Raw genomic sequence first — 55,575 nt, 5'->3', positions numbered from 1 at the left:
CATCCCGATCCGCTCGGCATAGATGTCGAGATGCTGCAGGTAATCGAGGCATTGCAGCACGTAATGGCTCGGGTCGAACAGCATCTTCGCCCGCGGATGGTTCCCCACGCGCGAGAGGAACATCTCGAAGCTCGCCCCGTCATGCAGGTCCTCGCCGGGGTGGATCTCGAAGCAGATGTCGACGCCATGCGCATCGGCATGGTCCAGCAGCGGCCGCCAGCGGGCGGCGAGCTCGTCGAACGCCGCCTCCACCAGCCCCGCGGGGCGCTGCGGCCAGGGATACAGGTACGGCCAGGCCAGCGCACCCGAGAACGCCGCCATCCGGTCGAGGCCGAGATTGCGCGACGCCTCGATGGTCCGCTTCACCTCCTCCACCGCCCAGGCCTGCCGCGCCTTGGGGTTCCCGCGCACAGCCTCGGGCGCAAAGCCGTCGAAGGCGAGGTCATAGGCCGGGTGGACCGCCACCAGCTGGCCCTGGATATGCGCCGACAGTTCCGTGATCGCGACGCCCGCCTCGGCCGCCTGCCCCGCCAGCGCGTCGCAATAGTCCTTCGAGGCGGCGGCGCGGCCGAGGTCCATGAACCGCCCCTCGCCCGACGGGACCTGCACGCCGCGATAGCCGCAGCCCGCAGCCCAGGCGCAGATCGCCTCCCAGCGTCGCCGCAGGCCGCCCCCTCCCCGGGAATCGACTCTGCAATCGTTTGCATGGACGATGGTTGATGCTGCAAACGATTGCAACCCCCTTGCCGAGGGGTCATTCTGGCCCCCGCAGCAGGGGGAGCGCATGGACACGAGGCCGGTCACGATCCAGGACGTCGCGCGGGTCGCGGGCGTCTCGACATCCACCGTCAGCCGCACGCTCTCGCGCCCCTCGGTGGTGGCCAAGGCGACGCGGCAGGCGGTGATGCGCGCGGTGCAGGCGACCGGCTACCAGGTCAACCACACCGCGCGGAACCTGCGCCGCCAGCGCACGGGCAGCGTCATCGCGCTGGCCCCCAACCTCGCCAACCCGTTCTTCAGCCAGATCCTCGCCGGCATGTCGGCGGTGCTGAGCGCGCGCAACTATGGCCTGCTGATCGCCGACACCCAGATGGGGCCGGACCCGGACGACCGCCTGCGCCGCTACCTGACCAGCGGGCTGGCCGACGGGCTGGTGCTGTTCGACGGGGGGCTGTCGGCGGCCGCGCTCGACGTGCCGGGGCGCCCGCCGGTGATCACGGCCTGCGAATGGATGCCGGGGGACCTGCCCTCGATCCGCGTCGACAACGCCCACGGGGCCGAGCTCGCCGTCGCGCATCTCGCCGATCTCGGGCACCGGAAGATCGGCCATGTCACCGGCCCGCATGGCAACGTGCTGGCCCGCGCGCGCCTCGACGGCTGGCGCGCGGCGATGGCGGCGCGCGGGCTCGCGGCGCCGGACGCCTGGATCTTCGAGGGCGATTTCTCCATGGACAGCGGCGCCATGGCCGCCGCGCGCTGGCTGGCCGCGCCCGACCGGCCGACGGCGCTGTTCTTCGCCTCGGACGAGATGGCGGTGGGCTTTCTCGGGGCCGTGCGGCGGGCCGGGGTGCAGGCGCCGCGGGACGTCTCGGTCGTCGGCTTCGACAATATCGAGGTCGGCGCCCATCTCTCCCCGCCCCTCACCACCATCCGCCAGCCGCGCACCCAGATCGGCGAGCGGGCGGCCGAGCTGCTGCTGGCGCTGATCGCGGGCGAGGACGGCGCGGGGATTGAGCGGGTGATCCCCGTCGACCTGATCCTGCGCGAAAGCACCGCCGCGCCGGCGCAAACCGCGGGATGACCCCGATCAAGGCGCGTTCAAGGCGGGTGCGGTAACGAAACCCTCCGGGCGGCCTGCGCCCGGGCGGGAGGGAGGACCGACATGACCGACGCGACCACCCGTGGCTGGGACGCCATCGTCATCGGATCGGGCATGGGCGGCATGGCCGCCGCCGCCGCCCTCTCGAAGCTCGGGCGCCGGGCGCTGCTGCTGGAAAAGCACTGGACCCTGGGCGGGCAGACCCACAGCTTCTCGCGCCACGGCTTCACCTGGGACGTGGGCCTCCATTACCTCAGCTGCGCCGCGCCGCAGGACCGCGAACGCAAGCTGCTCGACTGGATCGCCGACAGGCCGATGGAGTTCGCGTCCCTCGGCGCCGTCTACGACATCCTGCACCTGGGCGACGCCCCGCCCCTGCCCCTTTCGCGCCCCTACGAGGCGCAGGAGCGGGACCTGAAGGACCGCTTCCCGGACCAGGCCGAGGCCATCGAGGGCTGGACCCGCGCGCTGCGCGCGGGGCGCGAGACGCTGATGAAGGCGACCTCGACCCGCGCGATGCCGCGGCTGGCGGGCGAGCTGCTCGGCTGGTGGAACCGCCGCGCCATCGCCGACTGGGGGCTGCGCACCACGCGCGAGGTGATCGACGGGCTGACGGACGACCCGGCGCTCGCCGCCGTGATGGCGGCGCAATGGGGCGACCATGGCGGGCGCCCCGGCGCGGCCAGCTTCGCCATGCATGCCGGCATCGCCGGGTCCTACCTCGTCAGCGGCTCCTGGCGCCCGGTCGGCGGCGCGGGCGCCTTCGCCGATCACATCATCCCCACCATCACGAAGACCGGCGACGCCCGCGCGGGGGTCGAGGTCGCGGCCCTGCTGATCGAGGACGGCGCCGCCGTCGGGGTCCGCACCGCCGCGGGCGAGGAGATCCGCGCGGGCGCCGTCATCTCCGACATCGGCGCGCGCGAGACGGTGGACCGCCTCCTGCCCGTCCTGACGACGGAGGTCGAGGCCTGGGCCGCCGACATCCGCGCCCTCCCGTCCAGCATCGCCCATTTCACCCTGTTCCTCGGGTTCGAGGGGGATATCGAGGCCGCGGGCGCCACCCCCGCCAATCACTGGCTGTTCCCGACCGGAGAGACGGACGTGATCTGGACCGACGCCCCGGACGGTCCGCCGCCGCAGATGACCGTCTCCTTCGGCTCGCTCAAGGACAAGGCGCATGATCCCGGCCCGCGGATGCGCCACACCGGGCAGCTGCTGTGCTGGGCCGACTGGGAAAGCGTCGCGGCCTGGGCCGGGGCCGCCCCCGGTGCGCGGGGCGAGGGCTACGCGGCGTTCAAGGCGCAGGTGGAGGAGGCGATGATGGCGCTCTTCGCCCGCCGGTTCCCGGAGCTGGCGAAGATGGTCGTCTACCGCGAGCTCGCCACCCCCCTCTCGACCGCCGCCTTCACCGGACATCGGGAAGGGGCCTTCTACGGGCTCTCCACCACGCCCGCGCGGCTGATGTCGGACGCGCTGCGGATGAAGACGCCGGTCCCGGGCCTGTTCCTGGCCGGACAGGACGTGCTGACGCCGGGCGTGCCAGGGGCGCTCTGGGGCGGGCTTCTGTGCGCCGCCGCCGTCGACCCGAAGGTGTTCCGGCATTTCGGCGGCTAGGGGGACGCCGGGCGCCCCCCCGCCCCCTTCAGCCCACGGCGGAGGCGTCTTCGAACAGCCCCAGGAACCGCTCGCGCAGGTCGCGCTTCAGCACCTTGCCGCTGGCGTTCTTGGGCAGCGCCTCCACCACCTCGACATGCTGCGGGGCCTTGAAATGCGCCAGCCGCTCGCGGCACCAGGCGCGCAGCTCCTCCGGGGAGGGGCTCTCGCCATCCTTGGCCACCACCACGGCGGTGATCGCCTCGATCCAGCGGGGGTGAGGCGCCCCGAACACCGCCACCTCGGCCACCGCGGGGTGGTGGAAGATCGCCTCCTCCACCTCGCGGCTGGCGACGTTCTCTCCGCCCGTCTTGATCATGTCCTTCTTGCGGTCGACGACATAGAGATACCCGTCCTCGTCGAACCGCCCCAGGTCGCCGGAATGGAACCAGCCGTTCTTGAAGGACTCCGCCGTCTTCTCGGGCTGGTCGTGATACCCAAGGATCAGGTGCGGCGAGCGGTGGACGATCTCGCCGACCTCGCCCACCGGCACGGGGCGGTCCTCGTCATCCACCACCCGCGTCTCCACGTTGATCGCCGGACGGCCCGCCGAGCCGAGCTTGGTCAGCTGCTCCTCGGGGCGCAGGATGGTGGCGAGCGGCGCCATCTCGGTCTGGCCGTAGAAGTTCCAGAGGCGGATCCCCGGCAGGCGGCGGCTGAGTTCTTCAATCACCGCCGTGGGCATGATCGAGGCGCCGTAATAGCCCTGCTTGAGGCTCGACAGGTCCCGCTTGTCGAAATCGGGGTGGCGCAGCAGGCCGATCCACACCGTGGGCGGGCAGAACAGCTTGGTCACCCCCTCGCGCTCGATGGTCTCGAGCATCGCCGCGGGGTCGGCGCGGTCATGCAGGATGTTCACCGCGCCGAGATACAGCGAGGGCGTCAGGAAGCAGTCGAGCTGCGCGCAGTGGAACAGCGGCAGGCAGTGCAGCTCCACCGCGTCGGGGCCCATCTCTCCGTCGATGATGGTGCTGACATAATTGGCGTAGAGCGCCGAGGCGGTCAGCATCGCGCCCTTGGGGCGGGATTCCGTGCCGCTCGTGTACATCATCTGGCACGGGTCCTCGGGGCCGACTTCCACCCAGGGCTCGGTCGTGTCGGGATGCGAGAGCACCGTGTCGATCGAGGTCCAGCCCGGCCCCGGGTCCACCCCTTCATGGGGCAGGAAGAAGCGTTGCGGCGCGGCGCCGTCCATCTGCGCCACCGCCTCGTCCGCCACGGCGCAGAGCGCGTCCTCGACGCAGAGCGTCGTCGCCCCGGAATGGCCGAAGATATAGGCGAGGTCGGCGGCGTTGAGCATGAAGTTCACCGGCACCATCACCGCGCCGATGCGCGCGAGGGCGAAGCGCAGCACCACGAAGGTCCGGCTGTTGCGCGACAGCAGCGCCACCCGGTCGCCCCGGCCGATCCCGGCGGCGCGGAACCCGTTGGCGGCGCGGTTCACCGCCTCGTCCAGTTCGGCATAGGTGTCGCGCCGGTCCCGGAAGGCCAGCGCCACCCGGTCCGGGGTGCGCGCGGCGCTGCGGCGCAGAAGATCGCCGATCTGCTGGCTGCGCGGGCGGCGCAGCGTTTCGTCATCGCTCATGTGTCGTGGTCCTCCCAAGGATCATTGCGGCGCCGCCGGGCGCGCCCCTCTGGCGGGGGCGTCGAAGCGGCGGGCGACGGGGATCATACCGCGCATCGGCAGGCAGGCCAGCCTGCCGCCTGGGCGCCCCGCCGCCCGCCGCCCGCGCCCCCCCCTCCCCCGGACCCGGAACCCGTGCCCGGAACCCGGACCCGGCAACCGGAACCCGGGCCCGGCGGCAGGCTCAGCGCGCGGCGTCCAGGATCTCCATCACGTCCGCGGGGCCCGCGATGGGGCGCGGGTTGGTCCGCCCCCAGATGTCGTCCATCGTGTATTCGGCGATCTGCCCGAAGCGGTCCTCGCCCACCCCCACGGCCGAGAGCGAGCGCGGCATCCCCAGCCCGGCGATGAACCGGTCCACGCTTTCCCCCGCCGGGCGGTCCGGGGCGCCGAAGGCCGCGCGGATCGCCGCCTGGCGCCCGGCGTTGGCCGCCTCGTTCCAGGCCAGCACGAAGGGCGACATCACGCAGGAGGTATGCCCGTGCGGCACGTCGCACAGCCCCCCCAGCACGTGGCCGATGGCATGGCTCGCCCCCATCGGCACCCCGGCGATGATCGGCAGCATCGACTGCCACACCCCCATCTGGCATTTCAGCCGCGCCTCCAGGTCCCCCGGGTCCGCCTTCACCCGCGGCAGCCCCTCGATCAGCAGCGCCAGCGCGCTGCTCGCCAGCCCGTCGCAGTAATCGTTGGACTGGAAGCTCTGCAGCGTCTCGATGGCGTGGTCGAGCGCCCGCACCCCCGTCGACAGCCACAGCCATTCGGGCGTGTGCCGGGTCAGCGCCGGGTCGAGGATGATCGACACCGGGGCCATCATCCGCTCCTGGTAGCCCTGCTTGGCCTTCGTCTCCGGGTCCGTCGCGCCCGAAAGCGGGTTGAACTCGCCCCCCGACAGGGTGGTGGGCACGCAGATCGTGCGGATGTCCTGCGGGGCGAATTGCGGCAGCACCATCGCCCCGGTCTCGTCCACCGTGATGTGGTAATCGCCCATCGCCGCCGCGTCGCGCACGTCGTGCCTGAGCATCACCGGCACGATCTTGGCGACGTCGGTGACCGAGCCGCCGCCGATCGAGACGACCAGGTCCGCCCCCGCCGCCCGCGCCGCATCCGCCGCGGCGATCACGTCGGTGCGCGGCCCGTGCGGGGCGACCCCGGTGAAGGTCCCCGCGTGGCGGGCCCCCAGCGCGGCCTCGACCTGCGCGATCTCGTCCGTCCCCTCGGCCAGCGAGCGGCTGGCGACCAGGAACACCCGGGACGCGCCGAGGCGCTCGGCCTCGGCCGCGAGGGCGGGGGCGACGCGTTCGCCGAACACCACCCGTTCGGTGGAGGTGAGCGTGACGGCCCCGGTCTGAAGCGTGGACATGGCGGATCCTCCCATGGATCTTTTCGTTGCGGTTTTCATGATTTTCGTGGTCGCGGCGCCGCGCCCGCCCCTCCCGGACCGGCGCGGCGACGACAGGGGGGCGGGCCTCAGCCGGCGGCGCCGAACCGCTCGCCCTTCACCTTCAGGCCGGCGCCCTCGCGGTCCCAGGCGTCGGGGGTCGCCCCCTCGGCCCGCAGCTCGTGCTTCAGCACCTTGTTGCTCGGCGTCTTGGGCAGCTCGGGCAGCACGCGGATGTAGCGGGGGACCATGAAATAGGCCATCCGGTCGACCAGGAAGCGCAGCAGCGCCTCGGGGTCGATCTTCGCGCCCGCGACCGGGGCGACGCAGACCAGCACGTCGTCCTCGGAATGCTCGGACGGCACCGCCACGGCCGCCGCCTCGGAGACGTCGGGATGGGCCAGCACCTCGGATTCCACCTCGAACGAGGAGATGTTCTCGCCCCGCCGCCGGATCGAATCCTTCATCCGGTCGGTGAAGAAGAAATTCCCCTCCGCGTCGCGGATGAAGGCGTCGCCGGTGTGGAACCAGCCGTTGCGCCAGGCCTTCGCCGTCGCCTCGGGGTTCTTGTAATAGCCCGAGTTCATCGCCCAGGGCCGGTCGGTGCGCACGATCATCTCGCCCATCACCCCGACCGGGACCTCGCAGTCGTTCTCGTCCACCAGCCGCACCTCGACCCCGTCCCGCGGCTTGCCGCAGGCGCCGCGCACCGACGGGTTCGCCTCGGACACGATGGGGGTGGAGACCTCGGTCATGTTGAAGATCGTGCGCACGTCGACGCCGAACCGGGTCGCGAAGCTTTCCGCATCCGCCGGAAGCGGCACCATCAGCGCCAGCCGCAGCGGGCTGTCGGCGTCGTCCGCGCGCGCCGGGCGCTTCTCGAGGAAGCTCGCCATCACCCCGAGCAGGAACGCCACCGTAGCCCCGGTGCGCCGCACGCTGTCCCAGTAGGTCGCGGTGTCGAACCGGTCGACCACCGCGATCGAGGCGCCGCGGGCCAGCATGCAGAACATCGGCCCCATGCCGCCGATATGGAACATCGGCGCGTTGATCATGTAGCGGTCGTCCTCGGTCACGAAGGGCCAGCTTTCGGGCCCCGCGTTGGAGAACAGGTGCAGGTAGGAGGTCAGCACCCCCTTGGACGGCCCCGTGGTCCCCGAGGTGTAGATGATCGCCATCGGGTCCCAGGGCTGGATAGCCCGCGCCGGGGCCGCCAGCACCCCGCTCTCGGGCAGCATCACGTCGTCGTAATGCACCGCCGGCAGGCAGTCCGCCTCGGCCCGCGGGCCGGTGACGATCAGCGCCTCGATGGCGGCGAGGTCGCGCCCCTCCAGCCGCGGGACCAGCGCCCCGTCGACGATCGCGAGCCGCGCGTCCGACACCGCCAGCACGTGCTCCAGCAACCCGCCCTTGTAGGCGGTGTTGATCGGCACGTAGACCGCCCCGAGGTAATTGAGCGCGAAGAAGATGCGGATCTGCGCGCGGCTGTTGGGCATCCAGACCAGCACGTGGTCGCCCTGCCCCACGCCCCGCCGCTGCAGGCCGAGCGCGGTCTGCACCACCAGTTCCCGGAACCGGGCGTAGGTCCATTCCTCGCCGTCGTCGTCGAACACGGCGAAGACCTTCTCGGGGCGCTCGCGCGCCCAGCGGTCGACCAGGGCGCGCGTCACCACGCGGTCATGCGGCGGAATGCGCGGGTCGGCGATCTCGGGCGCCTGCGGCGCGGGTTCCACGTCGATCATGTGTTTTCCTCCCAGGATGTCTCGGTGCGCAGGCGGCCCGGGGCGTCTCCTCCCGCCCCGCGCCGCCGCGCGCTCAGCCTTGCGCGGCCCCGCCCGCGGCCCCGCCGCCGATCACGTAGTCGGCCAGGTCCGCGCTGCGGGTCATGCGCCAGAAATCGTCGTGCCGCCACGGCGTGATCGCCACCACGCGGCCCTTGCTGTTGCGGTACCAGTTGTCCATGCCCGGATGGGTCCAGACCATCGCCGCGTGGGCCGCGTCCACCTTCGCGTTGTAGGCGTCGTGGACCTCCCGGCGCACCTCCACCGTGCGGGCGCCCGCGGCGAAGGTCTTCTGCAGCAGGTCCAGGATGTAGTGCACCTGGCTCTCCACCGGGGTGATCACGCTGCCCCCGTGCCCGAGGCCGATATTCGGCCCCAGCAGGGTGAACAGGTTGGGAAATCCGGGGACCGCGGTCCCGAGATAGGCGCGCGCGTCATCCCCGTCCCAGGTCTCGGACAGCGCCGCGCCCCCTTCGCCGCGGACTTCCATCGAGGACAGCAGCTCCGTCGCGTGGAACCCGGTCCCCAGGATCAGCACGTCCACCTCGTGGCGCGACCCGTCGGCGCCGACCAGCACGTTCCCCTCGACCCGCTCCAGCCGCTGGTCGACCAGGGTCACGTCCTCGCGCGCCACGGTCCGGTACCAGCCGTTGTCGAGCAGCATCCGCTTGCCGAAGGGCGGGAAATCCGGGGTCACCTTGTCGAACAGGTCCTGCCGGTCGCCCAGCTCGGCCCGGATGTAGCGGATGAAGGCGGCGCGGTGCGAGTCGTTGGTCGCGTTGATCGCGCGGCCCGCGTCCTCCCAGTCCGGGTCGCGCTGAAGCGAGGCATGGACCCGGTCGTTGAAGGTCCAGGCCAGCCGCTGGCGGTACCATTTCTGGTAGAGCGGGACCTCGGCGATCAGCCAGCGGATCTCCTCCGGCACCGGTTCGCGGAATTTCGGGAACGGCGCCGCCCATTGCTTCGAGCGCGCGAAGACCGTCAGGTGCGCGACCTCCTCGGCGATGGCGGGCACGATCTGCATCGCGCTGGCGCCGTTGCCGACGATGCCGACGCGCTTGCCCTTCAGGTCGATCCCCTCGGGCCACTCGGCGGTGTGGAAGCACGGGCCGGGAAAGCCGTCCAGCCCCGGGATCGGCGGCACCTTGGGGATGGTCAGCACCCCGACGGCCGAGAACAGCGCGTCCGCCTCCTGCACCGCCGCGCCCTCCGGGCCGCGCGTCGTGATGCGCCAGCGCCCGGCGGCCGCGTCCCACTCCGCGCGCTCCACCCTGGTGTGGAACCGGGTGTGGGCGCCGAGGCCGAAATCGGCGGCGACCTTGCGGAAATAGGCGTGCAGGTCGCCCTGCAGCGCGAAGTAATGCGACCAGTCGTATTGCGCGAAGGAGAAGGAGTAGAGGTGGTTCGGCGTGTCCACCCCGGCGCCGGGATAGGTGTTCTCGCGCCAGGTGCCGCCGAAATCGCCCGCCGCCTCCAGGATCTCGAACGGGATCCCCGCCGCCTGCAGGTGGATCGCGGCGCAGATGCCGGACATGCCCGCGCCGACGATCGCCACCTTGAACCCCTCGGGCTGGCCAAGGGTCCGCGGGCGCAGGGTGCGGTCCGAGATCTCCTGCGCGACGATCTCGCCGTACTCGGCCCCGATCGGCTCGGCCATAGACGCGGACAGCATCCGCGCCAGCGCCTCGGGCGCGGGCGTCGCCGGGTCCGCGCCCCCCGCCCGCCAGTCCTTGATGGCGGCGGCGGCGGCGGCGCGGATCTCGGCCTGCCGGGCCTCGGGCAGGCCGCCCGAATCATTGTCGTCCAGCCCCCTGCCCCGGCGCGGGGCGTATTCGCCCTCGAGCCAGCCCATGTCCCCCGTCAGGTGCACCAGGACAAGCTGCAGCGTGGGGACATTGGCGATGGCGACGGCGTCCGCGAGCCGCGAGTCCCAGGTGGCCGCCGGATGTGCCGATTCCGCCAAACTCATGAAATTCCTCCCAGTTCCATCGCAGGGCTTGCGCCTGCCGCACATAACCTGCGCCTTGTCGTTGACATAAGTCAATAAGATAAGTCATCTGTTTTATACGCGACGCGGCGGGAGGCCGCGCGCCGCGGCCCGCCCGAAAATCCCGTGACGCGCCCCCGGCGCAGCCCGGGCGACGCCGCAGAACGCCGTGACTTCAGCCCCCGCGCCTGGCTGTTCCAAGGCGCCCCAACCGGGAGGAAAACAAATGACTTACATCCGCTCCGCCGCCCCCGCCGCCGCCATCGCCGCGGCCCTCGCCGCCGCCGCCGCCGCGCCCGCCGATGCGCGGCAGCTCAACTTCGCCATCGGCCACCCGCCGGTCTCCTTCCTCGTGCAGGGCGCGCAGATGGCCGCCGACCGCTTCGCCGGGGAGACCGGCGGCGACATGTCCATCAAGGTCTTCCCGCTCTCGCTGCTGTCGATGGCCGAGACCCCGGGCGGGCTGCGCGACGGGCTGGCGGACGTGGGCACCGTCATGACCCCCTATTTCCCCAACGCCTTCCCGCACACCAACCTGGTGGTCGAAAGCTCGATGCTGCTCGAGACCCTGGGCGACGACATCCCCAACCAGGGCGTCGCCTTCACCGCCGCGGTGACCGAGTTCCTGTTCACCGCCTGCCCCGAGTGCAACGCCGAGTTCGCGGCCGAGAACCAGGTCTTCACCGGCGGCGCCGGCACGCCGCCCTACGTGCTCAACTGCACCAGCCAGGTCACGACGATGGAGGAGCTCTCGGGCGCCCGCCTGCGCATCGGCGGCGCCAACTGGGCCCGCTGGTCCGAGGCCGTCGGCGCCGTCCCCGTCACCATGTCCGGCAACGAGATGCTCGAGGCGCTGAACCAGGGCGTGCTCGACTGCATCATCCTCTCCACCCCCGACATCTACAACTTCGGCATGGGCGGCGCCGTCGCCCACATCACCAAGGGCGCGCCCGGCGGGGCCTATTTCGCCTCCGTCTCCAACGTCAATCGCGATACCTGGACGGACATGACCGCCGACCAGCGCCGCGCCTTCCTCAAGGCCATGGCCTATGGCAACGCCTGGACCGCGCATCGCTACCAGGCCGCCGAGGCCGAGGTGGAGGCGGCCGCGCAGGCGAAGGGCGTCGAGATCCACCAGGCCGACGCCGGGGTCCGCGCGGCGACCGCCGAATTCATCGCCGCCGACATCGACGCCATGGTCGCCGATTTCGCCGAGGCCTACGGCGTGTCCCGCGGCGACGAGATGCTCGCCGCCTTCCGCGGGATGCTGGCGAAATGGGTCGAGGCGACCGCCGGGATCGACGACCCCGAGGCGCTCGGCGACCTGTTCTGGTCCGAGATCTACGCCAAGGTCGACCCCGAGACCCACGGCCTGCGCTGAGCCGCCCGCCGGGCGGGGCGGCGCGGGGCCTGCCTGCCCCCCGCCGCCCCGCGCCGCGTCCCGCTCCCCCCCGCGCGCGCGCCCCGGCCCCGGCCCCGGCGCGCGCCCCCCCTGCCCCGGAGGCGACCATGACCTTCCTGCACCGCGCGCTCGGCCGCGCCGCGGCCCTGACCTCGATCCTCGCCGGGCTCGCCGTCGCCGCGATGATGCTGCACGTCACCCTCGACGTCGCCGCGCGCCACCTGTTCGGCGCCCCCCTGCCCGGCACCCTGACCCTGGTCAGCCATTACTACATGGTCATCGCCGCCTTCGTGCCGCTGGCGCTGGCCGAACATCGCGGCGCGCATATCAGCGTCGAGGTGTTCACCGACCGGCTGCCGGCCCGCGCCCGCCGCCACCTGGCGGGGGCGATGACGATCCCCGCGACGGCGATCATGACCCTCTTCACCCTGCGCAGCTGGGAAGCCGCGATGCGCGCCTTCGACACCGGCGCGGCGCAGGTGCACGGGAGCGGCTCGATCCCCACCTGGCCCGCCTATTTCGCGCTGCCCCTCGGGGGGGCGCTCACCGCCGGGCTGCTGGCGCTGCGCTGCGCGGCCTGGCTGACCGGCGCCGACCGCGACGCCCCCGTCCCGCGGGCCGACCGCGCCGACCGCTCCGACCGCTCCGACGACACGGGAGACCGCGCATGACCGGCGTCGAGCTCGGCTTCGCCATCCTCGGGCTGCTGCTGGCGCTGATCGCGCTGCGCCTGCCCATCGGCATCTCGCTGATCGCCGCCTCGTTCCTCGGGCTGTGGCAGCTGATGGGCTGGACCGCGGCCTGGGGCGCGCTCGGCCTGATCCCCTACAAGTTCTCGGCCAACTGGGTGCTCTCCTCGGTGCCGATGTTCCTGCTGCTGGGCTATGTCAGCTACCACATGCGCCTGACCGAGGGGCTGTTCCGCGCCGCCCGCGCCTGGCTCTCGGCCCTGCCCGGGGGGCTGGCGGTGGCCGCCGTGCTCGGCTCGGCCGGGTTCGCCGCCGTCTCCGGCTCCTCCGTCGCCTGCTCGGCCACCATGGGCCGGATCGCGGTCCCCGAGATGATCCGCGCGCGCTACCACCCCGAGCTCGCCACCGGAACCGTCGCCGTCGCGGGCACCATCGGCGCGCTGATCCCGCCCTCGGTGATCATGATCCTCTACGGCATCGTCGCGCAGGTGCCGGTCACGGACCTGTTCCTGGGCGGCATCGCCGCGGGGCTGCTCACGGCCGTCGGCTACATCGCCGTGATCATGTTGCGCGTGCGCCTGAACCCCGCCCTCGCGCCCGATCCGGGCGACCGGGCCGACCGGGCCGAGCGGATGGCCGCCCTGCGCGACACCTGGCCGGTGATCCTGATCATGCTCGGCATCTTCGGCGGCCTCTTCGGCGGGGTCTTCACCCCGACCGAGGCGGGGGCCGTGGGCGCGTCCCTCGCCTGCCTCGTCGCCGTGCTGAAGGGCGAATTCAGCTGGCCGCGGTTCCGCGACGCGATCCAGGAGACGGTGCTGACCACCGGCGCGCTGATCGTGATCGGCGTGGGGGCGAGCCTGCTGACCCGCTTCCTCGCCCTCTCGGGCGCCGGGGACCACCTGTCGACCTCGATCCTCGAGATCGGCGCCTCGCCGCTCGCCATCATCATCGGCGTCGCGCTGGTCTACCTGCTGCTGGGCATGTTCCTCGAACCCGTCGGCGCGATGCTGCTGACCCTGCCGATCCTGCTCCCCGTCGTCGACGGCGCGGGGTTCGGGCTGCTGTGGTTCGGCATCATCGTCACCAAGCTGCTCGAGATCGGGATGATCACGCCGCCCGTCGGCATGAACGTCTTCGTCATCAAGGGCGTGGTCGGATCGCTCGTCTCCACCGGCGCGATCTTCCGCGGCGTGCTGTGGTTCCTGGTCATGGACCTCGTGATCCTCGCGGCCCTGATCGCCTTTCCCGGGCTGGTGACGTATCTTCCGCGGGCCTTCGGATGAGGGCGCGTAACGGACGGAGCGGCAGGCACATGGCGGAACGGGCGCGCAGCCAGGCGGATCACCCCTCGGCGCAGCGGATCAAGGACGCGGCGCTGCGGCTGTTCTCGGCCCGCGGGATCGAGGGCGTGACCGTGCGCCAGATCGTGGCCGAGGCGGGGGCGAAGAACAACGCCTCGCTGCACTATTACTTCGGCTCGAAGGAGGCGCTGGTCGAGGAGCTGATCCTCGACTGCGCCTGGCTGAGCGACAGCGAGCGGGTCCGCCGCCTCGACGCCGAGGAGGCGGCGGGCGGGCTGAACGCGGTCGAGGACGTGCTGCGGCTGATCATCGAGACCGAGCTGCGCCCCCGCGCGGCGGGGGAGCGGGGCGCGGCGGGGGCCAGCTCGGGGCACATGCGCTTCGTGATGGGCCTGCAGATCAACCACCGCCAGATGTTCATGCAGGCGCTGGCGGGGCGGCCCAGCTCGGGCTACCTGCGCTGCATCGGCCATATCGCGCGGCTGCTGCCGGACGTGCCGACGGCGGTGCTGAACCAGCGGCTGATCTTCATGGACCTGCTGGTCGGCTCCGCCCTCGCCGCGCGCGAGGCGGCGTTCGAACAGGACCCGACCGGCGGCAAGCTCTGGGGCGCGCCCGACGCGGTCGACAACCTCGTGGCCTCGGCCGCCGCGCTGCTGCGGGGCTGACCCGGCGGGCGCCCCGGGCGCTTGCCGCGCCCCACGCGCCCCACGCGCCGCCCGCGCCCCGGACCTCCCCCGCGCTGCCCGGCCCAGACCGCGGCCAGCACCACCGCCGCGCCCAGCCCCTGCACCGGGCTCAGCGCCTCGCCCAGCACCGCCCAGCCCAGGATCACCGCCACCGCCGGGCTCATCATCCCCAGCATCGCCGCCGCCCCCGGCTCCAGCCGCGCCAGCCCGCGGAACCACAGCGCGTAGCTCGCCGCCGCCCCGGCCAGCCCCAGCCACAGCAAGCCCGCCAGCGCCGCGCCGTCCGGCGCCGGGAAGGCCGGCTCGAAGACCAGCGCCGCCGGGGCCAGCATCAGCCCCCCCGCCGTCAACTGCCAGCCGGTGAAGGCCAGCGCCGGGACCGGGGGCGCCCAGCGGCGGCTCAGCACCGTGCCCGCCGCCATCGACGCCGCGCCCCCCAGCCCCGCCGCCACCCCGACCGGGTCGAGCCGCGCCGCGGGGCCGAGCGCCACCAGCGCGACGCCCAGCACCCCGGCCGCCGCCGCCGCCGCCGCCCCGGCCCGGATCGGGGTCCCGAGCCAGAGCCGCGCCAGCCCCAGCACGATCATCGCCTGCACCGCCCCCAGCACCGCCGCCACGCCCCCCGGCAGCCGGTAGGCGGCGACGAAGAGCAGCGCCCAGAACAGCGCGAAATTCAGCCCCCCGAGGACCGCCGCCCGCCCCAGCCAGGCCCGCGGCGGCAGGCTGCGGGTGACGGCCAGCAGCAGCAGCCCCGCGGGCAGCGCCCGCAGCGCCGCGACGCCGATCGGGTGGCCCGCGGGCAGCGCCTCGGTGGTCACGAGATAGGTGCTGCCCCACACCGCGGGGGCGAGGGCGGTCAGAAGGATGTCGGTGACGCGCGCCATCGGGCGGCCCTCCGTGCTGCGGGCTTCACCAGCCCGGGAAATGGGGAATGCGCGGGGCGCAGGGGCCCGGAAAGCAGGACCAGGGCGCGCAGGGCCAGGGATCGAGGCCGATGTCCCGCGCCAGGTGCGGCGCAAGGCGGCCCGGGTCCGGGCGACGGGCGAAGCGGGGGCGCCCGCCGCGGGCCCTCCCCGGCGCCGCGCCCGTCCCCCGCCCCAGCGCCAGCCGCAGCCGCAGCCGCGCCCGCAGGACCCGAAGCAGGACCCGACGCAGCCCGGCGCGCAGCGCGCCGCCTGCGTCGGCGGCGGCGCGAGGGCGGGCGCCGCCGCCGCCCGCCCCCCGCGGCGCCGGGCAGGCCGCGCCGCTCATGCCGCTTCTCCCGCCGGTTCCGCGGCGTCTTCTCCCGCCGCCTGCGCAGCCACGGCCGCCGCCGCGGGCGCGCCTTCGCCCGCCTCCAGCGCCGCGCCCGCCCGCAGCCGCGCCGCGATCCGCGCCACATGCGCGCCCTGGAACCGTGCGCCCGCCAGGTCGACCTCTCCGGGGCTGCGCGACCCGTCCGCCCCGGCGATGGTCCCCGCCCCGTAAGGCGCCCCGCCGATGATCCCGTCCCCGGACATCTGCCCGGCGAAGCCATAGGGCAGCCCCACCACCAGCATCCCGAAATGCTGCATCGGGACCTGCGCGCCCAGCAGCGTCGCCTCGTGCCCGCCATGCTGCGAGCCGGTCGAGGCGAAGACCGCCCCCACCTTCCCCTCCAGCGCCCCGCGCGCCCAGAGGCCCCCGCACTGGTCGAGGAACCCCTTCACCTGCGCCGCCATCATCCCGAACCGCGTCGGCGTCCCGAGGATGATCGCGTCATAGGCCTCGAGCTCGGCGGGCGACGCCACCGGCGCGTCGTCCTCGACATATCCCGCCGCGGCGCGGACCTCTTCGGGGACCGTCTCGGGGACGCGCCGGACATCGACCGTCACGCCGGGCACGCTGCGCGCGCCCGCCGCCTCGGCCGCGGCCAGGGCGCGGACATGGCCGTAACTGGAATAATAAAGAACGAGCACGCGGGTCATCGGATCCTCCTGGGTCATGCTTGCGATGACCGGAAGATCGGGGATCGGGGCGGGCGGAATAACCGGCCCGCGCTGAGATCACTCTTTACCCGCGCTCACGAATGGCCCCCCGCCCGCAACGCCCCCCGCAGATGCTCGAGGAACGCCGCCCCCCGCGCATCCATCCCGACGCGCGAGGCGCTGAGCGCGTAGATCCCCGGCGGCGGCAGCTCCCATCCCGGCAGCACCCGCACCAGTTCCCCCGACGCCTCGGCCGGGTCCGAGACGAAATCGGGCAGCGTCCCGATCCCCTGCCCCGCGATCAGCAGGTCCCGCAGCGCCAGGCTGCTGCCCACCTGCACCGGCGGGTCGAGCGCGACCGTGACCGGCCCCCCCTCCCCCTCCAGCGTCCAGGACGCCAGGTGATCGGCCATCAGGAAGCCGATGATCCGGTGGCCCGCAAGGTCCCCGGGGCGTTCGGGCGTCCCGGCCCGCGCCAGGTAGTCGGGGGACGCGAAGACTCGCTGCCGCACCGTGCCGATCCGCCGGACCCGCAGCGCCGAATCCGGCATCGCCGGGCGGATGCGGATCGAGAGGTCGAAGCCCCCCTCGACCATGTCCACCACCCGGTCGTCGAGCGACAGCGTCAGCTCCAGCCCCGGATGCGCCTCCAGCAGCGCCGGCAGCGCCGGGGCGATCACCACCTGCCCGAAGGAAACCGGCGCATTCACCCGCAGCCGCCCGCGCACCGCCCCCGCGCCGTCGCGGATCCGCGCCTCGGCCGCGGCCACGGCGTCGAGGATCCCCTGCGCCTCCTCGTAATAAACCCGCCCCGCCTCGGTCAGCGCCATCGACCGGGTGGTGCGGGTCAGAAGGCTGGTCCCGAGCCCCTCCTCCAGCAGCTTCACCTCGCGGCTCAGCAGCGCGGGCGAGACGCCGAGATCCTCGGCCGCGCGCGCGAAGCTGCCCCGCTCGACGATGCGGCGGAAGGCATGCATGACCGAGAGCTTGTCCATGGGCGCGGCTTTCCTGCGGGGAGGGGGCGGCGGGCGGGCCGAGCGGGGCGGGGGCGGGCGGAGCGGGGCGGGGGCGGGCGCCGAAAAGGGCTGCGGGCTGCGGGAGGCCGCAGCTTGCCACATCACGCGCCCCGCTTCGCCCCCTCCGCCGCGGCGATGGACAGGAAGCCCGCCAGGTGCGGCGCTCCCTCCTCGCCCGTGCGCATCCCGACATGGACGCTCTTCGCGATCCCCCCGTCCCCGACCCGGAGCGGGACCAGCGACCGCCCCGTCTCGTCCTCCTTCAGCAGCCAGTCCGGCACGGCGGAGATCCCCCGCCCCGCGGCCACCATCTGCAGCATCACCTCGGTCGTCTCCACCGTCCGGTGCGCCCGGGGCGCGATCCCGGCGGGCAGCAGCAGCCGGGTGAAGATGTCGAGCCGATCCACCGCCACCGGGTAGGTGATCAGCACCTCCCCGGCGAAATCCTCCGCCCCGATCCGCCCCGCGCCCGCCAGCGGGTGATCCGGGGCGACCGCGATCACCAGCTCATAGTCGAAGACCGGCGTGAACCGCGCCTCGGGGATCTGCGCCGGGTCGGGGGTGATCATCACGTCGATCTCGTGCGTCAGCAGCGCGTCGAGCGCGCCGAAGCGGAAGGCCACGCCCATGTCGAACTCCACCTCCGGCCAGGCCCGCAGGTAAGGCCCCGTGACCCGCGCCAGCCATTTCTCGCAGGGGTGGCACTCCATCCCCACCCGCAGCCGCCCGCGCCGCCCGGCGGCGAAATCCGCCAGCGCCCGCTCCGCCGCCTCGATCTGCGGCAAGACCCGGCGCGCGACTCCCAGCAGGTGCTCGCCCGCCGGGGTCAGCCGCAGCCCCCTGCCCTCCCGCTCCCACAACGCCACGCCGTGCCGCGCCTCGAGCTTGCGCATCAGGTGGCTCACCGCCGGCTGGGTGACGTTCAGCGCGGCGGCGGCGGCGGTCAGCGATCCGCGGCGGTCCAGTTCGCGCAGGATGGCGAGGTGCTGGCGGTCGAGCATGTATGAGCCTTACTTATCGGTCCATGAGATCATAGCATTTTCGCTCATGCACGCGCCCGGGTAAACCTCCCTTCGCACCGAAGATGAGGGCTTGAGAGATGATCACCGCCGCGACGACCTGGTTTGGAACCGAAGAGACCAACGACCTCCCCTCCGCGGCGATGGCCCCCGCCGAGCTGCCCCTGGCGCCCGGCCTCGCCCGCGCCCTCCCGCGCGCCCGCCCGGCGCTGATCGGCCCCGGCCCGGCGCTGGCCGAGGCGCTGGAGACGGGGGAGGCGCTGGACGCCCCCCGCCTCGCCGATCTCCTCGCTCCCTGGACCGCGCATCTCGCGGCCCTGGCCGAGACGGGCGCCGCGCAGGTGCAGATCCACGAGCCGCTGCTCGGGACCGGCCTGTCCAAACCCCTCGCCGACGCGCTGAAACCCGCCTATGCGGCGCTGGCCGCGGCCGGGCCCGCCATCCTCCTCTCGGGCGCCGAGGGCGCGCCGGGCCCCGACCTCTGGACCGCGCTGTCGCTGCCGGTCGCGGGGCTGCATCTCGACCTGGTGACCGAACCCGGCCAGCTGCGCGACGCGCTCGATTCCGGGGTCGACATGATCTTCTCGCTCGGGCTGATCGACGGCCAGGCCGAGGACCGCGCCGACCTCGCCGCCGCCGCCCGCTGGGCCCGCGTCGCCATGCGCCGCCACGGCGCGGCGCGGATCGAGGTGACCAACGCCCGCCCCCTGCGCGCCGCGACCGAGGACCCGGAGCGTCCCTGGATCGCCTGCCGCGCGAAGAAGGAGGAGGAGATCGCCCTCGCCGCCCTCATCGCCGCCGAGGGCGAGGCCGCCTGGCAGGCCGCCCTGGCCGAGAACGCCTGCGCCCGGGCCCTGCGCGACCACGCCGCCCTGCCCCGCCTTGCGGGCGCCGCGGCGGCGCGGGTCTGACCGGCCCCGCCCGGCCCGCATTGCACGACAGGAAGGGGCGGCCCCGGGCGGGCCGCCCCTTGCCTTGCGTAATGTTATAACATTACAAACCCGGCGAGCTTTCTCCAGCAAGGACGCCGCCATGCCTGCCCGCGCCCCCGCCCCGGTCTGCGCACCTGCCCCAGCACCTGCACCCGCACCTGCCCCGGGACCAGCCCCGGGACCAGCCCTGGGGCGGGCCTCGGCCCCCGGCCCCGCGCGATCCCGCCTGCGCAATCTCGGCGACGGCCCCCGGCCGCGCCGCCGCCGGGGCGACCCGATGGCCGCCTATGACGCCGCGCCCCCGGCCCTGCGCGCCTGGATGCGCGCCGCCGTGCTGCCCTGGTCCCCCGTCTCGTGCCTGCGGATCTGGCGCCGGGCGCGCGCGGCCGGCGAGTCCCCCGAAACCGCCCTCGCCCGCCTCGACCGGGCCGAGCGCGCCACGCTCCGCCGCGCCGCAACCTCTTGAAAAACCTTCAAACCCATTGAAAACAATGTTCCAAACAAAACAGTATGCATACATACCTTTTTTATTGACCATGCGACAATGCGCATGCATAGGATGCTGCCGACCTCAATCGCCCCCAGCGGCGACGCTTCTTGGGAGGAGCACATGACCAAACTGTCCCGTATGCTCGGCGCGACCGCCATCCTCGCCCTCTCCGCCGGCGCCGCCGCGGCGCAGGAGGTGACGCTGCTCATGCACCACTTCCTGCCCCCCGTCGCCAACGCCCACAAGGTGATGCTGCAGCCCTGGGCCGACCGCATCGCCGAGCAGTCCGACGGCCGCATCGCCATCGAGATCGCCCCCGCCATGGCCATGGGCGGCAAACCCGGCGAGCTTTACGGCCAGGTGCGCGACGGCGCCGCCGACATCGTCTGGACCCTGCTCGGCTACACCCCCGGCGTGTTCCCGCGCACCGAGGTGTTCGAACTGCCGCTGGTCCATGCCGGCTCCGCCACCGACACCACCGTCGCGCTCAACGCCTCGCTCGACCTGCTGGCCGAGGATTTCTCGGACGTGAAGGTGCTGTTCCTGCACACCCATGACGGCAACCTTATCCATTCCGGGACCAAGCCCGTGCGGACCTTCGAGGACGCCGCCGGCCTCAAGCTGCGCACCCCCGGCCGCACCGGCGCGTGGGTGATCGAGGCGATGGGCGCCGAGCCGGTCGGCCTGCCCGTCCCCGCCCTCCCCGAGGCGATGTCCAAGGGCGTCGTCGACGGCGCGCTGACCACCTATGAAATCGTGCCCGCGCTGAAGCTGCAGGAGCTCGACAAATACGTGACCGAGCTGCCGGGCGGCGACCGCTTCGGCGCCGCCGTGTTCATGCTCGCCATGAACAAGGACGTCTACGAGGGGCTGCCCGACGACCTCAAGGCCGTGATCGACGCCAATGCCGGCGTCAACGTCTCGGCCGAGATCGGCGCCATGTGGGAAGGCTTCGAGGACAGCGGCGTCAACGCGCTCTCGGCCGCCGGGGTCGAGACCATCATCCTGCCCGAGGAAGAGGCCGCCAAGTTCAACGCCGCGAACGAGGCCGTCGTCCAGCGCTGGATCGACGAAGTGACCGCCAAGGGCATCGACGGCGCCGGGCTGGTCGAAAAGGCCCGCGCCGCGATCGCCGCCGCCGCCGCGGCGCGTTGATCCGCCCCCCGCGCTGATCGAACCAGCGCGCCGACGATCCGCGCGGGGGCCTTCGGGCCCCCGCGCCCGTTCCCGATGCATGCAACCCCGGAGGGAAAGGTGAGGGCCATCCTGTGGCGCGCCGCCGACCTGTTCGCGCTTCTCGGCGGCGCCATCCTGTTCGTGATCGTCGCCGTGACGACGACCAATACCAGCGCCTTCATCCTCGACCGCGTCGCGGGGATGTTCGGCGCCGACGTCGCCGGCCTGCCCGGCTACGAGGACTTCGTCCAGCTCGCCATCTCCGGCGCCGCGCTGATGTTCTTCCCCTTCTGCCAGGCCAATCGCGGCCACGTGTCGGTGGAGCTGTTCATGGACCGCCTGCCGCGCATCGTGCAGACCGCGTTCGACCGGCTCTGGCTGCTCGCCACCTGCGGCATCGCCCTGTTCCTCGCCTGGTGGATGGTCGAGGGGATGCTCGAGACCCGCGCCGACGACGCCGTCACCGCGGTGCTCGGCTGGCCCGTCTGGCCCTTCTACATCCCCGGCATCGCCGCCATGGCCCTCTGGGGCGCCGTCGCGCTGGCGCAGATCTTCGGAGAGGTCCGCTCCCATGCCTGATCCCATAACCATCGGCGTGCTCGGCCTCGCCATCCTGTTCGGCCTGCTGATCCTGCGCATGCCCGTCGGCATCGCCATGATCCTGGTCGGCATCGGCGGCACCTACGCGCTGTCCGAGGCCGTGCGCTTCGTGCGCTTCGTGCCCTACATCAAGCAGTTCAAGACGCTCTTGTGGGAGAACGTGGCCAATTACGACCTCTCGGTCGTGCCGCTCTTCGTCCTGATGGGCTATATCGCGGCCGAGGCGCGGCTCTCCTCGGACCTGTTCAAGGGGCTCGAGGCGCTGCTCTCGCGCCTGCGCGGCGGCGTCGCCATGGCCGCCGTCGCGGCCTGCGGCGGCTTCGGCGCGGTCTGCGGATCGTCGCTGGCCACCGCCGCCACCATGGGCAAGGTGGCCCTGCCCGAGCTGCGGGCCCTCGGCTACGCCCCCCGCCTCGCCGCCGGCGCGCTCGCCGCGGGCGGCACGCTCGGCATCCTCATCCCGCCCTCCGTCGCGCTGGTGATCTACGCGATCATCGTCGAGGGCTCGATCCTCAAGATGTTCCAGGCCGCGGTGCTGCCGGGGCTGATGGCGGTGCTCGGCTTCATCGCCGTCATCGCCCTCCAGGTCCGCATCAACCCCTCCCTCGCGCCCGAGCCGCGCCCGATGGAGCCGGAGGCCCGCCGCGTCGCCATCCGCCGCCTGCTGCCCGTCATCGGCATCTTCGGCGCCATCATCCTCGGCCTCGGCTTCGGCCTCTTCACCCCGACCCCGGCGGCCTCCATCGGCGTGTTCGTGATCGCGGTCTACGGCTTCATCCTCAAGGCCCGCACGGGCGAGGGGCTGGGCTGGGACGGCCTGCTGCGCGCCCTCCGGGCCACCGCCACCACCGCGGGCATGATCTATCTCATCCTGTTCGGCGCCGAGGTCCTCAAGGGCTTCTTCACCCGCACCGGCCTGCCCCAGGCGCTCTCGGACTGGGCGCTCTCCAGCGGCCTCGACCCGATGCTGGTGCTGGTCATCATGCTCATCGCCTTCGTCATCCTCGGCTGCTTCATGGAGAGCCTGGCGATGATCCTCGTGGTCGTCCCCTTCTTCTGGCCCACCCTGATCGCGCTCAACGGCGGCGATTACGTCACCGCCGACACCGCCGCCTTCGGCCTCGACAACGAGGACCTGAAGATCTGGTTCGGCATCCTCGCGCTGATCGTGGTCGAGCTCGGCCTCATCACGCCGCCGGTGGGGCTGAACGTGTTCATCATCTCCTCGCTGGCGAGCGACACGAAGATGTCGACGGTCTTCCGCGGGGTGATGCCCTTCCTCGGGGCCGAGGTGGTGCGCGTCGGGGTGCTGCTCGCCCTGCCCGGGCTGACGCTGATCGTCCCGCGGCTGATCGGGGGCTAGGGCCCCTCGCAGCGGCAAGACAAAAGGGCGCGCGCCGGGACCCGGCGCGCGCCCTTCTTCATTCCGGCCTTCGCCTCAGCCCCGGCGGCGCAGCCCCGCCAGCGCGCCGATGCCGCCCAGCAGCAGCAGCCCCGCGGCCGGAACCGGCACGTCCGACACGGCCATCTCGAAGGTGATGTTGTCCACGATCTCGGTCAGCGCGATCACGTTGCGCGACGCGTCGCCATAGTAGAACACCGCGCTGTCGAACACGCCCGAGATCGAGATGCCCTGGTTCATCACGTCGTCGCGGTTCATCACCACCGAGCTCGCCGCCACCTCGGAGCCGCCCGAATAGCCGATCAGCCACGCGAGGTCCCCCGCCGACGAACAGCACGAATCGTCATTGCCGAAATCGAGCGACAGCGACGCCGCGAAGCCGGTGAAGCTCATCAGCAGCTGCGACAGGTCGCTGTCCCCGTGAACGCCCAGCGACTGCCCGTCCCCCTGCACGCCATAGTTCGAGACGCTCAGGTTGGCGCCGACCGAGTCGGTGAAGCTCAGCAGCGCGCTGTCGACCGAGGAGAAGCCGTTGGCCTTGCCCCCGCCCACGTCGGATTCGAAGTCGAGGGTGATGGCCCCCGCCGCGGCGGGAAGCGCGAGGGCGAAGGCGGCCGCGAGCAGCGCGGGCTTGAACATCGGCATGGTGAAGTCCCCAGATGGTTTCATTACGATACCGTGAACGCTACGTGAAGACGCCTCCGCGATCAACGACGCCGCTCACCCGACATGCGCCAGCAGCAGCGAGCTTTCGCTGTTCGCCACGCCCTTGATCTCCCGGATCTCGCGCAGCGCCCGGTCGAAGCTCACCAGGCTGTCGCAGCGGATCTCCACCACCAGGTCCCAGGCCCCGTTGGTGGACCACAGCGTGTAGACCTCGGGCAGCTTGCGCAAGGCCCGGACCACGGCGCGGGACATGCTGCCCTGCAGCTCGATCATGGTGATCGCGCGCACCTCGCCCTCTACATCCGTGTCGGTCTCGATGGTGAAGCGCCGGATGCGCCCGGCCTCCACCAAGGCCTCCAGCCGCGTCGCCGCGGTGGTGCGCGACACCCCCACCACGCCCGCAAGCTCGGTCACCGACATCCGCGCATCCCCGCGCAGCGCCGCGATGATCGCCCGGTCGGTCTCGTCCAGCACTGCCATTGGTCAAATCACCTGTAGCCTTGCGCAATCCGCGCAATATTCCCTGCGGACTGCGCAAATCACCCCGCGGAATCGCCAATCCCCGCCGCTATCCTGCCTGCAACACGGCCCAAGGGCCATCCCGAAACGCCAGATTTGCAGGAGGCGCGCCATGCCCCGCTCCCTCTCCATCCTCGGCGCCCCGATCGAGACGGGCGCCTCCCAGCCCGGCTGCCTGATGGGCCCCGCCGCCCTGCGCACCGCCGGGATCGTCCCGGCCCTGCGCGGGCTCGGGCACGCCGTCGCCGATCTCGGCGACCTCTCCATCCCGCCGCAGGAGCCCCTGCCCCACGCCAACGCCGCCATCCACCACCTCGCGGAAACCCGCGCCTGGATCGAGACCCTCCAGCACGCCGCCCATGACGCCGCCACGCGCTTCGAGCTGCCGATCTTCCTCGGCGGCGATCACTCCATGTCCGCCGGCACCGTGCCGGGCGTGGCCCGCCGCGCGGCGGAGCTTGGCCGCCCGCTCTTCGTCCTGTGGCTCGACGCCCACCCGGACCTGCACACCCTCGGGACCACCACCTCGGGCAATCTGCACGGCTGCCCGGTCGCCTATTTCACCGGCCGCGCGGGGCTCGAGGCCTTCCCGCCCCTCCCCGCCGCCGTCGACCCGGCCAATGTCTGCATGATGGGCATCCGCTCCGTCGATCCGGCGGAAGAGGCGCTGATCGAGGAGATCGGCCTCACCGTCCACGACATGCGCGCCATCGACGAACGCGGCGTGCATGCCCCGCTCTCCGAATTCCTCGCCCGGGTCGAGGCCGCGAACGGGCTGCTCCACGTCTCCCTCGACGTCGACTTCCTCGACCCCGCCATCGCCCCCGCCGTGGGCACCACCGTCCCCGGCGGCGCCACCTTCCGCGAGGCGCACCTGATCATGGAGACGCTGCATGACAGCGGCCTCGTCTCCTCGCTCGACCTCGTGGAGCTGAACCCGTTCCTCGACCACCGCGGGGCCACCGCCTCGCTGCTCTGCGACCTCGCGGCCTCCCTCATGGGCCGCCGCGTGCTCGACCGCCTCACCCGCCGATCCGCCTGAATCCGGGCCGCCTGAATCCGGGCCGCCTGACCCCAGACCGCCTGAAACCAAGGAGACCAGAGATGCACCGCCCCGACCCCTCCGCCCTCGCCTATGTCCCCTTCGTGTCGGTCGACGCGATGATGCGCCTCGTGGCGCAGGTGGGACCGGAACAGTTCATGGCCGAGCTCGCCGGTTTCATCGAGGATGACTTCCGCCGCTGGCCCGAATTCGACAAGACCCCGCGCATCGCCTCCCATTCGCAGGACGGCGTGATCGAGCTGATGCCCACCGCGGATGCCGAAAGCTACGGGTTCAAATACGTCAACGGCCACCCGAAGAACACGAAGGACGGCTTCCAGACCGTCACCGCCTTCGGCGTCCTCTCCTCGGTCGCCACCGGCTACCCGGCGCTGCTGACCGAGATGACCCTGCTGACCGCGCTGCGCACCGCCGCGACCTCGGCCCTTGTCGGCAAGTATCTCGCGCCCAAGGACGCCTCGGTCATGGCGCTGATCGGCAATGGCGCGCAGTGCGAATTCCAGGCCCTCGCCTTCCGCGCGCTCTGCGGAATCAACACCTTGCGCCTCTACGACATCGACCCGAAGGCGACCGAGAAGGCCATGCGCAACCTCTCCGCCCGCGGCTTCGACGTCACCGCCTGCGACAGCGCGCAGGCGGCGGTCGAGGGCGCCCATGTCATCACCACCTGCACCGCCGACAAGAAGAACGCGACGATCCTGACCGACAACATGGTCGGCGCCGGGGTCCACATCAACGCCATCGGCGGCGACTGCCCGGGCAAGACGGAACTCCACCCCGACATCGTCCGCCGCGCCGACATGTTCGTGGAATACCCCGAGCAGACCCGGGTGGAGGGAGAGCTGCAGCAGATGCCGCTCGACCACCCCTATACCGAGCTGTGGAAGGTCATGCGCGGCGAGGCGACGGGCCGCCGGGACGCGCGCCAGATCACCCTCTTCGACAGCGTCGGCTTCGCGATCGAGGATTTCAGCGCCCTGCGCTACGTGAAGGCCAAGATCGAGGCCTACCGCGTGGCCCAGCCCCTCGACATGCTCGCCGATCCCGACGATCCGCGCGACCTGTTCGGGATGCTCGAACGCTCCATGGCCCCCGCGGCGGCGTAAGGGGCGGCCTCAGCCCCCCGCCCGGGGGGCCAGGCCCAGCCAGGCCCCGCCGCCGCGCGCCGGTCCAAGGCGGGGCCCGCCGAGTTGACAGCTGTCAACTTCCCTGCCCCGCCTTCCACTTCGCGTGCAGCGCCGGAAGCTCGGCCAGCAGCCAGTCCTCGAACCCCGCCCCGGCCTCCAGCGCCAGCGACAGCCGCCCCCCCTGCCCCGCCCGCCTGGCCACCGCCAGCGGCGCGCCGTCCTCGGCCCGGATCTCCAGCGCCTCGGGGCGCGGCGCGGCGGGTTTCGCCGCGGCGGCCTTGCGCTTCAGATGCGCCAGCAGCGCGTCGAACCGGCCCGCCGGGTCGTCGCCCGCCACCGCCGGCACCAGGGCGGCGACGTCCTCGGGGTCGCGCCCCTCGATCAGCGCCGCAAGCTCCAGCCAGCGCGGACGGCCCACCCCGTGCGCCGCGCCGATGGCGCCGATCACCGGCGCGGGCACCTTCGCCGCCACCGCCAGCATCCGGCTGACCAGGGTCTTGTCGGCGGCCAGCGCGTCGCCGATGGCGGCGCGGTCATAGCCCGCCTCCTCCATCTGCCGGGCGAAATTCACCTTCTCGATGAAGCTCAGGTCCCGCCGCGCGGCGTTCTCCTGCCCCTGGGCCATGACCAGGGCCTCGTCGTCCAGCTCGCGCACCAGCGCCTTGACCTTGATCCCGAGGTCCCGCGCCGCCAGCACCCGGCGGCGGCCATAGACGATCTGCCATTCCCCGGGCGTCCCGGGATGCGGGCGCACCAGGACCGGCACCTGCTGGCCATGGGCGCGGATCGAGCGGCGCAGCTCGGCGTCGTCGGCCTGCACGTCCTCGAGCCGGTCCGACAGGCCCCCGGCGTGGATCGCGTTGGGGTCCAGTTCCACCACCGCGTTGGCCCGCATCGCGGCGACGGCCGAGGAGATCGCCCCGACCGCCCCCTTGCGCGCCGCCGGACGGCGGGCGGGCGCGGCGGGCGCGGCGCTCTCCCGCGCCTCCCGCCCGGCGGCGCGCGGCTTCGCCGTCGCCCCCGGCGCCGCGTCGATCTCCTCGGTCCGCGGCTGCGCCTTGCCCCCGGCCCCGGCCTTGGCCTTGCCCCCAGCCGTGGCCCCGGCCGTGCGCGCGGCGTCCGCGCCCTCGGTCTGCGTTCCCCCCGCCATCAGGTCGGCGAGCATGGATTTCCGGGTCTTCCTCGACATCTTCAGCGTCCCCATGCCTGCTGCACCAGCGCCTCGATCTCGCCGTTCACGGCGTCGAGGCTCTCGATCGCCCGCTCGTAGGTCGAGCGGGTGAAGTTGCTTTTCTCCACCTCGTAGAGGGTCTGCTTGGTGATGCCCGCATCCGAGATGGCCGTGGACTTGAGCACCTCGTTGGCCAGCACGTGGTCGCCGAACAGGGCGCGCATGAAGCCCACCATCTGGCTCTGCGGCCCGTCGCCGGGCTCGTAGCGGGTCACCACGTAGCGCAGCCAGTCATAGGACATGTCGCCCCCGGCCTGCGCCACCACGCCCAGCAGCTCCGAGGTCATCAGCAGGAACTGGCACATCGACATCATGTCGAGCATCTGCGGGTGGATCGTCACCAGCACCGCAGTGGCGGCGGACAGCGCCGACATGGTCAGGAAGCCCAGCTGCGGCGGGCAGTCGATGATCACCAGGTCGTAGCGGTCCTCGACCGCCGCCAGCGCCTCGCCGATCCGGGTGAAGAACGGCGCGTCCGGGGCCGTGCGCTGCGCCAGCACCCGCGGCGTGTCATGCTCGTATTCCATCAGGTCGAGATTGCCCGGCACGATGTCGAGCCCGGTGATGTAGGTCGGCCGGATGATGTCCGAGAGCGGGACCGGCTCGTCATAGCGGATCGCGTCATAGAGCGTGCCGCCATCGGCGAGGTCGAGCTCGGGCTGAACGCCATGGAGGGCCGAGAGCGAGGCCTGGGGGTCGAGGTCGATGGCCAGCACCCGGTAGCCGTCGAGGGCGCATTTCTGGGCCAGGTGCGCGGCGGTGGTGGTCTTGGCGCTGCCGCCCTTGAAGTTGATGACGGTGACGACCTGCAGGTGGTCGCCCGCGCGCCGCCCGGGGATGTACTGGCCGGGGGTCTTGGCGCGGGCCTCGAGCAGGCGGCGCAGGGCGGCGATGTCCTCGGTGGAATAGGAGCGCCGCCCGCCGGCGCCGGTCTCGGGCTCGGGGCCTTCGCCGCCGAGATGGAGCTTGCGCAGGTAGGCGTCGGTGACGCCGAGGAGCCGGGCCACCTCGCCCGAGGTGAAGCGGCGCATCTGTTTCTGCGCGTCTGGGGGGAAGAGCTGTTCGCGGTGGAGGGCCAGGCGCTCGGACAGCGCGCGGGCGTGCTCCGCGACGAGCTCGTCGATGCGGATCTGCTGCATGTGTGTCTGCCTCGGTTCGGCCGTTGCGGCCAATGGGGCGAGTTACGGTCGCCGCCGGTTTTATGGCGGCAAGCGTAACTCATGGACGGGCAGGGGGGAAGCCCAGCGTACGCCGGGGAGGGGGCGAGTTGACAGCTGTCAACTCGGCGGGTCCGGGCGAAGGGCGGCGCGCCGCGGCGGGCGGAGTTGACAGCTGTCAACTTTCCGGCGGCCCGGGGGGGGCGGCCGGAGCGGGGGAGTGAGTTGACAGCTGTCAACTTTTGCCCGCCGGGCGCCCCGGCGGCGGTTCCGTCGCAGGGCGGGGCGGGGAGGGCGCGGCGGTCAACGCGGCGGGCGGCGGCCCGGCTCAGCCGCGCGCGAAGCGGGCGGCGCCGGCGACGAAGGCGCGGGGGCCGCCATGGCTCGGGTCGAGCTGCACCAGCCAGGCGTCGCGATTGGCGGCGCGGAACGCCCCGGCCGCGGCGGCGTCGCCGGCAAGGAGCGCGGCGAGCGACAGGTCCGGGCGCAGACCGCCGTCGCAGGCCCGCGGGGCAGGGCCCCTGGCGGGGGCGTGGCAGGAGATGTCGTTGACGATCCAGCCGTCGCCGGGGCCCTCGACCCGGACCCGGCGCAGGTCGGAGAGCCGCAGCTGCGCCCGCTCGCCCCCCGGGCCCCGAAGTTCAAGCCGCGCGCCCGTCCCGTCGAGGTGCATCGCGGCGAGACGGGCGTCGTGGAGGCCGGGCAGGGCGATGGCGTCGCGCGCGTCGACCGGGACGGGGCAGGGCGCCGGGCGGTGCGCTTACGGCGCGCCGTTGCGCTCGTAATGCTCGGCGCAGAAGGAGAGGAAGGACTTGGTGGGATGCGCCGAGGAATAGCCGTTCTTGTGCATCCAGGCGCGCCATTTCTGCTCGAGCATGTAGACGTCCCAGCCGGGGGCGCGCTGGCGGGCGCCGTCATAGGCGTCCGGCTCCAGCCGCCCGGCATAGGTGTCGGCGGTCTTCGGCGTCGGGGCGAAATTGCGGTTGGTGACGTGGACGATCCCCTCGCGCATCTCGAAGCTGTACTGGGGGATGTGGTCGTGCGGCTCGTTGATGATGCGGGAGACGAGGCGCTTGAACTCCTTGTCCGAGGAGTTGGAGCCGATCTTGTATTTCAGCTTGGGCAGGCCGATCTTCCACGACTTCTGCGCGCCGCAATGCTTGCGCGCGATCTCGTAGAGGCGGCGCTCGATGGGTTTGCGCAGGCGGAAATAGTCGCGGTCGAGGGTGAGGACCTCGTAGTTGTTGATCGCCTCGAAGACCCAGTCCGAGAGCTCGACCTCGATCTCCTGCATCCGGCCGTCCTTGCGCTCGCGCACGATGCGCCAGCGGTCGATCAGGCCGAAGCCGTCGGTCACGTAGGTCTCGTTCTCGATCACGTTGGTGGTGATGCGGGTGCCGGCGAGGCGTTCGAAGGCGGCGACGAGGGCCTGGTAGCCCTTGCCCGACACGTCGCGATTGGTGGAGCGCATCAGGTCCACGGCGCGGAAGCGCACGGTGCGGGAGACCTTGGTCCCCTCGTCGAGGGCGCGCACGAGCTGGGAGATGCAGAAGATCAGGATGTCGCGGTCGAAGACGGTGGCGAGGCCTTTGACCGAGGGCGTCACCTCGACGAAATGCTCGCCCTGCTCATAGCGGCGCACATTGGTGTCCGGGCGCGTGGAGACGGAGAAGAGCGGGTGCTCCATCGAGGGCAGGTCGCCCTTGGGCGCCGCATCGAGGATGTCGCAGAGGAAGAAATCCCCCTTCGGCATCCGGTCCGGCAGGAGCGGATTGCGTTCTGGCCTGGTCATGCGCTGCTCGATTCGTGTCTTGTTTGATTAACGTGGTATCACACACCGGGCGTGTTTTCACCCACCTTACGGGATATCGCCCACCGCGGGGCGGCGGCGGGAGGGCGGCGGCCGCGGCCGGGGCGCGGGGCAGGGGACCCGACGTGGTTTCGCCCACCAAACGGGGTTTGACCCACCTTTCGGGGTTTCACCCACCACCCCCCGGCGGCGCAGCGCATTGATTTCATTGAAACCCCGCCGCGCGGGGCGGCGCGGGCGCCGGGGACGGGGCAGGGGGGCGCGCCACGTGGTTTCACCCACCGCGCGCCCCGGAACGCCGCCTGGAGGGGCGCCGAACGTGGTTTCACCCACCCTTCCGGGGCGCTCGCCCGCGCCGGGGGACTCGACCGCGGCGCCCGGGAGGGAGAAAATGGGGCGAAACCGACTCCCGGCGCCGCGATCCGCGCGCGCGAGGGGGCCGGGACCCGGCGCGGGCGGGCGGAAAGGGGGACATCGTGGTTCGACACACCCACGGGGTTCGACACACCGCGCGACGGGATACGACCCACCGGGCATTGGGGTTCGACACACCGGGGCTCCGGGCAAGCCCCTGAACGGGTTGAGGAAATCAGGCCGGGCGGCGGTCTTAACATTCTTTCTAACCATTTAAACTTTACCAGGGGAGGCGAAGCCTGTGGACAACCCGCGATCCCGGCGCGGGAAACGTGGTTTGACCCACCAAGGACAGAAAAGGGCTTTGGATGCAGGGGCTTCGCGATGCGAGGGACCTGGCGCGGTTGGACGGGGACACGCACTGAAAGGACTGGGAAAGGACGGGCGACTGTCGGGCGGTCCTCGCCGATCCCGGGCGCGTCGCGCGGTGCCGAGGGGCGGACAGGGGAAGACGCCCGCCGGGGCGCGGCCCGGCAGGCGGTTGGAACGGCGGCAAGGAGGCGGCGAAGGGGCGCGCGGAGGCGTGCGAAGCCCCCCGCGGCGTCCGCTCAGTCCGCCAGCACGGCGTCGGCGGCGCGGTCGGCGATCATCATCGTCGGCGCGTTGGTGTTGCCCGAGACCAGCGCGGGCATCACCGAGCAATCCGCCACCCGCAGCCCCTCTACCCCGTTGACCCGCAGCGACAGGTCCACCACCGCCCCCGGGTCCGGCCCCATCCGGCAGGTCCCCGCCGGGTGGAAGATGGTCCGCGCCTGCGCCCGGATCGCGTCGTCGAGCGTGTTGGACCCCGCGGCGGTGTTCACGCCGGGGCCGGGCCAGACCTCCTCGCCCACGATCTCGCGCAGGGCGGGCCGGGCGAAGATCTCCTGCGCCAGGCGCACGCCGCGGCGCAGGGCGTCGAGATCCTCGGTCCGGTCGAGCGCGTTGGCGATGAAGCGCGGCTGGTCGGCCGGATCGCGGAAGCGCAGGCCGAGCCGCCCGCGCGAGCGGGGGCGCATGGTCATCGGGTGCACCTGCATGGCGTGGAAGGGCAGGGGGGGGCGTGCCCGGGGCGCCCGGCGCGAAGGGGGCCATGTTGTACTGCACGTCGGGGCGCCCGGTCCCGGCGGTGTCGGCGCAGGCCCCGGCCTCGAGCAGGTTGGAGGTCAGCAGGCCCCGGCCGAACAGGACGTAGTCGATGCCGTGGCGCAGCGCCTTCAGCCCGCGGTCGGCGCCGTGCAGCCCCGCGCCGTTCTTCAGCCGCCGGGTGACGGGCGCGCCGACATGGTCCTGGTAGTTGTCGCCGACCGCGGGGGCGTCGTGGACGAGGTCGATCCCGTGGCGGGCCAGCTCCGCCGCCGGGCCGACGCCCGAGAGCATCAGCAGGCGGGGGGAGTGGAAGGCCCCGGCGGCGAGGATCACCTCGCGCCGCGCGTGGACCAGCAGCCGGCGGCCCTCGGCGTCCTGCGCCTCGACCGCCGCCGCGCGGCGGCCCTCGAAGCGGATGCGCCCGACGAGGAGCCCGGTGATCAGCGACAGGTTCTCCCGCCCCAGCTCGGGCGCGAGGAACGCGGCGGCGGCCGAGCTGCGCCGGCCGGCATGGGCGGTGACCTGGTACCAGCCCGCCCCCTCCTGCACCGCGCCGTTGAAATCATCGGTCGGGGGCAGGCCCGCGGCGACGGCCGCCTCGATCGCCGCGGCGGAGGCGGGGTGCTTCAGCCCCGGGCCCCCGACCGTCAGCCGCCCCCCGGTCCCGTGATAGGGCGCGCCGAGGCGCATGTTGCGTTCCTGGCGCATGAAGACGGGGAGCACGTCGTCATACCCCCAGCCGTCGCAGCCGTGGTCGTCCCGCCAGTCGTCGTAATCCCGGGCCTGGCCGCGCATGCAGATCATGCCGTTGACCGAGGATCCGCCGCCGAGGACCTTGCCCTGGGGGACGGGGAAGGGCAGGCCGCCGAGCGAGCGGTCCGGCTCGGAGATCACCGCGTCGGCGTCCCGGCCCTGCAGCGCCTTGAAGAAGGTGGCGGGGATGTGGATCCAGCGGCTGACGTCGCGCCGCCCGCGTTCGAGCAGGGCGACCGTGCCGCCGCTTTCGGCCGCGAGGCGGGCGGCGATCACGCAGCCGGCCGAGCCGCCGCCGACGATCACGTGGTCGAAGGTCTTCTCCTGGGTCATTGGGGTCTCCCTTCGGCGGGGTCAGGGGGTGACGACGTCGAACCAGAGGTCGAACGCGGGGTGGAGGGCGAGCCAGCGGGCCACGGCGTCGCGGTCGCCCGAGAGGGTGGCGCCGCCGGCGAGGGCGTCGTCCAGCGACAGGGTCCCGGCCCCGAGCGCCTCGAGCTGGGCCTGGGTGAGCGACAGGGCGGCGTCCGGGGCGGGGGCGTGGGTCCCCTCGCGCGCGAATTCGACCTGGCGGGCGATGGAGATGGCGGCGGGGCGGCCGTCGACGGTGAGGTTGAGGACCAGCTCCACCCCCCGGGCGGCCTCGGCGTCGAGGCGCAGGGCGAAGGCGTCGCACCAGTCGGTCAGCGTCAGCGTCGCGGCGAGGTCGGCGTTGCGCCCGCCGGCCATGGGCAGGGGCGTGACGCCGTGCTCGAGCTCCTGCGCGGCGGTGAGGCAGCAGTTGCGCAGGATGCCGCTTTCGGCGCGGAAGCCCTGGTGGCGGTGGACCTCGGCCAGCGCGCGGCGGGCGGCGCGGTCGGTTTCGGCGGGCGCGGTTCCGGCGAAGATGACGTGCGAGAGCAGCGTGGCGGCCCATTGCAGGTCGTCCGCCGCTGCGGCCTCGAGCGCGCGGGCGAGGGCGGCCTCGGGGCCGCCGAGGGCCGCGGCGATGCGGCGGCCTTCCTCGGCCGGGGGCAGGGGGTCGAGGCTGACCGGGCGGCCGTCATAGAAGCCGTAATACATCTGGTAGACGGCGCGGGCGTTGAATTTCAGCGTGCCGCAATAGCCGCGGGCGTGGACGCGGGAGGAGAGCCAGTCCGGCTCGGCGATCTGCGCGGCGATCTCGGTCGGGGTGTGGCCGAGATTGGCGAGGCGCAGGGCCTGGTCGTGGGTGTACTTGTAGATGTCGCGCTGTTCTTCGAGGTAGCGGCGCAGGGCCTCGCCGCCGCGCACGGGCCAGTTGTGGCAGTTGATCAGCACCTCGGCCTCGGCGCCGAAGAGCTGCAGCGCCTCGTCGATGGTGCGGGCCCACAGGAGGGTGTCGCGGACCTGGGCGCCGCGCGGGGGCAGGGCGTTGTGCATGGTCTGGGTGCAGACCTCGGCCATGCACAGCACGCGGCGGTCGGGCAGGTAGAAGGTGAACTCGGCCGGGGCCTCGGCGCCGCCGGCCATCTGGAAGATCACGCGCACGCCGTCGATGACCCGTTCCTCGCCGGTATCCGAGATGAACTCGGTGGGGGGATGAAGGTGCGGGCGCCCTTGCCGACGCCCTTGCCGATGCCGCCGTCGACAACGCCCTCGGGCGAGGCGGGCAGGGTGATGCCGAACTGGCAGACGGCGCGGCGCGAGGTGTGGTTGCCGCCGAGCACGCCTTCCGAGGCGGCGTAGGTCATGAACTCGGCCGGGGCGTAGATGGGGGGCGCGGCGGCGGGGGGGTCTGCGGGGTCTTCTGCGGAGGGGGCCGGACAGACGCCCCTGAGCCCGCCGAAATGGTCCGGGTGGGTGTGGGTCACGAGGATCGCGCTGACCGGGCGGGGGCCGAGCGCGTCATTGACCATCTGCAGCGCGGCGGCGGCGGTTTCGGCGGTCATCAGCGGGTCGACGAGGAGCCAGCCGGTGTCGCCGCGGATCACGGTCATGTCGGCGTAGTCGCAGCCGCGGGCCTGCCAGACGCCGTCGGCGACCTCGAACAGCCCGGCGATGGCGTTGAGCCGGGCCATGCGCCAGAGCGAGGGGTTCACGGTGTCGGGGCAGGGGCCGTCGAGGAAGTCCCAGTCGGCCATGTCCCAGGCCATGCGCCCGGCGGCGTTGCGGACGCCGCCCGGGGGCGGCGCGGCGATGCGGCCATGGGCGGCGGCTTCGAAATCGGCGGGGTCCGCGAGGGGCAGCGCCTCGGCCACGGCGCGGTTGGCGCGGGCGGTGGCGGCGTGCAGGGCGGCGCGCAGGGCGTCGAGGTCGGGGGCGGGATCGGTCGCGGGATCGGTCATCTGGGCGTCCTGTCTCGGGCGGCCCGCGCGCGGGGCGGGGCCGGGAAAAGGGGCGGGGCCGGGAATGGGGGCGGGGCCGGGGAAGGGCGGGGCCGGAAAAGAGGGCGGGCCGGGCGGGGGGCGCCCGGGGTAACGGGCGGCGGCGGCGTCAGCGCGGGGCGGCGAGGAAGCCGGCGAACATCTCGGCCAGGAAGGGCGCGAAGGCGGGGTCCTTCGCGTCGAAGCGCAGGCCGGGGGTCATCATCTCGTTGTTGAGGACGCTGAACACCATCTGCACCGCGAAGCCGACCCGGCGCGCGGCGTCGGGCCGGTCGGCGAGGAGGCCTGGCCGCGTGTCTTCCCGCGCATCGTCCCGGGCATCGTCCCGGGTTTCGGCCCCCGCTTCGTCCCGCGTTTCGTCCCGCGTTTCGGCCAGCGCCGCGGCGAGCCTGTCGCCGAGGGCGGCGCCGCGGGCGCGCAGGGGGCTCCAGTCCTCGGGGCGGTCCTGGAGGCGGGCGCAGGCCTCGCGCAGCACCCCGCGCCAGGGCCCGGTATAGAGGCCGATCATGCAGTCCACGAAGGCGGCGGCGGCCTCGGGCAGGGGCGCCCCGGCAAGGCGTTCGGGCGCGAGCGCGCGGGCGAAGGCGGCGTCGTGCTCGGCCTGCATCCGGGCGCGCAGGAAGGCGAAGAACGCCTCCTTGGTTTCGAAGCGCGAGTAGAAGCCGCCGACCGAGGAGCCCGCGGCGCGGGCGAGCTCGGGGACCGAGAGGTCGTCGGCGCGGCGGTGCAGGAGCTGCGCGCGCCCGGCATCGACGAAGCGGTCGCGCAGGGCGCGGCTGCGGGCCTGTTCGGCCGGCTTGACGCCGGGCAGGGCGTCGGGGTCGGGGCTGGCGCCGGGCGCGGGCGCAGGATCGGGCGCGGGGCCGGGCGCGCGGGCGTCCGGCGGGGCGATGGCGGGCATGGGCGGACTCCTCCCAGGGGCCTGCGGGGCGGGTCGGGCCGCCCCCGTCATGGGGGGGGATGGGGGCGGCGCCGGGGCGCTGTCAACAAGAATGAGAATATTGGTTCTGTTTTTGGCGCGGCGGGCGGCGGGCGGGGCGGCGCAGAACAGGCGGGCGGCGCCGCCCGGGCGGCGGAGATGAAACCATGTCCCGCCAAGCGGGCGGCGCCGTCTTTGACCTGCGCCGCCCGGCTGGTTACGGTCTTGTTATTGTGCCGTTCATGCTTCTGTTCGGGAGATGCGCGGCCGGGGCCGCGCCGAAAGGATGCCGATGACCGTTCTTCGCCAGCGCGCCGCCGCGTTTTTCCTTGCCGTCCTGGCCGCGCTTGCGCCGCCGCCGCCCGCCGCGGCGCGCAGCGACCTCGACGCGATGCGGTCGCGCGATGCGCGCGCCGCCGCGCCGCGCACGGCGCCGGGCGAGGACGACCTGCCGCTTCACCTGCGCAGCCAGCCGCAGAAGCACTATTGCCTGAACGGGTTCGGAACCCCGAGCCGGGAAGCCTGCGACACGCTGATCAAGGAGATCCTGCGCGACAAGGGCCGGGCCGATTGCACGCTCGGGCGGCTCGACTGCCTGGGGATCGCGATGCGCACGGGATATGTGGGCAAGACGAAGCGCAAGGCGCTGATCGCCGCGATCCTGGAATGGCGCGCGGAGCAGGCCGACCTGCACCGGCGCGAGGCGGAGCGCGCGCGGGCCGAGGCGGGCGGCGCGGTGGAGACCCGGAGCTTCGACATCGACGGCGAGCGGCTGACCCTGCCGCTGGCCTACCGGGTGGCGCCGGGCGCCAACATGGGCGGGCGGATCAAGGTGCAGGTCTGGACCAACATGCTGCCCGCCGCGCAATGCCCGGAGACGGCGCTGCTGAAGACGCGGATCGGCCTCGGGACCAATGGCGGCGACGAAGCCTGCCGCGGACGGGCCCCGCGCGAGGTGATCTTCCACGCCTTCGACCAGGGCAGGCTGATCGGGTCGGAGGTGCTGAGCGGCGCGGACCAGGCGGGGCGGCGCAAGGACGGGACGGAATGGCTGATGACCTCGTTCCTCGAGCAGGTGACGAGCTGGGCGCGGCCCTATTCGCGGTATATCGACTGATGCGCGCAAGCTCGTCATTCCGCCTGCGCGGCCTCGCGGCGCTGATCGGGGCGGCGCTGATCGGGGCGGCGCTGTCCGCCGCCCCCGGCCCGGCGCCCGCGCAGGGGCTGTTCGACCCGGTGATCCCGCGCGGGCGCTCGGCCGCCGACACGCTGCGGGACCGGCCGGGCTGCGCGGGGATGCAACCGGCGCGGCCCGAGACCGCCTTCGGGATCGCGCTGGCCCCGGCGCCGGGGCAGGGGGTCGCGGTGACCCGCGTGGACCCCGGCGGCCCCGCCGCGGGCGCGCTGGCGCAGGGCGACCTGGTGCTGTCGGTCAACGGGCGGCGGGCGCTGTCGGCGGAGGCCTTCGGCAAGGACCGGCCCGAGCGCGGCGTCTACCTGTTCGGGATGCGCGGCGGCGTGCCGTTCGAAGCGGTGGTCTGGTCCTGCGCCGGGCCGCCGAGCGCCCCGCCGCTTCCGATCCGGGGCGGGCAATACACTTTCTCGGTGCTCTATCCCGAGCGGGTGCGGGCGCAGGAGCCGGCGCCGCACCGGCTCGACCCGCGGCTGATCCTCGGGGGCTACACCTGGGCGAAATACAACCTCAGCGGCCCCGCGCGCCTGCCGCTGCCCGGGGGCGGGACGCTGGCGGATTACTGCCGCGTCGCGCCGACGGAGCGGATCGCCTATACCGAGCGGACCACGCATATCCGGCGCAACGCGTATGGCGAGACCGGCCGCTACACCACGACCGAAGAGCGCGGCCAGCTGGTCGACCGCGCCCTGGCCGCGGATTACCGGGAGCACCTGCGGTACATCCACAACGACGTCGAACTTGCGACGCGGCAGGTTGCGAACATGATCCACGATGTCGGCCGCCGCCACGGCTGCGCCTCGCCGGAGTTCAAGGACCTCCAGCGCCGGGTCTACCGGCTGTTCGGCAAGCCCTGGGGCGGGGGCTGAGGGGGGCGGGCTGAAAGCGCGCGCGCGGGGTCAGCCCGCCGCCTGCCGCCGCCGCTCCGCCTCGACCAGCAGGTCGGTGAAGGCGGCGACGCGCGGGGGGCGGAACCGGGCCGGGGGGTAGACGATGAAGATCCCGCCCTCGGGCAGGGTCCAGTCGGGCAGCAGCCGCACCAGCCGCCCCGCGGCCAGCGGCGCGGCGACCAGGAAGTCGGGCAGGATCGCCGCCCCCAGCCCCGCCAGCGCCCCGGCCAGCGCCGCGGGGGTGGTCGTCATCCCCGCCACGATCGACAGGCGCACCCGCGCGCGGGCGCCGTCCGGGCCGGAGAATTCCGCCCGCGCCGGGTCGGGCAGCGCCAGGTTGCCGACGAAGGGCCAGGGCGCGAGATCGGCGGGGCTGCGCGGCGTCCCCTGCGCCGCGGCGAGGGCGGGGCAGGCCACCAGCGCCTGTTTCAGCCCGCCGACGCGGCGCGATTTCAGGCTGCTGTCGCGCAGCCAGCCGAGGCGGATCGCGAGGTCCCAGTCCCCCGATTGCAGGTCGAACCGGCTGTCCGAGAGGTCCAGCTCCACCGTGCAGGCGGGGTGGCGGGCGCGGAATTCGGCCAGCACCGGCACGAGGAAGCTCTGCCCGTAATCGAGCGGCGCGGTGATGCGCAGGTGGCCGGTCGGCACGCCGCGGCGGGACTGGAGCGCCTCCTCGGCCTCCGCGGCCTCGGACAGGATCCGCTCGGCATGGTCGAGCAGCAGCGCCCCGTCCTCGGTCAGGGTCACGCTGCGGGTGGTGCGCAGGAACAGCGAGGCGCCGAGCTCTTCCTCGAGCCGCGCGACCTGGGCGGAGACCACGGCCTTGGTCACCCCCAGCTGCGCCGCGGCGGCGGTGAAGGAGCCGGTCCCGGCGACCGCGTGGAAATGGGCGAGGCGGTCGAGCTTCATCATCGGGGGGAGGGCGCCTGTGATTGTCTGCCTGATCCAGACGATCCTTATGGATTTGTATGGCTGATGGCGCAAGGGGCGCGCCTACATCCGGGGCATCGCATTGATGCTCGGCCAAGGAACACAGTCATGAGCCGCAAGATCAGCCTCGTCGCCGCCGCCGTCCTCGCCCTCGGGATCGGCGCGCCGATGGCGCGGGCCGAGACGCCCTCGACCGTCGGCGCGACGTATCGCGCCGAATCCGCCACGGTGGCGCTGGCCCCGGGCGAGAAGATCGAGACCCTTTTCACCAAGAACATGACCCAGCCCTATATCCTGCAGAAGTTGACCGACCGGGTGTATTTCTACCAGGGCGGCTTCTACGGCACGGTGTTCTACGTGGGCGCCGAGCGCGTTCTGCTGTTCGACGCGCTGGAAGGGCAGGGGCCGGGCCTGCTGGAGGCGATCGGCTCGGTCACCGACCTGCCGGTGGCGGCGATCGTCTACAGCCACAACCATGCCGACCACATCAACGACGCGCCGAAGATCCTGGCCGCCTTCCCGGGCGCGCAGGTGATCGCCACCGAGGCGACGGCGGCGCAGATGGCGCGGCTCGGCTCGGCCCACCCGGCGCCGACCGAGGTGATCGGCGCGGAGGAGGCGTCGTTCCTGTTCGAGGGTCTCGAGGTCGGCGTCGTGCGCGCCGCCGACGACGCCCATGCCCATGACCACGCGATCTTCGTGCTGAACGGCGAGGGGGTGGTCCACGTGCCCGACGTGATCAACCCCGACCAGCCGCCGTTCTGGTCCTTCGCGGGCTCGGCCTCGTACCTGGGATATCGCGAGATCGTCGAGCAGATCGGCGCGCTCGACTGGCAGTACCTGTCGGGCGGGCATGGCAATGTCGGCTCGCACGAGGACATCGCCTTCTACCTCGCGTATCTCGACGGCCTCGAGGCCGCGGTGGGCCAGGCGATGGGCGAGGCGCCCTGGGGCTTCGGCGTCGATGCGTCGACGCTGACGGCGCATACCGCGATGCTGCCGGCCTGGTATGGCGAGATCGCCCGCCGCGCGACCGAGACCATGCGCCCCGAATACGGCGCCTTCTATGGCTTCGAGGCCGCGACCCCGGCCAATGCCGAGATGGTGGCCGAGTACCTGTTCAGCTACCGCTGAGCGCCGGGTCCCGCGCCCTGGCCGCGCCCCGCGGGGCGCGGCCTCCCCCCCTTTTCCATGCGCCCGCGCGCGGCCCCGTCTCGGGGCCCGGGGGCGCCGCTTTTCCCAGATGAAAGGAGAGATCCCATGACCTCCACCACCCGATTTCTCGACGGACAATCCGCGCTCGTGACCGGCGCGGGGGCGGGCCTCGGGCGCGCCATCGCGCTGCATTACGCCGCCGCGGGGGCGCGGGTCGTCGTCGCCGATATCGACGACGCGGCGGGCGAGGAGACCGTGCGCCGGATCGCCGAGGCGGGCGGGACCGCCCTTTACCAGCGGGCCGACGTGTCGGACCCGGGCCAGGCGCAGGCGCTGGTGGACCGGGCGGTCTCGGCCTTCGGCAAGCTCGACATCGCCTGCAACAACGCGGGCGTGGCGCCGCCCGCGACGAAGCTGGCCGAGATCGACGACGCGCTGTGGCGGCGGATCATGTCGATCAACCTCGACGGCGTGTTCTACGGGATGCGCGCGCAGATCCCGGCGCTGGAGGCGAACGGGGGCGGGGTGATCGTGAACGTCGCCTCGATCCTCGGGCAGGTCGGGTTCCCTGGGCTGGCGCCTTACGTGGCCACCAAGCACGCGGTGCTGGGGCTGACCAAGCAGGTGGCGGTGGATTACGGGGCCAAGGGCGTGCGCGCCATCGCGGTGGGCCCGGCCTTCATCAAGACGGGGATGGAGGAGAACCTGGCCCCCGAGGACCGCGCCGCGCTCGACGCCGCGCACCCGGTCGGGCGGATGGGCGAGCCGGAGGAGGTCGGCGCGGTGGTGGCCATGGTCTCGGCCCCCGGCTGGACCTTCGTCAACGGCGCGTACCTGCCCATCGACGGCGGCTACCTGGCGCGCTGAGCGGCGGGGCGGGGCAGGGGGGCGCCGGGCGCCGTCCCGGCGCCGCCGCGCCCGGGGGGCGCGGGGTCCGCGCGGGGGACTGGGCCGGGGGGCGCGCGCTGGCCGGGAGCGCGCGCGGCCCCATATCACCGGGGACATCGCCACGGACCAGACCGCCGACCGCCCCCCGGACCAGAGACGAGGCCCCATGACCCGCGCCGCCCTTCGCATCGCCGTCGCCGCCGCCGCCGCCATCGCCGCCGCCGCGGCCCCGGCGCAGGATTTCAACGACGCCGCCCCCAACGCCCCGGACCAGCGCCCGGCCTTCGCGAACCAGACCCGCGCGCCGGTTCTGCCCGCGGGCCCCGCGCTTTCGGTCGAGACGCTGGCCGCGGGGCTGGACGAGCCCTGGGGCATGGCCCGCCTGCCCGGCGGCGCGCGGCTGGTGACCGAGAAGCCGGGGCGGATGCGCCTGGTGGCCCCGGACGGGACCGTCTCGGCCCCCATCGCGGGCGTCCCGCCGGTGGATGCGCGCGGGCAGGGCGGGCTGCTGGACGTCGCCATTCGCGACAGCTTCGCCGAGGACCGCCGCGTGTGGTGGAGCTTTTCCGAGCCGCGCGCGGGCGGCAATTCCACCTCGGTCGCCACCGGGACGCTGTCGGAAGACGGCGCGCGGCTTTCGGACGTGCGGGTGATCTTCCGGCAGGAGCCGGCCTGGGACAACGGCTACCATTTCGGCTCGCGCCTCGTGTTCGACGCGGAGGGGATGCTCTTCGTGACCACGGGCGAGCGGTCCTCGCACACGCCGCGGCGGCTGGCGCAGGACGTCGGCACGCACCTGGGGAAGGTGCTGCGGATCGACCCGGAGGGCGGCCCGGCGCCGGGCGGCCCGGACATTCCCGGCGGGCTGCCGGAGATCTGGTCCTACGGGCACCGCAACGTCCAGGGCGCGGCGATGGGCCCGGACGGGGCGCTGTGGACGGTCGAGCACGGGCCGCGCGGGGGGGACGAGCTGAACCGCCCCGGCGCCGGGCTGAACCATGGCTGGCCGGTGATCACCTATGGGGTGGAGTACAGCGGCCGCCCGGTCGGCGACGGGATCACCGCGGCCGCGGGGATGGAGCAGCCGGTCTATTACTGGGACCCGGTGATCGCGCCCTCGGGGATGGTCTTCTATGACGGGGAGATGTTCCCCGAGTGGCGGGGCGACCTTCTGATCGGCGCGCTGCGCGGGGCGCTGGTGCGGCTGGAGCTGGACCTGTCGGCCCGGCGGGTGACCGGCGAGGCGCGGCGCCTGGCGGATGAGCTGGGGCGCGTGCGCGACGTTTCGGTGGACCCGGACGGCGCGGTGATCCTGCTGATCGAGGATGACGGCGCGCTGCTGCGGCTGAGCCGGGCGGAGTGAGCCGGGCGGAGTGAGCCGGGCGGGCCGGGTGGAGTGCGCCGGGCGCGCCGCCCGCCCGGCCCGGGGCCGGTCCTGCCCCGCCCGGCGCGGCCGGGGCCGGGGACCGGGCCCTCAGAGGTCCTCGATCCCGCGCACCGTTTCGCGGAAGAAGTCGAGCAGGCCCTCCGCCTCGTGCGAGAGGATCACGGTGCGGCTGTCGACCTCGCGCCCGCGCACCCCGTAGAAGAAGCGCTGGTGGAAGAAGGTCAGCACCCAGCCGTCGCCGAGGGCGAAGGTCTCGAGCGAGAGGGCCCGCGTGCCGCGCGGGAACACCTCGGTCCCGAGGCGGGTCACCACCTCGACCAGCTCGTCGCGGGTCGCGGCGCGCTGCCAGCTCACGTCCGTCTCGTCGCGGAAATGGTCGATGCGGAAATCGACGTCCTCGGCGATCAGCGCGAACATCTGCGGGTCGGCGGCGACGAATTTCGCCAGCACCTGGCCGATCACGGTGTCCTCGGGGCGGGTCGGGGTCATCTGCATGGGGGCTCTCCTGGCCTTGCGTTGCGGTGACCCGAGATGTGCCGCGGCGGCGATCCAAAGGAAATTGCGGGTGATGGCGTGGATGGTATAGCCTTGGGCTATGCTGGAACTCACCGCCCTGCGCTATTTCGTCAGCGCCTATGAAACCGGGACCTTCAGCCGCGCGGCCCGCGCCTGCGGGGTCAGCCAGCCGACGGTGTCGGCCGCGATCCAGCGGCTGGAGGACCGGCTGGGCGGGCCGCTGTTCGGGCGCGCGAAGACCGGGCTGACGCCGACGCCGATGGCGCGGCGGCTGTACCATGACGCGGGCCCGAGCGTGGCGCACCTGGCGGGGCTGGAGGCGCGGCTGGAGGGGGCGGCGCGGCCCGAGCTGCGGGTGCATTGCGCCCCGGACATGCTGGCGCGCGCGCTGGCCCCGGCGCTGAACGCGCTGCGGCTGGGGCCGGGGGCGCCGGGGTTCCGCTTCACCGACGATGCGGCGCAGAGCGACCTGGCCTGGGTGTCGGAGGGCTGCGCGCCGCGCGGACACGGCTTCATCGCGCTGCGCGAGGAGCCGTTCCGGCTCGCGGTCGCGGCGGCGCACCCGCTGGCGGCGCGGGCGGGGGGGCGGGCCGGCGTGCGGGCGGGGGTGCGGGTCGAGGACCTTGCGGGGCTGGCGCTGATCCACCGGCCCTATTGCCCGGCGGCGGACCGGATGGACCTGCTGCCCGCGGGCCCGGCGGCGCAGGCGACGGATGACGCGCAGGTGCTGGAGCTGGTGGCGGCGGGGCTGGGGGCGGCCTTCGTGCCGCTCTCGCACGGGGTGGGGCGGGCGGACCTGGCGCTGCTGCCGCTGCTGGGGCGGGAGGCGGGGACGCGGCGCTGCGGCGTCGCCCACCGGCGCACCGCCTTCGCCGCGCGGATGGCGGCGCGGCTGGCCGAGGCCCTGGGCGGCGCGGCGGAGGGACCCGCGGATGGGGCCGCGGGGGACCCCGCGGATGGGGCCGCGGAAGGCGCCGCGAAGGACGGGCCCGAAGCGGGCTGACCCCGCCGCGGGCCGACCCGGCGGCGGGCTGAGGCGCGCCGCTTGATCCCTGTCATTGGCGCCGCCCGCCCGCGCGGTGTTCAATACCGGCCCCGGGCCGTCCAGGCCCGACCGGCTGGGAGGGCGGTCATGGACATCACGTTTCACGGCGCGGCGGGCTGCGTCACCGGCTCGTGCCACCTGGTGAGCTGCGCGGGGCGGCGGATCCTCGTCGACTGCGGCATGTTCCAGGGCGGGCGCGAGCTGTACGAGGAGAACGCGGGCGATTTCGGCTTCGACCCGGCAAGCATCGACGTGCTGCTGCTGACCCACGCGCATCTCGACCATTGCGGGCGCATCCCGCTGCTGGTCAGGCGCGGCTTCCGCGGCGAGATCATCTGCACCGCGGCCACCCGCGACCTGGTGCGGCTGGTGCTGCTCGATTCCGCGCACCTGCACGAGGAGGAGGCGAGGCGCGCCAACCGCCGCCGCCGCGGGGGGGCCGAGGTCGAGCCGCTCTACGACACGGTCGACGCGCTCGACTGCCTCGACCGGTTCGGGCGCGAGGCGGTCTATGGCGAGACGGTGGCGCTGTGGGAGGGCGTGCGCGCCAGCTTCCACGACGCGGGCCACATTCTCGGCTCGGCCAGCATCCTGCTGGAGCTGGAGGAGGCGGGGCGGCGCCGGCGCGTGCTGTTCTCGGGCGATATCGGCCCGGGGAACCGGCCGCTGCTGGACGGCCCGCAGCCGCCCGCGCCGGTGGACGCGGTGGTGATGGAGACGACCTATGGCGACCGCGACCACCGGCCGATGGACGCCTCGGTGGCCGAGTTCCACGCGGCGGTGCGCGACGCGGATGCGCGCGGGGGCAACGTGATCATCCCCACCTTCGCGCTGGAGCGGGCGCAGGAGCTGCTGTTCTTCCTGCGCGAGGGGGCGGCGCAGGGCGCGCTGCCGCCGGACCTGCAGGTGTTCCTCGATTCCCCCATGGCGATCTCGGCCACCCAGCTGTTCCGCCGCCACCCCGAGGCGATGAAGGACGAGATCACGCGGATGATCCGCGAGGGCCGCGACCCGTTCCGCCCGCCGGGGCTGCACATCACCCGGGACGCCTCGGAATCGATGGCGCTGAACCGCGTGCGCTCGGGCGCGGTGATCATGGCCGGGTCGGGCATGTGCACCGGCGGGCGGGTGCGTCACCACCTGCGCCACAACCTGCCCCATGCCGATTGCAGCGTGATCTTCGTGGGCTTCGCGGCCGAGGGCACGCTGGCGCGGATCATCATCGACGGGGCGAGGTCGGTGAAGCTGTGGGGCAAGCAGGTCCCGGTGCGCGCGCATGTCCACACCATCGGGGGCTTCTCGGCCCATGCCGGGCAGGCCGAGCTCCTGGACTGGCACGCGCGCACCGGCCGGGCGGACGGGGGCGGCGGGCCGGAGGTCACCTTCCTGGTGCATGGCGAGGAGGCCGCGCGGCGGCGCTTCGCCGAGAAGCTGCCCGGCGGGCGGGTGGAGCTGCCGCGGATTCACCAGCGCTACGCGCTGTGAGGGGGGCGCCCGGGCCGGGCGCCGCCCCCGCGGTCGTCGTTACGGTCTCCGCGAGAGCCCCCGCCCGAGACGCCGCCGCGGTCGTCGCCGGAGCCCCCGCCGCGGTCGCCGGCGCCGTCCCCGCCGCCGGTTTTCCGCACCGCGCCGGAGAAATTCCGCCGGCGCCTTGACCCGGATCAAGTGCGCCGCCGCGCCCGGCATGTCATGCTGCACCTGCGATATCCGCCCGCCCCTCCGCCGCGGTCCCCTTCGCCGCGCGCGCGCCTTCCGCGCCGTGCGGGGGGGGGGCGCGGCGCCTCCCTCCCTCCCTCCCCCCCGCGGATGTCTGCCGAGCGCAGGAGCGCGACCGATGAGAGACCCGAACGCCGCCCGTCCCGGCGGCCCCGCCGCCATGCCCGACTTCCACGCCCTCGACATCCGGGAGACGCTGGACGCGCTCGGCGCCGACCCCGGCGGGCTGGACGCCGAGGAGGCCGCGGCGCGCCTTGCCGCGCATGGCCCGAACCTGCTGCCCGCCCCGCCGCGCCCCGGGGCGCTGCTGCGGTTCCTGGCGCAGTTCCGCAACGTGCTGATCTACGTGCTGCTGGCCGCCGCCGCGGTGACGGCGGCGCTGTCGCACTGGGTCGACGCGGGGGTGATCCTGGCCGTCGTGCTGGTCAACGCCGCGGTCGGCTATGTCCAGGAGGGCCGGGCCGAGAACGCGATGCAGGCGATCCGCCAGATGCTCGCCCCCCGCTGCGCCGCGCTGCGCGGCGGGCGGCGGCAGGGGCTGGACGCGGCGGAGCTGGTCCCCGGCGACGTGGTGCTGGTCGAGGCCGGCGACCGCGTGCCCGCCGACCTGCGGCTGATCGAGCAGCGCGGGCTGACGGTGCAGGAGGCGATCCTGACCGGCGAGGCGGTGCCGGTGGACAAGGCCCTCGCGCCCGTCGCCGCCGACGCGCCGCTGGGGGACCGGGCCTGCATGCTGTTCTCGGGGACGCTGGTCGCGGCGGGGACGGGCGTGGGCGTGGTGACCGCCACCGGCCCGCGCACCGAGATCGGCCGGATCAGCGGGATGCTGGCGCAGGTGGAGGTCCTGACCACGCCGCTGCTGGCGCAGATGGACCGGTTCGCGCGCGGGCTGACCGTCTTCATCCTGGCGCTGGCGGCGGCGCTGCTGGCCTGGGGCCGCTTCGCGATGGGGATGGAGTTCGGGGAGCTGTTCATGGCCGTGGTCGGCCTGTCGGTCGCCGCGATCCCCGAGGGGCTTCCGGCGGTGCTGACCATCACCCTCGCCGTCGGGGTGCAGGCGATGGCGCGGCGCAACGCCATCGTGCGGCGGCTTCCGGCGATCGAGACGCTGGGCTCGGTCTCGGTGATCTGTTCGGACAAGACCGGGACGCTGACCCGCAACGAGATGATCGTGGCCGACCTCGTGTCCGCCGCGCATGTCTATTCGGTGGAAGGGCGCGGCTACGCCCCCGAGGGCGCGGTGCGCTGGGGCGAGGCGGATGCGGACCCGAAGGAGCACGCCGTCCTGATGGCCTTCGCCCGCGCCGCCGCCCTGTGCAACGACGCGGCGCTGAACGGAGACGGCGCCGACTGGGCGGTCGAGGGCGACCCGATGGAGGGCGCGCTGCTGGCGCTGGCGGGCAAGATCGACGCGGCCGAGGCGGCGCGGCTCGCCCGGTCCCGCCGCGACGACGCCATCCCCTTCGACGCGGCGCATCGCTACATGGCCGTCCTGCACCACGACGCCGGGGGCGCGGCCCATGTCCACGTGAAGGGCGCGCCCGAGGCGGTGCTGGCGCTTTGCGCCGACCAGCACGCCGCCGATGGCGGGGCCGAGCCGCTGGACGTCGAATTCTGGCAGGACGCGGTGGAGCGGCTGGCCGGGCGCGGGCAGCGGGTGCTGGCCGTCGCCTCGATGACCCGCCCCGGCGGGATGGCGGGGCTGGCGGCCGGGGACCTGCGCGGGGCGCTGACCCTGACCGGGCTGGTGGGCCTGATGGACCCCCCGCGCGAGGAGGCGATCGCCGCGGCGGCCGAGTGCCGGGCGGCGGGGATCCGGGTGAAGATGATCACCGGCGACCATGCCGCCACCGCCCGGGCCATCGGCGCGATGATCGGGCTGGAGAACGCGCGCGACGTGCTGACCGGCGCGGATGTGGAGGCGATGGACGACGCGCAGCTCGAGCTTGCGGCGATGGAGACGGACATCTTCGCGCGCACCTCGCCCGCGCACAAGCTGCGGCTGGTCTCGGCCCTGCAGGCGCGCGGGCTGACGGTGGCGATGACCGGCGACGGGGTGAACGACGCGCCGGCGCTGAAGCGCGCCGATGCGGGCGTCGCGATGGGGCTGAAGGGCGCCGCGGCGGCGAAGGAGGCGGCGGAGCTGGTGCTGGCCGACGACAATTTCTCCTCGATCGTCGCGGCGGTGCGCGAGGGGCGCGCGGCCTATGACAACATCCGCAAGGTGATCGGCTGGACCCTGCCGACCAATGCGGGCGAGGCGCTGTGCGTGATCGTGGCGCTGCTGGCGGGGCTCGCGCCGCCGATCACCGCGGTGCAGATCCTGTGGGTGAACCTGATCACGGCGGTGACGCTGGGCATCGCGCTGGCCTTCGAGCCGGCCGAGCCGGGGGTGATGCGCCGCCCGCCGCGCCCGCGGGACGCGCCGCTCCTGGACGCGGGGCTGGGCTGGCGGATCGCGCTGGTCTCGGCGTTGATCCTGGCGGGGGTGTTCGGGGTTCACCGCTATGCGCTGGCGCAGGGGTACGACCCGGCGCTGGCGGGGACGATGGCGATGACGACGCTGGTGGCGCTGGAGATCTTCAACCTGTTCTTCATCCGGGTCCTGCACGCGCCGGCGCTGCGGCTGGAGACGCTGCGGGGCACGAAGGTGCTGTGGGGCTGCGTGCTGGCGGTGGCGGCGGCGCAGGTGGCGGTGACCGAGCTGGGCCCGCTGCAGGCGGTGTTCGGCGCGGCGGCGATCCCGCCGGGCGAATGGCTGGTGATCCTGGGGGTCGGCGCGCTGTTCTTCCTGGTGCTGGAGAGCGAGAAGCGCCTGCGCCTGGCGCTGCGCCGGCAGGGGGGATGAGGGGCGCGGGGTGTTCTGGTCGGCGGGGGGGCGGCGCCCTGCGCCGCGCCGCTTCGCCGCTTCGCCGCCGAGGCGGGGTCGCCGGGTTCAAGGGCGTGCTGCAGGTCGATGGATGCAGCGGCTGCGCCCGCCTTGCCGCCCGGCCGGAGCGGTCCGCTCCGGCCATGGCCGTCTTCGAGGCCCGGCCGGGGGATCGCCGCGCCCCCGCGCGGGCTCGAAATCGCCGCTTGGGCAGGCGCCGGCTTGCAGCGCCAAACACCCGGGGGCTGAAGGTCTTCCTCGACGACGGCGGCACGTTTGGGCGCGACGACGCGACTTCAAGCGCCGCCGCCCCGAAGGTCAGGTGCGCGCGTCGTCGTCCGGTGCTCCGGCTTCCCCCGATGGCGAGCGCCCTCCGCCGGTCTGTGACGCGGCTTTCGCCGACAGGCTGTCCGCGCCGACGCCTTTCGCGGCGCCTTCATCGGTGGCGGGAGCCTCCGTCCCAGAGCCTTGGGACTGGGGGTCCCCGGAGCTTTCTTGTTCGGGAGGGCGCGGGGCAGGGGGCTGGTGCGTTTCGTCCTGCCCGGCTGCCTGGTCCGGCGAAGGTTCCGCCGGCGCAGGGTCGACGGGGGGCTCTCTGGGTTCGCCCGGGGCAGAGGCTTCGTCCGTCGTAGCATCGGGGGCGTCGGAATCTCCTTCGGCGTCGGCCTCCGGCTGCGCGACCGGATGCGCGTCCGGCTGCGCGTCCGGCGCCGGCGCCTCGGCCTCCGAAGGTTCCGGCGCGTCCTCCGCCGCCTCGTCCTGCGGCTCGGATCCGGGCTGTGGTTCCTCGGGGAGTTCCTCGCGGGCTTCGTCCTCGTGTTCGGCCTCCGGCGCGTCGGCCGGGGGAAGCGGGGTGCGGTCCATGCGCCGCAGCATGGTTTCGAGCGACTCGAGGCCGCTGAACCGCAGGTAGCGTCCGAGGAGGTGGGCCGCGGTCTCGAACGCCTCGTCGCGTCCATCGGCGGCGCAGCGCCGGTAGAGGTCGGACAGGTCCAGGTCTGCCGGGACGTCGTCGCGGCAGGCCTCGCGCCAGTGCAGGAACAGCAGCAGGGACCATGCGTCGAGGCCCTCCGCCGGGCCGGTCTTCAGCGCGGCGTCAAGCGCCTCGACCGCCTCGCGGAAGGCGGCGTCGGTCAACCATTCGGCCAGGGAGCGCGCGGGTTCGGCGCCCGCCTGCTTGAAGAGGGCCGACGTGGGCGCGAACGCTGCGTCCTTTCCATCGCGGTCGAGGAACAGCCGGGTGCAGCCGGCGAGGAGCTGAAGGGACCCGAGCCCGCCCTTGAAGCGGGGGGCGGCCTTGCCGTTCTCCAGGCGGCTCCTCACCTGGAAGGTGAACGGGTTGCTGTCGACGCCCGGCGCGCTGCCGCCGCTGCGGTCCTCGGTGGGGGCGTCCAGCCAGTAGTCGATCCAGCCGTCGATCTGCGCGTCGAAGGCGCGCCTGTCGCGCGGGTCGCTCTCCACCCCGAGCGCGGCCAGCACCGTCTCGCCGCCATAACGGGAGTCGCGGCAGGCGTCGTCAAGCAGCCGGCCGCGCCAGGCGTCCTCGAACCTCGGCGCGCCCAGCAGGCCGCGGCGGTCGCCAAGTCGCGACGCCAGCATTTCGGCCGCGCGTCGGCTGAGCGGATGCAGGCCCTCGAGATCCCTGAAGCGGGCGCGCACCACCTCGCCCGAAACGCCGCCCGCCTGCACGAGGTGCGGCTCGGCGCCGAGGTCGGCGAGCACGAGCCGGTGGTCGCCGTCCACGCCCACCTGCGGCGCGCGCGCCAGCAGCAGGTCGACGGCCGGGCCCGGATCGGCGGGCAGCGCGACGATGCGGTCGCGCATCAGGCGCAGCTCCCCGGCCTTCATCCAGGCGTCGAGTTCGTCGAGCCCGATGACCGTCCAGGCGCGCGGATCGTCGTCAGAAATACACGTCATCGTCGCTCTCTTCGTCTTCCTCGGCCCCGATCGCGACGGGGCTGAAAAGGGCGTCCGGGATCTGGGCCACGAGCGGGTGCAGGCCGGGCCCGGTCCGGGTCAGGAACAGCCCTTCGCGGGCCCGGGTGACGGCGACGTAAAGCAGGCGGCTCGCCAGGTCCGGGTCCTTGTAATGGATGCTCAGTTTCGGGGTCAGGCAAGGCAGGTAGACCTGTTCGAAGTCGAGACCTTTCGCGCTGTGGTAGGTCATCAGGTAGACCATCTTGCGGCGGTTGGAGTCCTCGAGATCGCCATGCCCGTTGCCGAGGTACTGGAGCGGAAGCCCGGCGGCCGCCAGGACCGCGTTCTTCTCGTCATATTCCTTCATCTTGACGAACGGCGCGTCGTCCAGGCCCTCGAGCTGCGCCACCCGCCGCAGGAAATTGCGGATCTCCTTGTGGGTCGGGAGCAGGATCGCCGTCGGCGAGCCGAGCTGGGCCCCCTCGCGCGCGCGGCGCCAGACCCAGTCCGCCTCCTGCTCGAGGGTTTCGGCCTGGCCCAGCATCACGTCGACATTGCGCAGGCGGCTGAGCCGTGCGTCCTGCAGGCGCGCCGCCGGGTGGATGCTGGCCGCGATGGCCAGCAGGTTGCGCGTCAGGCGATACATGATGTCGAGCACGATGGGCTGCGCCGAGACGATGCGCGAGATGTCCTCGGGCGAGGCGCTCTCGTCGTAGATGGTCTGGATCGGATCGCCGCCGATGACCATCTTGCTGCAGCGCCGGCGCAGGTCCGAGATCATGTCCGGCTTCAGATCCTGAACCTCGTCGACGAACAGGACGCTGCAGTTGCGGCCGGTGTTCTTGAATTCATGCGCCGTCATGACATGGACCGAGCGGCGGGTGTCGTCATCGAGCCCGTCCGCGACCAGCGCCTTGAGGGCGTGGGTGTAGGTCACGAAGACCATCGAGAGGTTCGGCGCGCGCCGTTTCGCCTCGCGCAGGGCATGGACCAGCACGACCGTCTTGCCGGTGCCCGCGGAGCCCTGGACCCAGCGGACCGGGGCCAGGGCCGAGGCACGGCTCGGGATGCCCAACGACGCGCCGAGCGGGTCGCCCGGGCTTGGCGCAAGGATCGCCGACAGGCAGGCGTCGCAGGCGTCGTTCTGGTCTGAATCGAGCTTGTTGCGTTGGGGGAGCCAGTGCATGCCGCCTATCCTCCGCGTTTCGTTTCGCCTGTCCCGGCGGCCAGGTTGCTCTCGTCATAGGGACGGGCGAGCGGCGGCTGCAGCGCGCGCACCGTGCGGCGGGCCAGTTGAACCGCCTCCTCGTCGCCCAGGGCCCTGGCCGCCTGCAGCATCCGTCCTGCATCGTCGAGATCCGCCTGCCCTGCGCCGATCAGGCGGCGGCAGATGGCGACGCAGCGCTCCAGCATGCCGCGGCCCTCGGGGTCGCCCCTCTCGAACAGGCGGCGCCCGAACCAGTCGAGCGTTGCGAGATGGCCGGGATCCTGCTCCAGCGCCTCGCGGCTGAGCCGTTCACAGGCGCTCACGTCGCCCGCCCGGGACATGTCGAGCGCGAGGTTGAAGGCTGTGGTGGCGCCGGGGTTGCGCTCATACGCCGTGCGGGCCCAGGCCGCGGCGAGCGCCTCGCGCCCCGCCCGGGACCAGAAATAGGTGATCTTCGTCGCGTGGTCGTCCCCCGGCGACAGGCGCTCCAGCGCCTCGAACATCTCGGCGGCGACGCGCCAGTCGCCCGCGGCCGCCGCGGCCTCGGCATAGTTTTCAACGGCCGACGCCGAGGGGCGGCCCCGGTTGGCGGCCGCGGACTGGTTGAAATGCTGGCGGGCGCGCAGCACCGACTGTTCGGCGGCGGAGAGGGGGCGGTTGGAGAGCGGGTTCATGAACTCCGCCGACCGCCGCGCGGATCCCGCCGTCACCTCGATGTTCAGCAGCTTGTCGGCGGTCAGGCTGCAGGCGACGTTGATCCGCTCGCCCGCCCGGAACCCGGTCCTCTCGGGGGCGCGGATGTGCAGCACGCCGACCAGCTTGTCCTCGGCGCCCGAGCAGAACGGCAGTTCCAGCGCCATCTGGCCGTCGCGCTCGATGTAGAGGGCGTCCACCTCGATCCGGTCGGAGGGGGCAGGGGTGCCGGCAGGGACGATCGGCTGCAGGCTGCCGTCGAGGGTGATGACCGAGATCGCGTCGGCGAGGATCGGGGTGATGAGCTCGGTCCCGAGGCCATGGCGATGCAGGGCATGGACGGCGGAGCCCTGCGAAACGTGGCTGCGCAGGTCCCGCGGGACGAGCGGTTCGACGAAGCGCCCGAACCGGTCCGTGAGCGCCCGCCGCACCAGCGGGCTTTCGGCGCTGCCGCCGATGAACAGGATCGCGTCGAGCTCGCCGTCCTCGAGCCCGGCTTTCCGAAGCGCGTCATCCACCGGAACATGGATCGAGGGGCGCGCGTCGTCGCCGTCCTCCGGGCGCTCCAGGAACGGGCCCATCGCGGCGGCGAACCCGCCGAGCGACAGGCTCGGGCGGTCGAGCCGCAGCACCGCGTCCCGCGTCGACGGGTCGTTCGGCCCGTTGCGCACCTTCAGCTTGATCGGGACGATCGCCTCGTCGGCGATCTCCTCGTTCAGGGCCCTGGCGCGCTCGAGGTCGGTGACGTCGCGGCGCGCGATAAGCCGGTTGGCCTGCACCTTCAGCCGTTCCGCCGCGGGCGAGAGGCGGCGCAGCACGTCCTCCTCGACCTGGGTCTGGGTCAGCTCGAACGGGCGGCCGTCCTCGGCGCGCAGGCCGCCGAGCAGCAGGTCCCGCGCCACGGCCCGGTCGATGTCGTCGCCGCCGAGCGCCATGAACCGCGAGATGGAGAGGTTGCGCGTGGCGAGGCCGGCGCCTTCCTGCGAGGCCTGCAGCACCGAGACGTCGCAGGTTCCGGCGCCGAAATCGAACACCATGACCCGCTTGTCCCCGGCGCCGAGGGCGGCGAGCGGCGCCTCGCCCCGGTCCGAGAGTTCGGCGACATGGCCGAGGAAGGCCGCGTTCGGTTCGTCCACCAGCGTGAGCCGGTCCGCGGGGTACCCGGCCCCTTCCAGCACGGCGGCGAGATCCTGGCGCTGGTTCGCCTCGAAGGAGGCGGGAACGCTGACCGTGTAGCAGATCTCGGCCGGGAGGCCCTTGTCGGCGACCGCCTTCTCGATGCCGTGCCGGAGCCATTCGAGGAAGCAGCGCGCGGCGTCCTGCGGCTTCTCCACTTTCGGCTTGCCGTCCGATCCGTCGAGCTTGCTGGCGGCGTAGCTTGGGCCGAGATCGACGCCGAGCTCCATCTTGAACGAGGAGAAGACGGTGGCGCCGGCGCGCAGCTCGGGCTTGAGCTCCGCCGCGCCCTTCCCGAACAGCACGGCGCCCCTGTGCAGGGCGATGCAGCTGGGGACGAGGTGGTCCTCGCAGCCCTGGCCGGTGGCGAGCATCTGGCGGATCTGCAGCGGTTCGTAGGACATCCGGCGGCTCGCGCGATCGAACTGCGCGACGCTGGCGACGGTGGTGGAAGCGCCGAAGTCGATGCCGACGAAGCTGCGGGCGGCCATGATCTCCGCGAGCCGCCGCGCGGCCGCGTCGTCCTGCACGTTGACGGCGAAGCCGGTGGGGGCCGGGGCCCGGGGCGCCGTGGGCGCGGCTTCCTACTGCGCCGTCGCCGCGCCGGCGGCAGGTCCGGCGGCAGGTCCGGCGGCGACGGTCCCCGCGCCCGCGCCCGCCAGCTCCTCCGCGGCCGCTGCGCGCCAGGAGGCGGTCACCTCGTCGCGCGCGGCATCGGTCCAGCGCAGTTCGTCGAACAGGTCGAGGCAGCTCTGCAGGTGACGGACCGCCTCGCGCGGGCGCATCCCGCTGGCGGGCGCGTGGGCGTGGTCGTTGCGGGCCTTCTTGACCGCATGCAAGCGCGGAACGAGCACGTTGGTTCCATAGCCGGCCGCCTTGAGGCGGTTCGCGTTGCCGATGGCGACGGATACAAGGGCCGCGAGATCGAGATCATCGAGGCGGCAGGAGCCGCGACGGGCCGCCGCCATCCGCTGGTTGTCGCTGAGGGCCGTGAGCACGAAGTCGCGCCACCAGTTGTCGGGGTCTTCGGCCGCAAGGACCTCGCCGAGGCGGGCTGCAAGGCACGCGGCGGCATGTCGTTGCGCGGATTCCCAGTGCCTCATTCGTCTTGCCCCCCAATTGCGGACCGATGCTTTCGAAGCGGATATGCCTCGCATCGAGTTCAGCTCGCGCCGTTAACCAACCCTTCATTAAGGGATAGGAGTGAATTCGGCGGTCGGCAAGGTTGCAGGACTTGAAAAGGCCGGTCCAAGGGGGGGCTCCGCCGCCTGGGAGCGCCTTGGGGGCAGGGGGGGCGGGGAAAACGTCCTTCGTTCTGGCGGACAGAGAGGGATTCGAACCCGCTTCGCCTGGATCGGGTCAAGCTGCGGAGCGCCCTTGGTTTTTCATTTTAGTTCAGGCGGTGCTTCAACGGCTCGATGTGTAGCTGGAAGTGTAGCGGGAGCTTGCCGCGGCCGCTTCCCATCGGGACGCTCCCGAACTTGGGCTTCAGAGTGAGGTCACTTCGAGCGAAGACGCCGCGTGTCCACATGAGGCCTGCTGACCCGGGCTCAATTGCAAGATGGCCAGGTCTCCAGGCATCGCGTCGTCAGGATGGCCTTGGTCGATGCGCGAAGGTTTTTGTGCGAGTGCCGGCCGCCTACGCCGGGGTCGAAAATCACGGCGGCGCTGTGCGCAATCCCGGCGGATGGCGGAGCTGGCCGAGGAGGGGCGGGTGCAGATCCACAGAAGCGTGTGCGGGGTGTTGGCGGGGGAGGTTGGCAGTCGGCCTTGGCGCCAAGCGACAGGTAGACCGAATCCCGGCGCTTGCCGGGCAGCCCGTCTTTCCGGAACCGAAACCCGTCGACGACGAGATACAGGCCGTTGTCGCCCGCATGCACGCGCACTGACGTGAGACCCGTTCCTCCTGCAGCGCCTAGGCCTGTCCCCATGAACAGGATTCCCCAATCGGGCTCGATCTGATTCAACCTCCCGAAAGAGGAGGTCGCCATGCGCCGTCACGAGCTGTC

The 55,575-nt window shown here is 73.0% G+C and carries 44 protein-coding genes and 3 pseudogenes (1 of these 47 only partly in view); 21 read left to right on the top strand and 26 right to left on the bottom strand.

Features of this window, described 5'->3' with window-relative positions; translation table 11 throughout:
* Positions 1-654 (bottom strand): annotated as a pseudogene (locus ACQ5SO_RS11840) (sugar phosphate isomerase/epimerase family protein) (its annotated part extends 336 nt beyond the left edge of the window); the annotation flags it as partial.
* Positions 655-784: 130 nt separating this feature from the next.
* Here ACQ5SO_RS11840 and ACQ5SO_RS11835 point away from each other — a divergent pair.
* On the top strand, positions 785-1,801 hold the full coding sequence (locus tag ACQ5SO_RS11835; protein ID WP_430941810.1) for a LacI family DNA-binding transcriptional regulator: 1,017 nt from the start codon (positions 785-787) through the stop codon (positions 1,799-1,801).
* An 81-nt stretch (positions 1,802-1,882) separates the two neighbouring features.
* A complete protein-coding gene (locus tag ACQ5SO_RS11830) occupies positions 1,883-3,436 on the top strand; it encodes a phytoene desaturase family protein (protein ID WP_430941809.1) in 1,554 nt (517 codons plus the stop codon).
* A 28-nt stretch (positions 3,437-3,464) separates the two neighbouring features.
* Here the strand turns inward: ACQ5SO_RS11830 and ACQ5SO_RS11825 are convergent, their stop codons facing one another.
* From ACQ5SO_RS11825 to ACQ5SO_RS11810, 4 genes are all read right to left on the bottom strand, one after another.
* Positions 3,465-5,060: an acyl-CoA synthetase gene (locus ACQ5SO_RS11825; RefSeq protein WP_430941808.1), complete on the bottom strand. Its 1,596-nt coding sequence runs from the start codon at positions 5,058-5,060 to the stop codon at positions 3,465-3,467.
* Between the two features lie 223 nt (positions 5,061-5,283).
* Positions 5,284-6,462, bottom strand: a complete 1,179-nt coding sequence (locus ACQ5SO_RS11820) for an iron-containing alcohol dehydrogenase (protein ID WP_430941807.1) — start codon at positions 6,460-6,462, stop codon at positions 5,284-5,286.
* Between the two features lie 107 nt (positions 6,463-6,569).
* On the bottom strand, positions 6,570-8,222 hold the full coding sequence (locus ACQ5SO_RS11815) for an AMP-binding protein (protein ID WP_430941806.1): 1,653 nt from the start codon (positions 8,220-8,222) through the stop codon (positions 6,570-6,572).
* 73 nt (positions 8,223-8,295) lie between these two features.
* A complete protein-coding gene (locus ACQ5SO_RS11810; protein ID WP_430941805.1) occupies positions 8,296-10,230 on the bottom strand; it encodes a flavin-containing monooxygenase in 1,935 nt (644 codons plus the stop codon).
* Positions 10,231-10,474: 244 nt separating this feature from the next.
* On the opposite strand from ACQ5SO_RS11810, the gene ACQ5SO_RS11805 reads away from it, so the two are divergent.
* The 4 genes from ACQ5SO_RS11805 to ACQ5SO_RS11790 all read left to right on the top strand — a co-directional run bounded on the left by ACQ5SO_RS11805 (position 10,475) and on the right by ACQ5SO_RS11790 (position 14,311).
* Positions 10,475-11,629, top strand: coding sequence for a C4-dicarboxylate TRAP transporter substrate-binding protein (locus ACQ5SO_RS11805; RefSeq protein WP_430941804.1), 1,155 nt, complete (start codon positions 10,475-10,477; stop codon positions 11,627-11,629).
* Positions 11,630-11,757: 128 nt separating this feature from the next.
* Entirely contained in the window at positions 11,758-12,321 is a 564-nt protein-coding gene (locus ACQ5SO_RS11800) for a TRAP transporter small permease (protein WP_430941803.1), read from the top strand.
* Positions 12,318-13,625, top strand: coding sequence for a TRAP transporter large permease (locus ACQ5SO_RS11795; RefSeq protein WP_430941802.1), 1,308 nt, complete (start codon positions 12,318-12,320; stop codon positions 13,623-13,625). Before ACQ5SO_RS11800 ends, ACQ5SO_RS11795 begins: the two co-directional genes overlap by 4 nt.
* Before the next feature lie 29 nt (positions 13,626-13,654).
* Positions 13,655-14,311, top strand: coding sequence for a helix-turn-helix domain-containing protein (locus tag ACQ5SO_RS11790; RefSeq protein ID WP_430941801.1), 657 nt, complete (start codon positions 13,655-13,657; stop codon positions 14,309-14,311).
* A 59-nt stretch (positions 14,312-14,370) separates the two neighbouring features.
* On the opposite strand, the pseudogene ACQ5SO_RS11785 reads toward ACQ5SO_RS11790, so the two are convergent.
* The 4 genes and pseudogenes from ACQ5SO_RS11785 to ACQ5SO_RS11770 all read right to left on the bottom strand — a co-directional run.
* A pseudogene (locus ACQ5SO_RS11785) lies at positions 14,371-15,216 on the bottom strand (EamA family transporter); the annotation flags it as partial.
* Positions 15,217-15,579: 363 nt separating this feature from the next.
* On the bottom strand, positions 15,580-16,278 hold the full coding sequence (gene wrbA / locus ACQ5SO_RS11780) for an NAD(P)H:quinone oxidoreductase (RefSeq protein WP_430941800.1): 699 nt from the start codon (positions 16,276-16,278) through the stop codon (positions 15,580-15,582).
* Positions 16,279-16,373: 95 nt separating this feature from the next.
* Positions 16,374-17,273 carry a LysR substrate-binding domain-containing protein gene (locus tag ACQ5SO_RS11775; RefSeq protein ID WP_430941799.1) on the bottom strand — a complete coding sequence of 300 codons (900 nt, stop codon included), beginning with the start codon at positions 17,271-17,273 and terminating at the stop codon, positions 16,374-16,376.
* Between the two features lie 122 nt (positions 17,274-17,395).
* Positions 17,396-18,295, bottom strand: a complete 900-nt coding sequence (locus ACQ5SO_RS11770; RefSeq protein ID WP_430941798.1) for a LysR family transcriptional regulator — start codon at positions 18,293-18,295, stop codon at positions 17,396-17,398.
* Positions 18,296-18,393: 98 nt separating this feature from the next.
* Between ACQ5SO_RS11770 and ACQ5SO_RS11765 the strand changes: the two genes are divergently transcribed.
* The 5 genes from ACQ5SO_RS11765 to ACQ5SO_RS11745 all read left to right on the top strand — a co-directional run bounded on the left by ACQ5SO_RS11765 (position 18,394) and on the right by ACQ5SO_RS11745 (position 22,874).
* Entirely contained in the window at positions 18,394-19,224 is an 831-nt protein-coding gene (locus ACQ5SO_RS11765) for a hypothetical protein (RefSeq protein WP_430941797.1), read from the top strand.
* 121 nt (positions 19,225-19,345) lie between these two features.
* Positions 19,346-19,711, top strand: a complete 366-nt coding sequence (locus tag ACQ5SO_RS11760; protein WP_430941796.1) for a DUF6525 family protein — start codon at positions 19,346-19,348, stop codon at positions 19,709-19,711.
* A gap of 144 nt (positions 19,712-19,855) precedes the next feature.
* The gene (locus ACQ5SO_RS11755) at positions 19,856-20,890 is read left to right on the top strand and encodes a TRAP transporter substrate-binding protein (RefSeq protein WP_430941795.1); all 1,035 of its coding nucleotides are present in this window, start codon (positions 19,856-19,858) and stop codon (positions 20,888-20,890) included.
* Between the two features lie 99 nt (positions 20,891-20,989).
* Positions 20,990-21,490 carry a TRAP transporter small permease gene (locus ACQ5SO_RS11750; RefSeq protein ID WP_430941794.1) on the top strand — a complete coding sequence of 167 codons (501 nt, stop codon included), beginning with the start codon at positions 20,990-20,992 and terminating at the stop codon, positions 21,488-21,490.
* Entirely contained in the window at positions 21,483-22,874 is a 1,392-nt protein-coding gene (locus ACQ5SO_RS11745) for a TRAP transporter large permease (protein WP_430941793.1), read from the top strand. Before ACQ5SO_RS11750 ends, ACQ5SO_RS11745 begins: the two co-directional genes overlap by 8 nt.
* A gap of 75 nt (positions 22,875-22,949) precedes the next feature.
* On the opposite strand, the gene ACQ5SO_RS11740 is transcribed toward ACQ5SO_RS11745, so the two are convergent.
* Positions 22,950-23,582, bottom strand: coding sequence for a VPLPA-CTERM sorting domain-containing protein (locus ACQ5SO_RS11740; RefSeq protein ID WP_430941792.1), 633 nt, complete (start codon positions 23,580-23,582; stop codon positions 22,950-22,952).
* Between the two features lie 51 nt (positions 23,583-23,633).
* A complete protein-coding gene (locus tag ACQ5SO_RS11735; protein WP_430941791.1) occupies positions 23,634-24,059 on the bottom strand; it encodes an Lrp/AsnC family transcriptional regulator in 426 nt (141 codons plus the stop codon).
* A 151-nt stretch (positions 24,060-24,210) separates the two neighbouring features.
* On the opposite strand from ACQ5SO_RS11735, the gene rocF reads away from it, so the two are divergent.
* Complete coding sequence (gene rocF / locus ACQ5SO_RS11730; protein WP_430941790.1) at positions 24,211-25,140, top strand: arginase; 930 nt, start codon at positions 24,211-24,213, stop codon at positions 25,138-25,140.
* Positions 25,141-25,202: 62 nt separating this feature from the next.
* The gene (locus ACQ5SO_RS11725) at positions 25,203-26,267 is read left to right on the top strand and encodes an ornithine cyclodeaminase (RefSeq protein ID WP_430941789.1); all 1,065 of its coding nucleotides are present in this window, start codon (positions 25,203-25,205) and stop codon (positions 26,265-26,267) included.
* A gap of 94 nt (positions 26,268-26,361) precedes the next feature.
* On the opposite strand, the gene repB is transcribed toward ACQ5SO_RS11725, so the two are convergent.
* The 9 genes and pseudogenes from repB to ACQ5SO_RS11680 all read right to left on the bottom strand — a co-directional run bounded on the left by repB (position 26,362) and on the right by ACQ5SO_RS11680 (position 35,967).
* Entirely contained in the window at positions 26,362-27,477 is a 1,116-nt protein-coding gene (gene repB / locus ACQ5SO_RS11720) for a plasmid partitioning protein RepB (protein ID WP_430941788.1), read from the bottom strand.
* A gap of 2 nt (positions 27,478-27,479) precedes the next feature.
* Entirely contained in the window at positions 27,480-28,658 is a 1,179-nt protein-coding gene (repA, locus tag ACQ5SO_RS11715) for a plasmid partitioning protein RepA (RefSeq protein WP_430941787.1), read from the bottom strand.
* A 346-nt stretch (positions 28,659-29,004) separates the two neighbouring features.
* Positions 29,005-29,349, bottom strand: coding sequence for a hypothetical protein (locus tag ACQ5SO_RS11710; RefSeq protein ID WP_430941786.1), 345 nt, complete (start codon positions 29,347-29,349; stop codon positions 29,005-29,007).
* Between the two features lie 87 nt (positions 29,350-29,436).
* Entirely contained in the window at positions 29,437-30,468 is a 1,032-nt protein-coding gene (locus ACQ5SO_RS11705; RefSeq protein WP_430941785.1) for a replication initiator protein A, read from the bottom strand.
* A gap of 980 nt (positions 30,469-31,448) precedes the next feature.
* On the bottom strand, positions 31,449-31,904 hold the full coding sequence (locus ACQ5SO_RS11700) for a GMC oxidoreductase (RefSeq protein ID WP_430941784.1): 456 nt from the start codon (positions 31,902-31,904) through the stop codon (positions 31,449-31,451).
* 268 nt (positions 31,905-32,172) lie between these two features.
* A pseudogene (locus tag ACQ5SO_RS11695) lies at positions 32,173-33,054 on the bottom strand (GMC family oxidoreductase); the annotation flags it as partial.
* Between the two features lie 21 nt (positions 33,055-33,075).
* Positions 33,076-34,230 (bottom strand): alkyl sulfatase dimerization domain-containing protein, encoded by a 1,155-nt coding sequence (locus ACQ5SO_RS11690; protein ID WP_430941783.1) that lies wholly within the window; start codon positions 34,228-34,230, stop codon positions 33,076-33,078.
* Positions 34,221-35,027, bottom strand: a complete 807-nt coding sequence (locus ACQ5SO_RS11685; protein WP_430941782.1) for an MBL fold metallo-hydrolase — start codon at positions 35,025-35,027, stop codon at positions 34,221-34,223. The genes ACQ5SO_RS11690 and ACQ5SO_RS11685 overlap by 10 nt, the downstream gene beginning before the upstream one ends.
* A 148-nt stretch (positions 35,028-35,175) precedes the next feature.
* On the bottom strand, positions 35,176-35,967 hold the full coding sequence (locus ACQ5SO_RS11680; RefSeq protein WP_430941781.1) for a TetR/AcrR family transcriptional regulator: 792 nt from the start codon (positions 35,965-35,967) through the stop codon (positions 35,176-35,178).
* 310 nt (positions 35,968-36,277) lie between these two features.
* Between ACQ5SO_RS11680 and ACQ5SO_RS11675 the strand changes: the two genes are divergently transcribed.
* Together ACQ5SO_RS11675 and ACQ5SO_RS11670 are read left to right on the top strand one after the other, a co-directional pair.
* Entirely contained in the window at positions 36,278-37,102 is an 825-nt protein-coding gene (locus ACQ5SO_RS11675) for a hypothetical protein (protein WP_430941780.1), read from the top strand.
* Positions 37,102-38,046, top strand: a complete 945-nt coding sequence (locus ACQ5SO_RS11670; protein ID WP_430941779.1) for a PDZ domain-containing protein — start codon at positions 37,102-37,104, stop codon at positions 38,044-38,046. The genes ACQ5SO_RS11675 and ACQ5SO_RS11670 overlap by 1 nt, the downstream gene beginning before the upstream one ends.
* A gap of 30 nt (positions 38,047-38,076) precedes the next feature.
* On the opposite strand, the gene ACQ5SO_RS11665 is transcribed toward ACQ5SO_RS11670, so the two are convergent.
* A complete protein-coding gene (locus ACQ5SO_RS11665) occupies positions 38,077-38,979 on the bottom strand; it encodes a LysR substrate-binding domain-containing protein (RefSeq protein ID WP_430941778.1) in 903 nt (300 codons plus the stop codon).
* 126 nt (positions 38,980-39,105) lie between these two features.
* On the opposite strand from ACQ5SO_RS11665, the gene ACQ5SO_RS11660 reads away from it, so the two are divergent.
* The 3 genes from ACQ5SO_RS11660 to ACQ5SO_RS11650 all read left to right on the top strand — a co-directional run bounded on the left by ACQ5SO_RS11660 (position 39,106) and on the right by ACQ5SO_RS11650 (position 42,403).
* Positions 39,106-40,131, top strand: a complete 1,026-nt coding sequence (locus ACQ5SO_RS11660; RefSeq protein ID WP_430941777.1) for an MBL fold metallo-hydrolase — start codon at positions 39,106-39,108, stop codon at positions 40,129-40,131.
* 126 nt (positions 40,132-40,257) lie between these two features.
* Positions 40,258-41,019 carry an SDR family NAD(P)-dependent oxidoreductase gene (locus ACQ5SO_RS11655; RefSeq protein ID WP_430941776.1) on the top strand — a complete coding sequence of 254 codons (762 nt, stop codon included), beginning with the start codon at positions 40,258-40,260 and terminating at the stop codon, positions 41,017-41,019.
* A 187-nt stretch (positions 41,020-41,206) separates the two neighbouring features.
* Complete coding sequence (locus ACQ5SO_RS11650; RefSeq protein WP_430941775.1) at positions 41,207-42,403, top strand: PQQ-dependent sugar dehydrogenase; 1,197 nt, start codon at positions 41,207-41,209, stop codon at positions 42,401-42,403.
* A 111-nt stretch (positions 42,404-42,514) separates the two neighbouring features.
* Here ACQ5SO_RS11650 and ACQ5SO_RS11645 read toward each other — a convergent pair whose 3' ends face one another.
* The gene (locus tag ACQ5SO_RS11645) at positions 42,515-42,922 is read right to left on the bottom strand and encodes a hypothetical protein (RefSeq protein WP_430941774.1); all 408 of its coding nucleotides are present in this window, start codon (positions 42,920-42,922) and stop codon (positions 42,515-42,517) included.
* Positions 42,923-43,022: 100 nt separating this feature from the next.
* Between ACQ5SO_RS11645 and ACQ5SO_RS11640 the strand changes: the two genes are divergently transcribed.
* The 3 genes from ACQ5SO_RS11640 to ACQ5SO_RS11630 all read left to right on the top strand — a co-directional run bounded on the left by ACQ5SO_RS11640 (position 43,023) and on the right by ACQ5SO_RS11630 (position 48,552).
* Positions 43,023-43,946: a LysR family transcriptional regulator gene (locus tag ACQ5SO_RS11640; protein WP_430941773.1), complete on the top strand. Its 924-nt coding sequence runs from the start codon at positions 43,023-43,025 to the stop codon at positions 43,944-43,946.
* Between the two features lie 129 nt (positions 43,947-44,075).
* Entirely contained in the window at positions 44,076-45,473 is a 1,398-nt protein-coding gene (locus ACQ5SO_RS11635) for an MBL fold metallo-hydrolase (RefSeq protein WP_430941772.1), read from the top strand.
* Positions 45,474-45,822: 349 nt separating this feature from the next.
* Entirely contained in the window at positions 45,823-48,552 is a 2,730-nt protein-coding gene (locus ACQ5SO_RS11630) for an HAD-IC family P-type ATPase (protein ID WP_430941771.1), read from the top strand.
* 339 nt (positions 48,553-48,891) lie between these two features.
* On the opposite strand, the gene ACQ5SO_RS11625 is transcribed toward ACQ5SO_RS11630, so the two are convergent.
* From ACQ5SO_RS11625 to ACQ5SO_RS11610, 4 genes are read right to left on the bottom strand one after another with little or no spacing between them, the layout of a single operon-like run.
* Positions 48,892-50,490, bottom strand: coding sequence for a hypothetical protein (locus tag ACQ5SO_RS11625; RefSeq protein WP_430941770.1), 1,599 nt, complete (start codon positions 50,488-50,490; stop codon positions 48,892-48,894).
* Positions 50,474-51,676 carry a 3'-5' exonuclease gene (locus ACQ5SO_RS11620; RefSeq protein ID WP_430941769.1) on the bottom strand — a complete coding sequence of 401 codons (1,203 nt, stop codon included), beginning with the start codon at positions 51,674-51,676 and terminating at the stop codon, positions 50,474-50,476. The genes ACQ5SO_RS11625 and ACQ5SO_RS11620 overlap by 17 nt, the downstream gene beginning before the upstream one ends.
* A 5-nt stretch (positions 51,677-51,681) precedes the next feature.
* Positions 51,682-54,096, bottom strand: a complete 2,415-nt coding sequence (locus ACQ5SO_RS11615; RefSeq protein WP_430941768.1) for an Hsp70 family protein — start codon at positions 54,094-54,096, stop codon at positions 51,682-51,684.
* A 54-nt stretch (positions 54,097-54,150) separates the two neighbouring features.
* Entirely contained in the window at positions 54,151-54,669 is a 519-nt protein-coding gene (locus ACQ5SO_RS11610; protein WP_430941767.1) for a hypothetical protein, read from the bottom strand.
* Positions 54,670-55,575: the final 906 nt, after the last annotated feature.

The organism is Rhodovulum sp. DZ06 (assembly GCF_050586345.1).
Lineage (GTDB): Bacteria > Pseudomonadota > Alphaproteobacteria > Rhodobacterales > Rhodobacteraceae > JBOCEF01.
This window is presented reverse-complemented; position numbering and strand designations above follow the sequence as displayed.

Excerpts from the sequence above, each read along its gene's own strand:
- ACQ5SO_RS11670 (WP_430941779.1), top strand. The coding sequence starts at position 37,102 with ATGCGCGCAAGCTCGTCATTCCGCCTGCGCGGCCTCGCGGCGCTGATC.
- ACQ5SO_RS11815 (WP_430941806.1), bottom strand. The coding sequence starts at position 8,222 with ATGATCGACGTGGAACCCGCGCCGCAGGCGCCCGAGATCGCCGACCCG.
- ACQ5SO_RS11745 (WP_430941793.1), top strand. The coding sequence starts at position 21,483 with ATGCCTGATCCCATAACCATCGGCGTGCTCGGCCTCGCCATCCTGTTC.
- ACQ5SO_RS11760 (WP_430941796.1), top strand. The coding sequence starts at position 19,346 with ATGCCTGCCCGCGCCCCCGCCCCGGTCTGCGCACCTGCCCCAGCACCT.
- ACQ5SO_RS11700 (WP_430941784.1), bottom strand. The coding sequence starts at position 31,904 with ATGACCATGCGCCCCCGCTCGCGCGGGCGGCTCGGCCTGCGCTTCCGC.
- ACQ5SO_RS11645 (WP_430941774.1), bottom strand. The coding sequence starts at position 42,922 with ATGCAGATGACCCCGACCCGCCCCGAGGACACCGTGATCGGCCAGGTG.
- ACQ5SO_RS11835 (WP_430941810.1), top strand. The coding sequence starts at position 785 with ATGGACACGAGGCCGGTCACGATCCAGGACGTCGCGCGGGTCGCGGGC.
- ACQ5SO_RS11790 (WP_430941801.1), top strand. The coding sequence starts at position 13,655 with ATGGCGGAACGGGCGCGCAGCCAGGCGGATCACCCCTCGGCGCAGCGG.
- ACQ5SO_RS11705 (WP_430941785.1), bottom strand. The coding sequence starts at position 30,468 with ATGACCAGGCCAGAACGCAATCCGCTCCTGCCGGACCGGATGCCGAAG.
- ACQ5SO_RS11770 (WP_430941798.1), bottom strand. The coding sequence starts at position 18,295 with ATGCTCGACCGCCAGCACCTCGCCATCCTGCGCGAACTGGACCGCCGC.
- ACQ5SO_RS11620 (WP_430941769.1), bottom strand. The coding sequence starts at position 51,676 with ATGCACTGGCTCCCCCAACGCAACAAGCTCGATTCAGACCAGAACGAC.
- repA (WP_430941787.1), bottom strand. The coding sequence starts at position 28,658 with ATGCAGCAGATCCGCATCGACGAGCTCGTCGCGGAGCACGCCCGCGCG.
- ACQ5SO_RS11765 (WP_430941797.1), top strand. The coding sequence starts at position 18,394 with ATGATCACCGCCGCGACGACCTGGTTTGGAACCGAAGAGACCAACGAC.
- ACQ5SO_RS11775 (WP_430941799.1), bottom strand. The coding sequence starts at position 17,273 with ATGGACAAGCTCTCGGTCATGCATGCCTTCCGCCGCATCGTCGAGCGG.
- ACQ5SO_RS11710 (WP_430941786.1), bottom strand. The coding sequence starts at position 29,349 with ATGCACCTCGACGGGACGGGCGCGCGGCTTGAACTTCGGGGCCCGGGG.
- ACQ5SO_RS11675 (WP_430941780.1), top strand. The coding sequence starts at position 36,278 with ATGACCGTTCTTCGCCAGCGCGCCGCCGCGTTTTTCCTTGCCGTCCTG.
- ACQ5SO_RS11795 (WP_430941802.1), top strand. The coding sequence starts at position 12,318 with ATGACCGGCGTCGAGCTCGGCTTCGCCATCCTCGGGCTGCTGCTGGCG.
- ACQ5SO_RS11685 (WP_430941782.1), bottom strand. The coding sequence starts at position 35,027 with ATGACCGATCCCGCGACCGATCCCGCCCCCGACCTCGACGCCCTGCGC.
- ACQ5SO_RS11725 (WP_430941789.1), top strand. The coding sequence starts at position 25,203 with ATGCACCGCCCCGACCCCTCCGCCCTCGCCTATGTCCCCTTCGTGTCG.
- ACQ5SO_RS11740 (WP_430941792.1), bottom strand. The coding sequence starts at position 23,582 with ATGAAACCATCTGGGGACTTCACCATGCCGATGTTCAAGCCCGCGCTG.
- ACQ5SO_RS11820 (WP_430941807.1), bottom strand. The coding sequence starts at position 6,462 with ATGTCCACGCTTCAGACCGGGGCCGTCACGCTCACCTCCACCGAACGG.
- ACQ5SO_RS11755 (WP_430941795.1), top strand. The coding sequence starts at position 19,856 with ATGACCAAACTGTCCCGTATGCTCGGCGCGACCGCCATCCTCGCCCTC.
- ACQ5SO_RS11665 (WP_430941778.1), bottom strand. The coding sequence starts at position 38,979 with ATGATGAAGCTCGACCGCCTCGCCCATTTCCACGCGGTCGCCGGGACC.
- ACQ5SO_RS11635 (WP_430941772.1), top strand. The coding sequence starts at position 44,076 with ATGGACATCACGTTTCACGGCGCGGCGGGCTGCGTCACCGGCTCGTGC.
- ACQ5SO_RS11625 (WP_430941770.1), bottom strand. The coding sequence starts at position 50,490 with ATGACGTGTATTTCTGACGACGATCCGCGCGCCTGGACGGTCATCGGG.
- ACQ5SO_RS11655 (WP_430941776.1), top strand. The coding sequence starts at position 40,258 with ATGACCTCCACCACCCGATTTCTCGACGGACAATCCGCGCTCGTGACC.
- repB (WP_430941788.1), bottom strand. The coding sequence starts at position 27,477 with ATGTCGAGGAAGACCCGGAAATCCATGCTCGCCGACCTGATGGCGGGG.
- ACQ5SO_RS11650 (WP_430941775.1), top strand. The coding sequence starts at position 41,207 with ATGACCCGCGCCGCCCTTCGCATCGCCGTCGCCGCCGCCGCCGCCATC.
- ACQ5SO_RS11830 (WP_430941809.1), top strand. The coding sequence starts at position 1,883 with ATGACCGACGCGACCACCCGTGGCTGGGACGCCATCGTCATCGGATCG.
- ACQ5SO_RS11660 (WP_430941777.1), top strand. The coding sequence starts at position 39,106 with ATGAGCCGCAAGATCAGCCTCGTCGCCGCCGCCGTCCTCGCCCTCGGG.
- ACQ5SO_RS11680 (WP_430941781.1), bottom strand. The coding sequence starts at position 35,967 with ATGCCCGCCATCGCCCCGCCGGACGCCCGCGCGCCCGGCCCCGCGCCC.
- ACQ5SO_RS11810 (WP_430941805.1), bottom strand. The coding sequence starts at position 10,230 with ATGAGTTTGGCGGAATCGGCACATCCGGCGGCCACCTGGGACTCGCGG.
- ACQ5SO_RS11800 (WP_430941803.1), top strand. The coding sequence starts at position 11,758 with ATGACCTTCCTGCACCGCGCGCTCGGCCGCGCCGCGGCCCTGACCTCG.
- wrbA (WP_430941800.1), bottom strand. The coding sequence starts at position 16,278 with ATGACCCGCGTGCTCGTTCTTTATTATTCCAGTTACGGCCATGTCCGC.
- ACQ5SO_RS11640 (WP_430941773.1), top strand. The coding sequence starts at position 43,023 with ATGCTGGAACTCACCGCCCTGCGCTATTTCGTCAGCGCCTATGAAACC.
- ACQ5SO_RS11630 (WP_430941771.1), top strand. The coding sequence starts at position 45,823 with ATGAGAGACCCGAACGCCGCCCGTCCCGGCGGCCCCGCCGCCATGCCC.
- ACQ5SO_RS11825 (WP_430941808.1), bottom strand. The coding sequence starts at position 5,060 with ATGAGCGATGACGAAACGCTGCGCCGCCCGCGCAGCCAGCAGATCGGC.
- ACQ5SO_RS11805 (WP_430941804.1), top strand. The coding sequence starts at position 10,475 with ATGACTTACATCCGCTCCGCCGCCCCCGCCGCCGCCATCGCCGCGGCC.
- ACQ5SO_RS11610 (WP_430941767.1), bottom strand. The coding sequence starts at position 54,669 with ATGAGGCACTGGGAATCCGCGCAACGACATGCCGCCGCGTGCCTTGCA.
- rocF (WP_430941790.1), top strand. The coding sequence starts at position 24,211 with ATGCCCCGCTCCCTCTCCATCCTCGGCGCCCCGATCGAGACGGGCGCC.
- ACQ5SO_RS11735 (WP_430941791.1), bottom strand. The coding sequence starts at position 24,059 with ATGGCAGTGCTGGACGAGACCGACCGGGCGATCATCGCGGCGCTGCGC.